This is a genomic window from Stenotrophomonas sp. GD04054 (assembly GCF_029836955.1).
Classification (GTDB): domain Bacteria; phylum Pseudomonadota; class Gammaproteobacteria; order Xanthomonadales; family Xanthomonadaceae; genus Stenotrophomonas; species Stenotrophomonas maltophilia_A.
The window spans coordinates 1-48,284 of the sequence record NZ_JAOECR010000040.1 but is presented as its reverse complement, the minus strand read 5'-3'; the positions used below and the strand labels follow the sequence as shown (position 1 = coordinate 48,284).

The window sequence follows — 48,284 nt, the reverse complement described above, 5'->3', positions numbered from 1 at the left end:
CCATCCATCACCCTTGCGTCCATCGCGGGTCAACCGCCGACGATACGACCATCCACCACGCGTGCTACCTGCTGGCCGAACATGGCCACATCCTGCGGGTCGTGGCTGATCAACAGCAACGGAATGCCAGTATTGTCCAGCACCGTCTCAAGCTCCTGGCGCAGGTGCTGGCGCAGGTCATGATCCAGCGCGGAGAACGGCTCATCCAGCAGCAGCGCCTGCGGCTGCGTCACCAATGCACGTGCCAAGGCGGTGCGCTGACGCTGGCCGCCGGATACCTGCGACGGCAGCAGATCACCGACCGCGTCGATGCGGAATGCGTGCAACCACTGCTCCACCGCATCGAAGCGCTGGCCAGCCCTCGGATTCAACCACCCCTTCTGCAGACCGAACGCCACGTTCTGGCGCACGCTCAGGTGTGGGAACAGCGCGTAATCCTGGAACACATAGCCCAGCCGACGACGCTGCGGTGGCAGGTCCACGCCCGCCGCCGCGTCAAACAAGGTCTGCCCCTGCAGGCGCACGTGGCCCTGGCCCGGCCTCAGCAACCCGGCCACTGCCTTCAGGGTCAGGCTCTTGCCCGCACCGGAGGGCCCGAACAGCACCACCTGCCGCTGCGTGCACTGCAACGCTACGTCCAGCACGAAATCCTGGCCGGCCGCCTGCAGTTGGCGCTGCACCTGCAGATCAAGCCACATCGCGCAGCTCCCGGCGACGCCCGCCCACCAGCCGTGCGGCCAGCAGCAGGATCACGATGCACACCACCGAGGTCAGGATCACCAGCGCGTTGGCCTTGCCGTCCTGACCGGCCTGCACCGCTTCGTAGATGGCGATCGACAGCGTCTGCGTGCGGCCCGGAATGCTGCCGGCCACCATCAGCGTGGCACCGAACTCGCCCATCGCGCGTGCAAATGCCAGCAGCAGGCCAGCGAGGATGCCGCGCCAGGCCAGCGGCAACGTGATGCGGAAGAACACTGCCGCTTCGGATACCCCGAGCGTGCGTGCGGCCTGCTCCAGCTGTCCGTCCACTTCCTCGAACGCCGCGCGCGCCGGTTTGAACACCAGCGGCAGCGAAGCCACCGCCGCAGCGATCACCGCCGCCTGCCAGGTGAACACCAGGTTGATGCCGAACCACGACTGCAGCCACGCACCGATCAGTCCGTTGCGGCCGATCAGCACCAGCAGGTAATACCCCAGCACAGTCGGCGGCAACACCATCGGCAGGGTCAGCAGCGAATCCAGCAGCTCACGGCCGGGAAATCGCCGCCGCGCCAGCAGCGCGCCCAGTGCCACGCCCAGCACCAGATTGATCGCGGTGGCCCAGCCGGCCACCTTCAGCGACAACCCGAGTGCGCTCCAGTCGAGATCCATGCCTCAGGGCTTGCCAAACCCGTGCCTGGCCAGGATCGCCTGGCCCTGCGCCGAACGCACGAAGGCGGCAAACCGCTTGGCCTCCGCCGGCTGCGCACTGGCCTTGGTCACCGCCAGCGGATAGGCGATGCGCCCCGCCACCGGCACCGCGAAGGCGCGGCGCACCCGGTCGGGCATCGCCTGCGCATCGGTGGCATAGACGAAGCCGGCATCCACTTCACCGCGCGCCACGTAATCCAGTGATTGGCGCACGTTCTGCGTGGTGATGATCCTGCCCTGCACCGACGGCCACAGGCCGGCTGCCTGCAGCGCGCCCTTGGCATAGCGGCCGACCGGCACGCTGTCCGGGTTGCCCAGTGCGATGCGCTGCACGCCGGCACCGGCCAGGTCCTTCAAGCTACGCGGCGCGGCCTTGGCCTGCGGCGGCACTACTACCCACAGCGCGTTCACCGCGAACACCTCGCGGGTGCCGGCCGCCAGCAGGTCCTGCTGCTGTGCCTGGTCCATCGTGGTTTCATCGGCCGACGCGAAGACGTCCACCGGTGCGCCACGGCTGATCTGCTGCAGCAGCACGCCAGAGGCGGCGAAGTTGAAATCGACCTTGGTTCCCGGGTGCGCCTTCTCATAGGCGGTGCCCAGCTCGCGGAAGCTCTCGGTCAGGCTCGATGCCGCCGACACCGTCAGGTCGGCCGCCCAGGCTGGCAGCGTGGCCAGCAGTCCCAGCAACAACAGTCCAGCGCGTTTCATCGTCGGCTCCCGGCCAGGTTCAGTTCGAATCGGATTCGTCGGCCACCGCCAGCGCCGCCAGGCGCTCGGGCTGCAGCAGCAGGATCTCGCGCTGCTTCACCGCGATGATCCCATCATCGCTCAGGCGACGCAGCACGCGGCTGGCGGTTTCCGGCGCCATCCGCAGGTAATTGGCGATCTCGGTGCGTGCCATCGTCAGGTTGAAGCGCGTGGCGGAAAAGCCGCGCCGCGCGTAACGCTCGGACATGTCCAGCAGGAACGCCGCCATGCGCTCTTCGGTACGGTGATTGGCGGCCAGCGTGGCGACCTTGCCGATCTCCGCGCTGAGCAGGCTGAACAGCTTGGCCTGCAGCCCCGGCATGCGCGTGGCCAGCAGGCTCAGCTTGGGGAACGAGATGCGGCACAGGTGCACGGTGTCCAGCGCAACCGCATTGCAGGGGAAGCGCGAACCGTGGATCGCATTTAGGCCGATCACTTCGCCGGGCAGGCTGAAGCCCAGCACCTGCTCGTTGCCCTGGCTGTCATCAACGAAGGTCTTGACCATGCCGGCGCGTACCGCGGCAATCGAATCGAACGATTCGCCGGCACGGAAAATGTAGTCACCCGCATGGAACGGACCGACGTGGTCGACCAGCACATGCAGGTCGCCCAGCGCGGTCTTGTCATAGCCCTGCGACATGCAGGCATCGGAAAACGCACAGGTGCTGCAGAAGTGCAGCGCGTCGCCATCATCGGCGGCAGCGGGGTTCGGCGTGGCCCGGCCGAGACGGCCCTGGGAAGGCGGATTCGAAGACATCGAGGCAGGACTCAAGCGATTGCGGCCGCCGGCCGGAAGCATGCGGCCATCATACGCCACAGCAACCGCCCTTCTTCGGCCAGCCGCAGCACGCGTGCATCCCACTGCGCCCAGCCGCGCGCCAGCAGCGGCGACAGCGCCGGCAGCTGTTCGGCGAAGCATTCCTCGAACGGTTCATCATTGCGCCACTCGAAGGCCGCGGCATCGAGCGCATGGTCGCAGGCGATGCTCTGTGCCACCTCGGCCGCCAACCGCTCGTCCTCGGACAGGATCAACCCGGCAGACACGCCCATGTGACCGGACTGCAATCGCGCCCGCCATTCGCCCAGCTCGTCCTCCAGCCGGTAGAACACTTCGCCGATCTGGCTGCAGGCGGACAGGCCAAGCCCGATGAAATCACTACGGTCACGCCGTGGCACACCCGCCAGGTCACAGTGGCGCTGGCCATCGCCGGGCCCGTGTGGATTGGGCAGGTCACCACGCTGGTAGTGGTCGCCGCCGATGGGCTCGTAGCCGGCCGCGCGCAGCAGGCGCCAGGCCTGCAGCCAGTGGGTGGCTGCAGGGTGCCGAGGCAGCGCACAGGGTGCCGGCAGCAGAATGCGCTCGGGCGCCTCGGCCAGCACCTCATGCAGGCGTTCGATGAAACCGGTGTCCTCACTGGCGGGCACGCGCAGCTGGTAGTAGCGCGCGGTGAAGCCGACCTGCCGCGCCTGTGCCAGCAGGGTCGGCCCCGGCGCATCGGTACGGTCGATCACGTTCAGGCGGGTACAGCCGACCGCACGCAGCTGCGCCGGTGACAGCACACTGCCGGCGTCCAGCCGCACTTCCACTTGCGGGCGCGCTACCGTGCGCAGGTGCTGCGGCACGGCGTCCAGCAGCTGGCCCAGCTGGGGTGGCGGCAAGGTCTCGGCCAAGCCCAGCTGCAGCACCATCGCCACCACTTCGCGGTCCTCGGCCAGGGCATCGGCCTGCAGCTGCAGGGCCAGCAGCAAGGTGTCCAGATAGGCCTGCGGCGGCACATCGCGCCCGCCACGACCGGCCTGGAAGCCGAGCGTCAAGCCACGCGGGATCAGGTGCTCGTTGCTGGCGCGCACGGCGGCGCGCCAGCCGCTTTCGCCAAAGCCGGTGCTGAACTGGTCAGCCGCCGGAAACAGCACATGCCGGGGCTGCCGCAGCAATGCCGCCTGCAGCGCAGTGTCCTCACTCTCATCAACGTGGAAGCTCATGGCACACATCTTCGGGCGTTCCTCTTCGTGTGGCCCTGATTGAAATCAAGCGTGGCGCATCGGTGGGTTCATGCCGGCCAGCGGCCGGCACTACCAGGCGCCGCGTGGCTCACCGCATTGGTAGTGCCGGCCGCTGGCCGGCAACCCCGTTCACCTGCCGCGCACCCGCTCGGCGGCGGCCGCATCGATGGCTTCGGGCAGGTCGGTCTCGCGGTCGATCTGCGGGAAGTGACGGCGTTCCATGCGACGGATCGCAAAGTGCATCCAGACCAATGCCGCCGCCACCAGCACGAACAGCAGCATGAAGCAGCTGCTCCAGATGCCCAGCGCATCGTTCAGTGCGCCAAACACGATCGGCAGGATGAAGCCACCCAACCCACCGATCATGCCGACCACACCGCCCACCGCACCCACGTGCTGCGGGTAGTACACCGGAATGTGCTTGTAGACCGCGGCCTTGCCCAGCGACATGAAGAAGCCCAGCACGAACACCAGCACGGTGAACATCACCACGCCGATGGCCAGATGGAAGTGGATCGGGCCGTGGATCCCCTTCACCACGTACTCGGTATCCGGATAGGCCAGCAGGAAGGTGCAGATGGCCGACACACCGAAGGTCCAGTACATCACCCGGCGCGCTCCCATCCGGTCCGACATCCAGCCACCGACCACGCGGAACAGGCTGGCCGGGATCGAATAGCACGCCGCCAGCATGCCGGCGTGGCCCACGTCCATGCCGTAAGCGCCCACCAGGTAGTGCGGCAGCCACAGCGCCAGCGCCACGAAGCCACCGAACACGAAGAAGTAGTACAGCGAGAACCGCCACACCTGCAGGTTCTTCAGCGGCGCCATCTGCTCGGCGAACGGCACCGGCTTCACGCCCTCGCGGCGGCGCTGTTCCAACGACGGGTCTTCCTTGCTGAAGAGGAAGAACAGCACCGCCGTGACCGCCAGCGCGACCGCCCATACCTTGGCGACCATGGTCCAGCCGGCGGCCACCATCACCAGCGGCGCCAGCAGCTTGGTCACCGCCGAGCCGATGTTGCCGGCACCGAAGATGCCCAGCGCGGTGCCCTGCTTGCTGGCCGGGAACCACTTGGAGACGTACGCCACGCCCACCGAGAAGTTGCCACCGGCGATGCCCACGCACAGCGCGGCGATCAGGAACTGGGTGTAGGTCTGCGCGTAGGTCAGCATCCAGGTAGCCACAGCGCCACACAGCATCACCAGCACCATCACCTTGCGGCCACCGAACTGGTCGGACCAGATGCCGAGGAAGACCCGGCTGACCGAACCGGTCAGCACCGGCGTGGCGATCAAAAGGCCGAACTGGGTGTCATTCAATCCGAGCTGTTGACTGATCTGGATGCCGATGATCGAAAAGATCATCCACACCGCGAAGCACACGGTGAAGGCAAACGTGCTCAGCCACAGCGCACGTTGCTGCTGCCCGGCACTGGCGGGGGCAAGGGCCTGGTTCATGGGGTCTCCTCGTTCAATGGGGGTCAGCCGATATCCGCTTCGGCTTCGATCTCGTCCAGCCCGCGCACGGGGTAGCGTTCCTGCAGCTGCAGCAGGTAGGCCTGCACCTCGCGCTGGCGTACCTGCAGCTCCAGGTAATCACGCAGCTGCGGCAGCACCGCCGCGAACGGCTGTGGCTGCCCTTCCTCGCGGGCATCGACGCAGACCACGTGGTAGCCCCAGCGCGATTCCACCGGGAAACCGGCCAGGCCCTCGCGCAGGCGGAACACCTGGCGGTCGAACTCCGGCGTGGTCTGCCCACGCTGCAACCAGCCCAGGTCGCCGCCCTCGCTGCTGGACGGGCAGCGCGAATGGCGCAGGGCGAAATCGGCGAACAGGTGCGGCGACTCCTTCAGCAGTCCGACCAGCCGCTCGCCTTCGGTGCGTGCGGCGAAGCGCCCGGCCACGTCGTCGGCCGGCGCAGCCAGCAGGATATGGCGCAGGCGCACGCGATCGGGCGAGCGGAAGCGCTCCGGGTTCTGCTCGAAGTAGCGGCGGCAGTCCTCATCGGTCGGCACACGGTCTTCGATCGCGTCTTCCAGCAGTTGCTGGATCAGCACTTCCTCGTCGCTGACCCGGTTGCCCTCCGGTGCCTGCAGGCCCAGCCGCTGCGCTTCCAGCCGCAGCAGCTCGCGCACCACCAGGGCACGTGCCGCCTCGGCACGTGACTGTTCCGGGCGCATCGCACGATGGTGCTGCATCTCGCGGGCGATGTCGGCCTCGCTGATCGCGGTCTCGTCCACGAACAGCCGGCATGGTGCCGGCTGCCCGAGCGAGCGCGGCCCCCGCTCTGCCGCGTCGTGGTGATGCGAATGCGCCTCGGCAGGCACCGGTGCGGCGGAGTCGATCACGGTGATCGGCAGGAATTTCGGCAGGCTGCCCATGGTCTACTCCCGCGGACCGTAGCGCAGCGTGGCCTGGCGGCGGCGCACCACCTGGTAGGGCCGCCACAGATAGCTGATCGGAATGCTCCACACGTGCACCAGGCGGGTGAACGGCGCGATCAGGAACAGGGTCAGGCCCAGGAAGATGTGCATCTTGTAGACCCAGCTGACGCCCTCGATGTAGTAGGCGGCACCGGCACGGAAGGTCACGATGTGCTGCGCCCATTCGGCCAGCTGCACCATCACCCCACCGTCCAGGTGGCCGGACGAGATGCGGATGCTGTACAGGCCCAGGCACAGCTGCGCGAACAGCAGCACCAGCACCAGTGTGTCACCGAAGCTGCCGGTGGCCCGTACCCGCGCGTTGAACAGGCGGCGTACCAGCAGGATGCTGATGCCGATGAAGCACAGCGCGCCGAACACACCACCGACCACCATCGCCAGCATCTGCTTCTGCGACGAGGTGATGAAGTGCTCGTACACCGCGTGCGGGGTCAGCAGGCCGACCAGGTGGCCGCCGAGGATGGCCAGGATGCCGATGTGGAAGCAGTTGCTGCCGATCCGCATGCCCTTGTCCGACAGCATCTGGCTGGAGCCGGTGCGCCAGGTGTACATGGCCTTGTCGTAGCGGGCCCAGCTGCCGATCAGCAGCACCGCCACGGCGATGTACGGGTAGTACTGGAAGGCGAATTGATGCAGGGAGTAACTCATGGCTGGACCTCTCGATGCGAAGGACGGGCCGGCGAACGCACGGGCGGCTTGCAGTCTTCGGCAGGGGCTTCGGCGCCGAAGCGCACCGCCTCCTCCTCCCACAAGCGGTCCATGGCCTCGGCGGTATCGTCGCGGACTTCTTCGCTGGCACGCTGGCGCAGCGCCTGCAGATCGGCCTTGCCGTCGCCGGCTTCGACCAGGATCTCGAACAGCACCCGGTGCGGCAGCTCACGCTCGGCGGCACGCGCCGCCAGCATCCCGGCGATATGGCCGATGTGGTGCAGCCACTCGCGGGCCTCGCTGCCGGGGCGATGGGCCAGGAACTCCAGCAGCAGCGGCAGGTAGTCTGGCAGCTCGCGTGCATCCAGTTCGAAGCCGTTGCGGCGGTAGGTTTCGACCAGATCGACCATGGCCTGGCCACGGTCGCGCGACTCGCCATGGATGTGTTCGAACAGCAGCAGGCTCATCGAGCGGCCGCGGTCGAAACTGGCCAGCCATGCGGCCTGTGCGTCCAGCGCATCGGTGTCCAGCAGCTGCTGCACGAAGCTGCGCAGCTGCTGGCGGCGGGCGGCGCTCAGCGCCGGGGCGTCGCAGGCGGCGAGCAGTTCCTCGCCGTGCTGCCACAGTTCCTCACGTGGGTAATCCAGCAACACCCCGACCAGCTTGAGCACGCTCATCACACCACCTCCTTGCGGCGGTGGTTCGGACCCTTGTCCACCACGAAGGTGGTGCTCTTGCGCTGGCCGAACAGATCGGCCGGGCTGTCACCGTTGCAGCCGTTGCCGAAGGTGAAACCGCAGCCGCCGCGCTCGCCGAAGGCATCGTTGGCATACTCGCGGTGGCCGGTCGGAATCACGAAACGGTCCTCGTAGTTGGCGATGGCCAGGTAGCGATACATCTCTTCCACCTGGGCGATGCTCAGTCCGGTCTGTTCCAGCACGGCGGTGTCTTCCACGCCGTCCACGTTCTTGGCCCGGCGCCAGGCACGCATCGCCATCAGCCGCTCCAGCGCGCGTACCACCGGCGCCTCGTCACCGGCCGTCAGCAGGTTGGCCAGGTAGCGCATCGGGATGCGCAGCGAGGCCACGTCCGGCAGCTCGCCGCTCATGCCCACCCGGCCACGCTCGGCGGCGGACTGGATCGGCGACAGCGGTGGCACGTACCAGACCATCGGCAGCGTGCGGTACTCCGGGTGCAGCGGCAGCGCCAGCTTCCAGTCGATCGCCAGCTTGTACACCGGCGACTGCCTGGCCGCATCCAGCCAGCTGTCCGGGATGCCCTCCTTGCGCGCGGCGGCGATCACCGCCGGGTCGTTCGGGTCCAGGAAGATGTCCAGGTGGGCCTGGTACAGGTCCTTCTCGGCGGCCACCGAAGCGGCCTCGGCGATGCGGTCGGCGTCGTACAGCATCACGCCCAGGTAGCGGATGCGGCCCACGCAGGTCTCCGAGCACACGGTCGGCTCGCCCATCTCGATGCGCGGGTAGCAGAAGATGCACTTCTCCGACTTGCCGCTCTTCCAGTTGTAGTAGATCTTCTTGTACGGGCAGGCCGACACGCACATGCGCCAACCGCGGCACTTGTCCTGGTCGATCAGCACGATGCCGTCTTCCTCGCGCTTGTAGATCGCGCCCGACGGGCAGGCCGACACGCACGCCGGGTTCAGGCAGTGCTCGCACAGGCGCGGCAGGTACATCATGAAGGTCTTCTCGAAGGCGCCGTAGATCTCCTTCTGCACCTGGTCGAAGTTGTAGTCGCGCGAGCGCTTGCTGAACTCCGAACCCAGGATCTCCTCCCAGTTCGGGCCCCACTCGATCTTCTGCATGCGCTCGCCACTGATCAGCGAGCGCGGCCGCGCGGTGGGCTGGTGCTGGCTGTCCTTGGCGGTGTGCAGGTTCTGGTAGTCGAAATCGAACGGCTCGTAGTAGTCGTCGATCTGCGGCAGGTCCGGGTTGGCGAAGATCTTGGCCAGCATCCGCCAGCGGCCACCGGCACGCGGCACCAGCTTGCCGGCGCGGGTACGCACCCAGCCGCCGTTCCACTTGTCCTGGTTCTCCCATTCCTTGGGGTAGCCGATGCCCGGCTTGGTTTCCACGTTGTTGAACCAGGCGTACTCGACGCCCTCGCGCGAGGTCCAGACGTTCTTGCAGGTGATCGAGCAGGTATGGCAGCCGATGCACTTGTCCAGGTTCAGCACCATCGCGATCTGTGCACGGACCTTCATCACACCACCTCCTTGCTGGCCGATGCCGAAGCACCAGCGGGCTGCTCATCGGTCGCTCCTGCGCGTCCTGCGCCCGCGACACTCGAACTTCCTTGTTCATCGTCCAACCAATCGATCTTGTCCATCTTGCGCACGATCACGAACTCGTCGCGGTTGGTGCCGCAGGTGCCGTAGTAGTTGAAGCCGTACGCCAGCTGCGCGTAGCCGCCGATCATGTGGGTGGGCTTGAGCACGATGCGGGTCACCGAGTTGTGGATGCCGCCGCGGGTCCCGGAAATCTCCGAGCCCGGCACGTTGATGATGCGTTCCTGGGCGTGGTACATCATCGCCATGCCCGGCATCACGCGCTGGCTGACCACCGCACGCGCGGCAATCGCACCGTTGACGTTGAACAGCTCGATCCAGTCGTTGTCGACGATGCCGGCGCTGCGCGCGTCGTCCTCGCTGATCCACACGATCGGGCCACCGCGCGACAGCGTCTGCATGATCAGGTTGTCGCTGTAGGTGCTGTGGATGCCCCACTTCTGGTGCGGGGTGATCCAGTTCAGCACGATCTCCTTGTTGCCGTTCGGGCGCTGGTTCAGCAGCGGCTCCACCGTGCGCGTATTGACCGGCGGCCGGTAGCCCATGAAGGCCTCGCCGAAGTCGATCATCCACTCATGGTCCTGGTAGAACTGCTGGCGACCGGTCACCGTGCGCCACGGAATCAGCTCGTGCACGTTGGTATAGCCGGCGTTGTAGCTGACGTTGTCGTCTTCCAGGCCCGACCAGATCGGCGAGGAGATGATCTTGCGCGGCTGCGCCTGGATGTCACGGAAGCGGATCGCCTCGTGCTCCTTGCCCACCGCCAGATGAGTGTGCTCGCGACCAGTGAAGGTGCCCAGCGATTCCCAGGCCTTCACCGCCACATGGCCGTTGGTCTCCGGTGCCAGGTGCAGGATCACCTCGGCCGCGTCGATCGCGGTCGAGATCGCCGGACGGCCCTGGCTCACGCCCGCGTCGTGCACGGTGTGGTTGAGTTTGCCGAGGAATTCGACCTCGTGCTTCGTGTCCCAGCTCATGCCCTTGCCGCCGTTGCCCAGCTTGTCCAGCAGCGGGCCCAGCGAGGTGAACTTGCGGTACAGGTTCGGGTAGTCGCGCTCCACCACCGTCATCGACGGCATGGTCTGGCCCGGGATGGCCTCGCACTCGCCCTTCTTCCAGTCGGCCACGCCGAACGGCATGCCCAGCTCGTTGGGGGTGTCATGCAGGGTCGGCACCAGCACCAGGTCCTTCTCCACGCCCAGCACGCCCGGCGCCATCTCGCTCACGGTGCGGGCAACCTCCTTGAAGATCTCCCAGTCGCTGCGCGATTCCCAGGCCGGATCCACCGCCTTCGACAGCGGGTGGATGAACGGGTGCATGTCCGAGGTGTTGAGGTCGTCCTTCTCGTACCAGGTCGCGGTCGGCAGCACGATGTCCGAGTACAGCGCGGTGGTGCACATGCGGAAGTCGAGTGTGACCAGCAGGTCCAGCTTGCCCTCCGGTGCCTCGTCACGCCACGTCACTTCCTCCGGCTTGATCGCGCCCATCTCGCCCAGGTCCTTGCCCTGCAGGCCATGACGCGTGCCGAGCAGGTGCCGCAGCATGTACTCGTGGCCCTTGCCCGACGAACCCAACAGGTTCGAGCGCCAGATGAACATCATGCGCGGGTGATTCTGCTGCGCGTCCGGATCGGCGAAGGCGAAGTCCAGCGAGCCGTCCTTGAACTTGCCCAGCGCGTAGTCGGCCGGGGCAACACCCGCCGCTTCGGCCTCGCGTACCAGCTGCAGCGGGTTGCGGTCCAGCTGCGGCGCACAGGGCAGCCAGCCCATGCGCACCGCGCGCAGGTTCAGGTCGGCCAGGCTGCCGCTGTACTTGCTCGCATCCGCCAGCGGCGAAAGCAGCTCATCCACCTGCAGCTTCTCGTAGCGCCATTGCCCGGTGTTGAAGTAGAAGAACGAGGTGCCGTTCATGTGACGCGGTGGCCGGCTCCAGTCCAGGCCGAAGGCCAGCGGCTGCCAGCCGGTCTGCGGGCGCAGCTTTTCCTGGCCCACGTAATGCGCCCAGCCGCCACCGGTCTGGCCCACGCAACCGCACATGATCAGCATGTTGATCAGGCCGCGGTAGTTCATATCGTTGTGGAACCAATGGTTCATGCCGGCGCCGACGATGATCATCGAACGGCCATGGGTCTTGTCGGCGGTACGCGCGAACTCGCGGGCGATCTCGATCACCTCACCACGCGACACGCCGGTGATGCGCTCCTGCCAGGCCGGCGTGCCCGGCACCATGTCGTCGAAACTCGATGCCACGTTGCCGCCGCCAAAGCCACGGTCCACGCCGTACTGGGCCAGCAGCAGGTCGTAGACCGTGGCCACCAGGGTTTCGCCACCCTCGGCCAGGGCCAGGCGACGCACCGGGATGTTGCGCTCAAGTACGTCGTCGGCCGGCGCCGCGGTCCAGCCATCGGTCTCGATGCCACCGAAGTACGGGAAGCTCACCGCTTCGATGCCCTCATGGCCATCGGCCAGGCTCAGGCGCAGGCGTGTATCGGCGCCCTTGCTTTCCTTCTCCTCGATGTTCCACTTGCCCTTCTCGCCCCAGCGGAAGCCGATCGAGCCGTTGGGCACCACGATCTGGCCACTGTTCTCGTCGTAGGCCAAGGTCTTCCAGTCCGGGTTGTTGGCTTCACCCAGCCCGCCCAGCTCACTGGCACGCAGGAAGCGGCCCGCCACCAGGCGGCCATCGTCGCGACGCTCCAGGCGCACCAGCATCGGCATGTCCGAGTACTGGCGGCAGTAGTCCTGGAAATACTGCGAGGGCGAATCCACATGAAACTCGCGCAGGATCACATGACCGAAGGCAAAGGCCAGTGCCGCGTCGGTGCCCTGCTTGGGGTGCAGCCAGTGGTCGGTCAGCTTGGCCAGCTCGGAATAGTCCGGGCAGATCGCCACCGTCTTGGTGCCGTTGTAGCGCGCCTCGGTGAAGAAGTGCGCATCGGGCGTACGCGTCTGCGGCACGTTCGAGCCCCAGGCGATGATGTAGCGGCTGTTGTACCAGTCGGCCGATTCGGGCACGTCGGTCTGCTCGCCCCAGATCTGCGGCGAGGCCGGCGGAAGGTCGCAGTACCAGTCATAGAAGGACAGGCAGGCGCCGCCCAGCAGCGACAGGTAACGCGCGCCGGCGGCGTAGGACACCATCGACATCGCCGGAATCGGCGAGAACCCGACCACGCGGTCCGGGCCGTACTGCTTCACCGTATACAGGTTGGAGGCGGCGATGATCTCGTTGGCCTCTTCCCACTGCAGGCGCACGAAGCCGCCCATGCCGCGGCGGGTCTTGTACGAACGCGCCTTCTCCTTGTCCTCCACGATGCTGGCCCAGGCATCGACCGGGGCCTTGCTCTTCCGTGCTTCGCGCCACAGGCGCAGCAGCGTGCCGCGGATCAGCGGATACTTCAGCCGGTTGGCGCTGTACAGGTACCAGGAATAGCTGGCGCCACGCGGGCAGCCACGCGGTTCGTGGTTGGGCAGGTCCGGGCGCGTACGCGGGTAGTCGGTCTGCTGGGTTTCCCAGGTGACCAGGCCGTTCTTGACGTAGATCTTCCAGCTGCACGAACCCGTGCAGTTAACGCCGTGGGTGGAACGCACGATCTTGTCGTACTGCCAGCGGGCGCGGTAGCTGTTTTCCCAGTCACGGCCTTCGCTCTTGGCGAATCCGTGGCCATCGGCAAAGGTCTGGGGGTCACGCTTGAAGAACTGCAAGCGATCGAGGAAATAACTCATCGGGGGTCTCCCTTTGCGGACATCGGCATCGTGGCTGTGTGTGTCATCTGGCTGCGGTGCGTTTTCATGTCGTCAGCAGGGTGTCTCGGCACCGCGCCGGTAGTACCACCACCAGGTCACGGCCAGGCAGGTGACGTAGAAAACAACGAATCCGTACAGCGCCATGTCGGGGCTGCCGGTCAAGGTGATGGACGAGCCGTAGCTCTTGGGAATGAAGAAACCGCCATAGGCACCGATCGCACCGGAGAAACCGACCACCGCGGCCGACTCGATGCTGGCCTGGTGCGCGGCGGTAGCCTTGCCCTCGGCGTTGTCGTTGGCCGACCAGCGCTCATGCAGGGTGCGGAAGATCACCGGGATCATGCGGAACGTAGTGCCGTTGCCGATGCCACTGAGCACGAACAGCGCCATGAAGCTGAGCAGGAAGCCATGGAAGTTGCCGCCCTGGCCGTGGCTGGGCAGGAAGTGCAGCACGCCGAACACGGCCGCGATCATCAGCGCGAACACCCAGAAGGTCAGGCGTGCGCCGCCCCAGCGGTCGGCCATGCTGCCACCCACCGAGCGCATCAATGCGCCCAGCAGCGGGCCGATGAAGGCGTAGGCGAGCGGGTTCACGTCCGGGAACTGGCTCTTCACCAGCATCGGGAAGCCGGCCGAGAAACCGATGTAGGAACCGAAGGTGCCGATGTACAACCAGCACATCAGCCAGTTGTGCTTGCGGCGGAAGATCACCGCCTGCTCGGAGAACGACGAGCGGGCGCTGGTCAGGTCGTTCATGCCGAACCAGGCCGCAATGGCGCACAGCGCGATGGCCGGCACCCAGATGAAGCCGGCGTTCTGCAGGAACAACGGCGCCCCGCCCTCCACCGTGGGCTGCGGTGCACCACCCAGCGCACCGAACACGCCCACGGTGATGACCAGCGGGATCACCGCCTGCGCCACCGACACGCCCACATTGCCCAGGCCGGCGTTCAGGCCCAGCGCCAGGCCCTGCTTCTGCTTGGGGTAGAAGAAGGAGATGTTGGACATCGACGAGGAGAAGTTCGCACCACCGAAGCCGCACAGGATCGCGATGGCCACGAACACCCCGTACGGCGTGGCCGGGTCCTGCACCGCAAAGCCGAGCCAGAGCGTCGGCGCCAGCAGCGAGGCCGTGGACAGCGCGGTCCAGCGGCGGCCGCCGAAGATCGGGATCACGAACGAATAGAAGATGCGCAGCGTGGCGCCGGACAGGCTGGGCAGCGCCACCAGCCAGAACAGCTGGTCGGTGCTGAAGTTGAAACCGATCTTCGGCAGGCTGATCGACACCGCCGAGAACAGCACCCAGACCGAGAAGGCCAGCAGCAGCGAGGGGATCGAGATGACCAGGTTGCGGGTGGCGACCCGCTTGCCGGTGCGCTCCCAGTAGCCGGGATCTTCCGGCGTCCAGTCGCTGATGACGCGACCCGGACGGGCAGTGCTGCGGACAACAGGATCGCTACCGACGGTCATACATGGCTCCAAGGCTGTGGAATGACGTGGGTACTGCGTTTCAAGTTGTGACCCGTCGTCATGCAGCCATTAGGCCGCGCAGCAACAACGACGGGGTTGATCTGGATCAATCAGGGGCCGGTTTCCGCCGTGCCCCTGACAAATGTCAAACCGGTGAAGTGGTGTTGCGGCGGGTCACCCCGCGCTGGCGCACGCTGTCGCGCACGTCCACATCGAACTGCAGCTGAAGCTGGCTGCCGTCTTCCAGGGCAATGTCGAACGGCAGGCCATCCCGGCACGGCAACCGCGCCGCCAAGGCCTCGACTGCCGGGCGCGGCATTACCAGGCGGCAGAAGGTGCCGCCATCGAGCAACACCGGTTGATCACCGCCATGCAGCGACACCGCCATGCCCCAGCCCTCGATGCCGCCAAAGCGGGTCATGTTCTCGACCGATTCACCGGCCAGCAGGCGCGCCAGTTCGGCCTCGTCCAGCCGAAGCCGTACTGATTGATCCTGCAACTGCACTTTCATGACGCAACATCCTCCCATTGTTCGGGGGTATTGCAGTTGACCAGGCAGGCTTCGTCAACGCTTTCCAGCAGCAGCGCGTGCATCTGCAGGCGGCGCTGGAAGGCCTGTACCGAGCGCGGCCCGTCCGCATCATCCAGCATCGCGGCCAGCACGCTACGAGTGGCATTGTCCACATTCAACCGCATGGGAAAGGGATGCCCGTCAAAGATCGTGCATGCGCCCTGCCCCTCGGCAGCCAGCCGTTGCAGCAGCCGTGGCGCCAGCAACGGCGTATCCACCGCTACCACCCAGGCCGGGCTGTCGGGCATCTGCTGCATCACGCTGTGCAGTCCACCCAGGGGGCCGCAGCGCGCTACCTGATCGGGGATGCCGCCGAAGGCCGGATAGTCACCGCTCACCCAGACCCGACCGGCGCCAGCCTGCAGCAGCAGGCCACGCATGTGTTCCAGCAGGGTGCGCCCCTTCCACGGCAGCAGCGCCTTGTCGCGCCCCATCCGGCTGGACAGGCCACCGGCCAGCACGATGCCGTTGATGCTCATCGCAGTAGTGCCACGCCATGCGTGGCTGCGTCGGCCGGATTCATCGGGAAGGCCGCATCCACGCATGGCGTGGATCTACTGAACCCCACGGCCATCCAGACATTCGGTGGTAGAGCCACGCCATGCGTGGCTGCAGCGGACTCAATGGTGGTGGTCGTGCGCATGGTCATGGGCGTGTGCGGGTTCGCTGTCCGCGTGGCACAGGCTGCAACCCTCGCTCCACTCGCTGTCGCCGTCCTCGTAATGCTCCTGCTTCCAGATCGGGCACTGGTGCTTCACCACCTCGATCAACTGCCGGCAGGCCCGGAATGCCTCGTCTCGGTGCGGGCTGCCCGCAGCCACCACCACCGCCACATCGCCAATGCCCAACCGGCCCTTGGCATGGGCCACATACAGCTTCAGCTTCGGACCGAACGTCGCCTCGACCTCGGCGGCCAAGCGCTTGAACTCGTTCAGCACCAGCGGCTCGAACAGGTCATAGGTAATCCCGTTCACCGGCCGGCCGATGTTGACGTCGCGCACCTTGCCGATGAACACATCGATGCCACCGAAACCCGGATCGGACACCGCAGCGATGCCCTCGGCCGGATCGATCGACGCCTGCGCGCGATCCACCACCTTGGCGATGATCTTCTCGCTCATCGCTCAGCCCCCGCTTACCGGCGGCAGGATCGCCACCCGACCATCGTCGGGCAGCGCTTCATGGTCGCGCAGCACACGTTGCTGGTCGGCGAACGCCGAGTAGTCCAGCAGGCCCGCGCGGAAGCCCGGCCAACGCGCAGGCAGCAGCTCGCGCAGCGCTTGGCGCAGGTCGGCCACGGTGCCACCGGCCACCTCCACCGCGATCTCGCGGCTGGCATCCAGATCCGAAAACGCACCGAACAACTGCAGATTCACCTGTTTCATCATGACTCCTGGCTCGCCAGCTGCACCGGGTCATGGTGACCCCAGCCCTGTACCTGCACCGGCGTACCAGCGATGGCCAGGTCTCCCTCGGCCTCCAGCACCACCCAGGCGTTGGCCTGCAGCATGGACATCAAACGGAACGACTCCTGCCCGGACAGCACGCGCGCACTCAGACGCCCCTGACCGTCCACTTCCACCCGCGCACGCGCGTGGAAGCGCAGGCCCGGCGGCTTGCGCACGTCGGCCTGCAGCGGCAGCTGCAACACGGTTTCCGGTGCCAGCCCCAGCAGGCGGCGCAGCACCGGCTCCACGAAGAAGCGCTGGCCCACGGCGGCCGACACCGGGTTGCCGGGCAGACCGAAATACAGCGCGCCATTGGGCAGCACCGCAAACAGCAGCGGCTTGCCCGGGCGGATCGCCACCTTGTGGAACACGATGCGCGCACCACGGCCGCGCAGCGCATCGGGAACGAAATCGTAGCGGCCGGCCGACACCGCGCCGGTACTGATCAGCAGCTGCGCGCCGGCAGCCAGCGCTTCATCCAGCACCGCATTGAACGCGGCCACGTCATCACCCACCGTGCCCTGCCAGACCACCTCGGCACCGGCGGCCTGCAGGCGGCCCACCAGATACGGCCGGTTGCTGTCACGAATCTGGCCGGACTCCAGCGTCTGCGCCGCCTCGGTCACCAGCTCCTTGCCGGTGGCGATCACCGCCGCCTTCGGCCGTGCCACCACCGCCACCTGGCCCACGCCGATGGCATGCAGCAGGGTGCGTGCATTGATATCCAGCACCTGCCCGGCCTGCAGCACACGCTCGCCGTCGCTCACATCCTGGCCGCGCAGGCGTACGTTCTGGCCCGGCTTCACCGTGCTCTTCAGAGCAATGCGGGTCGGGCGGCCGTCCTCGCTGGTAAGGATCTCCACGTTCTCGACGGGCACCACCGTATCCAGCCCAACCGGCATGCGCGCGCCGGTCATGATTTCCCAGGCACCCTCGCCGCCCTCGGCACCGGCATCGCCGGCCGCCTGCCAGCCCTGCACCGCGAATTCGGTACCGGCTTCGAACGTCGCGCCGTTGGCGCGCAGCGCGAAACCGTCCATCGCAGAATTGTCGAACGGCGGCAACGACTGCCCACTGATGATGTCACTGGCCAGAGTGCGGCCGCCGGCCTCATGCAGCGGCAGGCGCTCGGCCGGCAGCCGCGTGGCCGCATCCAGCAGGTGCTGCAGGGCTTCGCTATAGGCAATCATCAGTGGCCACCACCGTCGACCATCGCCAGGGCGTGGCCAAGTACCGGCGCCAGAATATCGAGGCACTGCGCCGCCGCCTTCGGGCTGCCTGGCAATGCGAACACCAGCATGTTGCCCAGCTGCACCACCTCGGCGCGGCTCAGCCAGGCCATCGGCGTGTGCTGTGCGCTCAGTGCCCGCACCATCTGCGCCAGGCCATGCACCGGCCGCGCGTTCAAGGAACGCAGCGCCTCCGGGGTCAGGTCACGCGGGCCCAGCCCCGTACCGCCGGTACACAGGCACAGGCGCACACCCTCGGCCACCAGCGCCTGCAGGCGGCCCGCCAATGGCTCGATGCCATCCGGCAATACCTCGGCGGCCACAACCTCGCCGCCCAGCTTTTTCAGGCCGCTCACCAGGGTCGGGCCAGACACATCTTCATAGGTGCCCTCGCTGGCGCGATCGCTCAGCGTGATCACCGCGCAGGCCGCGCCCTCCAGGCCCTTCGGCGCACGCGGCTTGAAGCGCGCGCGCTCGGCATCGTCCATGCCATCCGGGTGCAGCCACACGCCGCGCTTGCCACCTTCCTTGAACAGCAGGCGGATGCCTTCAATGCGCAGGGCCGGTTCCACCGGCTTGCTCAGGTCGTACAGGGTCAGCAGCGCCGCGTTGACGCCGGCCAGTGCCTCCATCTCCACGCCGGTGCGCGCCTCGCTGGCGCACTCGCACCACACGCGGATCGCCTGCCGTTCCGGCACCGCCGCGCAGAACACCTGCACCAGCTCCAGCGGCAGCGGGTGGCACAGCGGCATCAGCATCGAGGCCATCTTGGCACCCTGCAGGCCGGCAATCTCGGCCATCACCAGCGCATCGCCCTTGGGCAGGCGGCGCTCGACGATCAGCGGATAGGCCACCGGACCGGCATGCAGCTCGCCCACCGCCACCGCACGGCGGCGGGTGATGCGCTTGTCGCGGACATCGGCCATATGGAAGGCCGCATTCAATTCCCCACTCATCGTGTTGCTCATCCTCCGATGGAGGCCAGGTGCGGGGTCAGCCCGGTCTGGCCCTGGTGCAGTCCATGCCCGGCCGCTTTCAGGCCAAGCTGTGTGGTGATGCGTGCCAGCAGCGCGTCGTGGTCATCGTCGCTCTGCAGCAGCGGGCGCAGCGGCACGCCGAACTCGCCGAACAGGCACAGCCGAAGATCACCCTTGGCGGTCACCCGCAGGCGGTTGCAGCCCTTGCAGAAGTCACGCGAATACGGGGCGATGATGCCGATGCTGCCGCGATGGTCGGGGTGGCCGAACTCGCGCGCCGGGCCGGCATCGGCCGCACGCGGACGCTCGTGCCAGCCAGCGGCCAGCAGATGTTCGATCACCACGTCGGCGCGCAGGTGGTGGCACTGGAAATAGGCTTCGTTGTCGCCGGTGCGCATCAGTTCGATGAAGCGCACGCTGAAAGGACGGTCACGCAGGTAGTCCATCCACTGCGGCAGCTCGTCGTCGTTCAGGCCACGCAGCAGTACCGCGTTGAGCTTGATGGCCGGCAGGCCCAGCGCCTGTGCCAGGGCCAGGCCCTGTTCGATCTCCGGCAGGCGGTCGTGCCCGGTGATGGTCCTGAAGCGTTCGCGCTGCAGGCTGTCCATGCTCACGTTCAGCGCAGTCAGGCCGGCGCGGTGCCAGCCCGGCAGGCGCCGCGGCAACAGCGTGCCATTGGTGGTGATGGCCACCTTGCGGATGCCCGGCACTGCCGCCACGGTGGCGATGATCTCGTCCAGGTCCTTGCGCAGGCTGGGCTCGCCACCGGTCAGACGGATCTTGCTCATGCCCAGCGCGGCAAACGCACGCACCAGGCGCGAGATTTCATCCACCTGCAGGAAGCGTGGGCGGCCATCGGCCTGGTAACCGTCGGGCAGGCAGTAGCTGCAACGGAAGTTGCAGGCTTCGGTCAACGACAGGCGCAGGTACGGAAAGCTGCGTCCGAAACCGTCGGTGAGTTGGCTCATGGCTGGTCCACCTTGTTGCTCCACCGTCTTGCCTGTGCCCGGAACGGCCCGGAAACCCTCGTCTGCTGGAACGATTGCCAGAGTACGCGGCAGTCAGTTCCATGGGCATGACTTAAATCAATCGTCTTCGGCCCTGCACGGCAGGCGTTGTGGCAGCATGCGGCTTTCCGTGCAGCGGGCGTGTGACAACCCTCATGATGATGAACGATTTCCAGCAGCTGCTACACGCCGCAGGCCAGCAGGCTGAACCGCAACGTTTGCTGTTCGTATTCGTGCGCGCCGAGCTGCCCGAATCGCCCACCGACGACCAGCGCGACCGGCATGACCGCCGCGAGGGCGGCACCCTGTCGCCGGTGCTGTGCGTGGACAAGCTGCCGGCCGAGGTGCCCAGCTTCCAGGCGCTGGCTACGGAATCGACTACCACCGGCATCGACTGGGACCTGGTGTTCGTGGCGGCGCTGGACGGCCGCGCCGGTTTCGCGCCCAACAGCGATGAGGCCGCGCGCCCGCTGCAGCTGATGGTCAACGCCATCCATGACGGTCAGATCGGCCGCTTCGCCGCCTTCGACCGGGGCGGCGAGCCTGTTCAGTTCTATTGAGCCACCAGCTGCAGGGTCAGGAAGAAGATCACCAGCACGGTGTTCAGGCCCCAGGCCACGGTCAGCCCGCGCGCGGCCACGCCCAGGTTGGGGTTGTGCGCGGTGGGCGCCGCCCGCCAGACCGCCGGGATGATCCAGCCCGTATAGAGCAGCAGCACGGCAAACACTCCCAGCAGCAGCGGGGTGCGCTGGTTGGCCAGCGCCCAGAGGGCCACGGCCCACAGAATGTTGCTGGGAATGATGCCCTGCAGCCAGAACACACTCCAGAGGCGCGAACGGCCTTGGGTGGCGGGGGTTGGGTGCAGCGAAGCGGTCGCGGTCATAAGTCTCCTTCTGGTTAGGAAACGTGCTGAACAAGCCTGCGCTTGGTGGCTGGGAACGTCAACCCGAGTCGCACGTCACGCTTTGGCGCCGGTGGGGCCCCGCCAGGCTCGACTCAGGCTCCCTCCCGCAGAGCCTGTCGCCATCGCCCCTCCCCACCCGCTTCCTTTCCTCGCCCAACCTCGACACCTGTCGCAGATTGCACGGTGCGGGCGGATCACCACGCCAGCCAGCGCTGGCGGTGCTTAACAGCGTGGGAGAATGCCGAAAGCGTCTCCAATCTAGCGATGTTTGCAACTCTTCTGATTGGCATTGCACAGCGCCAGGGGCTCAGATGGCGTGCCACCGGAAAAGGGTGGCCGGGCTTCGAACACCCGAGTTGATGTTGATGTATGCGCTTGCCAGCCGGCGTCACCTTAGCGTGGCGCCGGCTGGCAATCCGTCTGCCGGCTATGGCGGGCGGTGCGTGGGGGCTTCCGGGCCCGCCGGACTGACATCAACCCGGTGTTCGAACCACGTACCGCCCGCCACTTTTATGGGTGGCGGCTACCGATTGCCCTGCACGGAGCATTGCCATGAACGAGTCGGACTTCCCGCATCTGCACGCCTATCGCAGCACAGCCCACGAGGACGGTCCGCCACAGGCTGCGCCCGCAGTGGACAGGAACACCTTCATTGCCAACCTCAACCGCATCGGCTCCGGTGCAGCGGCCGACGGACAGCCCTGGCCGGAGCGGCATCAGCTGCCCGGGCGCTGCCTGGCCCTGGCCGATGCCGATTGCGCGTTGAGTGGATTGCGGGTGGTGCTGGAAATGATGCTGGCGGCCGAACGCACCCGACAGAACGGCGAACCGGAAGAGTACGTGGGAGACCGGGTGATGGAGGGGTTGGTCATGGCCTGCCAGTCGTTGTGCGCGCAGGCGATGGGGCGGTTGCAGATTGATCCGTAATGGCAGCGGACGATCAGGCTGCTCCTTCCATCATCCGACATAAGCTCTTTCATCGCGCGACCGATTGTGGCCTTCCCGCCCGACATGCCAGCGGCGTAGCGCCCTTGTCCGGTGGAATCGCGAGTACATTCCAGCGCTCGGCCAAGGTGCGTTCGACACGGACAGAAAATGACTGGGCCTCGGCGGGCGTCCTTCCTTCAGAGAAGCCGATGGCTATTTCGAAGCGATCCAATCCGAGATTCCCCGCCTCCAGTCCCGAGCCATCTTCCCGCTTGACTCCGACGTAGACGACAGGACGCTTCACGTCGACCTTTGACCTGGCAAGCTGCCGATCCAATTCAGCACTGCCATCAAAGAACTGCATTCTTTCGTCCTTGGCGATAGCGCTGAGGGTCTGCTTGAACAGATCCAGGCCCTCTTGGTCGTGCACGCAGAACTGGATCATCTTGAAGGGCCGTTTTCCGATGGCGCAAGCGCCATCGGATAATCCAAATCCCACTCCAATCAGAAGTACCACTGTCAGGAGCTTTACCATCATCGTGGCCCAACGATGCAAAGCGTTGCGGCCAATGTCGCCGCCGGACCAAAAATCAGGAAACCAAGCGCATCGTTGAGTATCGGATTGGGCCCGGATCCTTCGCCCACGATTGTGATCTGCGACCCGATTCCCAGCGGCCCAGGCGCCACCTTCCACGATACCGTGCCTGGATGGAACTGATGGCCGGGACGCGTTGAATTCACGATTGTCATGCTCTTTGAGTCCACCCATTGCGAAATGTGGTTTCGTCCGCCGTTCCCGACAAGCTCAACGTCAGGGGTGAATCCCTCTCTGGCCGGCGGCGCACCTGGGGCACTTACCACCTTTGCAGCTCTGAATGCTGACTGCGGAGAGCAGAGACTGAATCGATCAATACGATAGACGTGATCATCCTCGCACAGACCAAACGGATCAGCAGCACCAAGCGGACCTGACGACACGTATGCGTAAGTTGCCATCCCCGCGTTCAATCCAAGGGGGTCGCTCTGCGAGTACCGCCCTGCTGCCGGGTCATACTCGCGCTGGTAGTTGTAGAACAGCCCACTCGCATCCGTTGCCTGCTGCCCTGGGAAACGCAGAGCCAGCTCGAACACCACACCATCGGCATCCGGGTCGGCACTTGGTATCTGGTTGCCGAACACCTCGCTCTTGTTGCTCCACTCCCAGATCGCGACATTCCGCACCGGATCAATCACCACGCGCGGCGTGCCCAGATGATCTGGTTGGACGTAGGCCAGCTCCGGCACGCCGGTACCCGGCACATTGATCAGCGCCACCAGGTAATTATCCAGCCAGATGGCCTGTTGCTGCGCCTGGCCCGTGGCCGAGTAGTTGCCCAGCCACTGCCCTGCCTCGTCATACAGGGTGATCTGCGCTGCGCCACCGGCCGGGGTACGCAGCACGCGCTCGCCACGATGGTTGTAGCCGTAGCTCTCCAGTGTGGCGTTACCCTGCTTCACCGCGTTCATGCGATTGGCGTCGTTATAGTTGAACGTCTTGCTGCCGATGCTGGTGGTGTTGCCCGCTGCGTCATAGGTGCGCGCCTCGCCATCCACCGCAGTCAGGCGGTGGCTGGTTGCCGGATAGGTGTAGCTGGCGGTACCTGCCGAGGTGGTCAGCGCGGTGCGATTACCGGTGGCGTCATACGCATAGGTTTCGATCGGTGTGCCGGTCGTACCGTCCTGGGTCTGGGTCAGGCGACCCAGCGCGTCGTAAGCGTACTTGGCCAGCACCGTCGAGCCTGTGCCGTTCTTCAGTTCGGTGATCGAACCCACCGGATCATAGCCATAGCCCAGCGACAGGCCGCCTGCGGCCGGGTCATGCACCGCCTGGGGGCGGTAGTCCAGATCCAGCGGACGCTGCAGCTGGCGACCATTGCCATAGGTCCAACCGGTCGCCGGGCCGAAGGCCGCGTAGGTCACGTGGTTCACCACGATCTGGCGGGCCTGGCCGGGCCGGGTCATGCCGATCTGGCTGATGCGGCCCTGGATATCGCGCACGTAGTCGGCCACGCTGCCGTCGGGGTAGGTCAACGCAGTCAGGCGACCCGACTTGCTGTAGACGTAGCGCAGCGTGCTGGCGACACCATTGATCGTCTGCACTTTACGGGTGACCTGGCCGAAGCGGTCATGGCAGTACTGGGTGCTGCCATTGGCATGCAGCACCTGCCCCAGGCGCCACTTGGCAAAGCGCTCGTCTGCGGCGCAGGCAGCCGGCGCCACGTCATAGCTGTAGCCCACATCCAGATTGGGGTCCGGATAGGCGATGCCGATCAGGCGATTGAGTGCATCGTAGTGATAGGTAGCGGTGACGCCACGCGCATCGGTGGCCGTCTTGCGGTTGCCTGCCGCATCGACGGTGAAGCTGCTGGCGCCACTGTCCGGGCTGACCTGGCCGGTGAGGTCACCGAAGCCGTTATAGGCGTATGTGGTTTGGAGGCCCTTCGGATCAGTGACCTGGGTGACCTGGTCCAGCGCGTTGTACTGGCTGCGGATCTCCGCCGCCACGCCGCCGACGTTCCGCAGGGTCTGCGCCAGACGGTTCAGCGGATCGAACTGCTGGCTGGTCACCCGCTGCAGGGCGTCGGTCACCGTCTGCGGGTTGCCATTGGCATCGTAGGCAAAGCCGGTGGCGTGATTACCTGCATCCTTCAGCGCGGTCAGCTGGCCGAGCGTGTTGAACGTCCTTGCCAGGGTACGACGCAGGGTGCCGCCAGCATCCAGCGTGTCTTCCTTGAGGCGGTTGCCGGCATTGTCCAGCGTGTAGTGGATCGTGTTGCCTGCGTTGTCCTCGATGTCGGTCAAGCGCAGCGCAGCATCGTAGACGTAGGAAACGCTGCTGCCATCCGGCTCGGTGATCTTCTGCACCTGGCCCGTCGGCCAATAGCTCAGCTGGGTGACCCGATCCTCGGCAGTGGTCGCGCCGCGTACGGTGATCGAGGTCGGCCAGCCGCGAGCATGGTACGTGTAATCGGTGACCACGCCGTTGGCGTCCTTGACCGACAACGGCCGCCCGAACGCGTCGTAGGCCAAGGTCTCGACCGTCTGGCCCAGCGCATTGGTCACGCTGCGCAGGTCGCCCTTGCGATAGCTGCAGGCGCCATTGGCCGCGCATCCCGCATCATCCGCCGGGTAGTAGGCGTAGGTAACGGCATCGACCACATCCGTGCGCGGACCATCCACGCTCTTCAGCAGCCCTTCCACAGGGCAGCTCCCTGCCGCAGCCACGTCCGCAGCTTCGCAATACGTGTAGCTGGTGATGCGCGCCTGACCGGAAGCGATGTCGGTCACCGTGTTGGTTGTCGGCTGGCGCCGGGTATTGAAGGACGTTCGGGTTTCACGATTGCCGATGCGGGTGGTCAGTACCGCATTGGTTTCGACGTCGCGCGCGGTGGTCACCGCCCGCTGTTCGGGCAGGCCGACCGCTTCGGTCACGGTATGGATGCTGACGGCACGACCGCTCACCGGGTCGGTGCCCTGCGCATAGGTGTGCTTGGTCTGGATGCCGCGGTGATCGGTGTAGGTATCCAGACGGCGGCGGAAGTCGACACTCTGGTCGTAGTAGGTCCGGCTGACGGTTCCCTGCGAATCGGTCAGGCCGGTCACCTTGCGCGACGGCGCGGTGTCGCCGCCGGGTGTCAGGGTGTAGTCGGTCTGCCGCCCAAGCGCGTCAGTCACGACCGCACCGCCGTTGGGGCTGTAGGCGAGCGTCACACCATCGGCACCGCCGGCGTGCTGACTGGAAATGACGCGACCGTCGGAATCATAGGTAAAAGTGCTGTAGCGACGCCCGTCTTCCGCGGTGATACCCGTCAGGTGCTGGGGGAAGTCCTGGTTCTCGTAGTGATACGTGCGCGCGCCGCCCCCCGCATAGGTTACCGTGGCGACCTGGTTCTGAGGCGTGTAGGTATAGGTGGCCAGCGGAATGCCTTCGACCAGTACCGAACTGATCAGCGCCTCGTAGTCGTTGGACTGGTAAACGAACTCCAGCGTGCGGCCACTGCTATGGATGACGGCCGCAAGGCGATCGCTGTCATCGTAGAAATAGGTCAGCGACGTGCCATCCGGGAAGCGCTTGGCGGTCAGACGGCCGTCCGCGCCGAAGGTCGAGATGGAATCCGCCGAGTACAGGGTCCAGTTGCCGTTCTGGACCAGACGATCGCCACTGTCGTCATCCGCCTCATAGGCTTGGCCGATCTTCTTGAATGCACGCTGGAAACCGGTGCTTTCAATGATGCCCACACTGTCAACGCCATCCAGTGCCAGGTGGGCGCCCAGCGAATGGGTCCAGCCATAGCCGAAACCACCGGAGGACGTGGAGATTCCAGAGTGGTAGAAACGCGTCAGCGCGATCCAGCCAAGATCGAAGTCCGGCGCGATCTCATACTTCTCGCCCGTTTTAACATCACATGGGTTGCCGACATTGCCGTCGCACGTACCGCCGTTGGAGGCCGGGTCCTTCTCGGGAATCGGACTCATGTTCGCAGCTGTATCGTTGCGGGACATGGGGCAGCTACCGTTGCCGCCGCCCTTGTCGCACTTTTGCGACTTCGAGGTGATGGTCGCAACGAATTCTTCGCTGACGCAGGCGTTGTGCTTGTTGGACCACTGCGTGAGCGGAACCGGGCAATTCAAGCGCCGGGTACGCGCGACCGCAACCGTCCCGGTATACGGGGTGCAGGGCGATTCAGCCGTATTGTTGCCAGCCATTGAAGTCAGATCGTAGTAGCGTGACTCGATGACACCTTCCTGATCGGGCGAAGCCGCAAACCAATCGCCAGACGGAGTGACCGCCGCCCCGGGGCACACGGGATTGCTGGCTTGTTGGTCCGCAAGAAAATCGGCCACCATCGCCTCTTCCGTCGGGAATATGTCACGCCCGATGTAGGACCAGTCCGGGTCGGAGGGCTGCGTCTTCCCCATCCAGTAGGTGATCGACGTGTTTCCGTTCAAGTCCACGACTTTCGACTTGATCTTGTCGACAGACTGCCAGCCGAACTGGAACTCCGGCGGGAACGGGCTGGGCGCCGGCAGATTCTTGATGGCGGCCACCGCCGCCTGCTGGGTCTTGTATTGGGCCGCATCGCCGCCGGGCTGCGAAATACGCCAGGTGATCTTGCTTTCCTGCGCCTGTGCCACAGCAGGGGCGACGAAGCCGACGGCAACAATCGCCAGCACGGCACGCGAGAGGGTCTTCAGTCGTTCCAACATCCCTGTTCTCCTTCCTGGACGAACACAGCGCCGGCGGGAACGAGAACGCGGGGGTAGAGCCCCATCACGTCATGCTTCGGATCGTCCCTGGTCCGGAATGCGGCAGTGCCACATGCCGCCTTTATCGTTGAAGGCGATGACATATTCAAGTCAAGGCCTGCGACATCCGTCACATTTCCACCCGCGCGGATTCCAGATCCAGCCGATTACCGCGACAGCTTTCGGAGCAGCCTGCGGGCAGGAAACACCTGCAACCGTCTGCATCCCTCACGCATCAGAAGATCCTGGACACCCATGGAACAGGATCATGAGGCGCATTCCCCCGCATCGCCGTACCGCACTTGGCACTCGCCGTTGGCGCAGCACTGCCATCGCCATCCTCACTCTTCTGACGCTTCCCGTGGCCACCCTCGCCTCACCCGTGGCGGATAGCACCTGTACCCTCCCCGCCCGCCCGGGCGAGCGCATCATCGACGTTCCCTTTGACGTCATCGACGGGCGCATCCATGTGCAGGTGCAGGTCAACGGCAGCGGCCCGTACCGCTTCGCCATCGATACCGGCGCCAGCGGCATGGCCCGCGCGGACAGCCGTCTGGTGCGGAAACTGGCGCTACCCGCGGACGCCAGCACCCGCCACTCCGACGGCGTGCAGACAGCCTGGGCCGATACGGTGCGCATCAACGCCCTCGCGCTCGGCGGGCTGCGCCACAGCGACGTGACCGCGCTCACCCGCGACTACAACGCACGGCAATCCAAAGACGCAGTGTTCGACGGCATCCTTGCACGCGGATTCTTCGCTGATGGCGTGCTGATCATCGATTACCCGCAACGGCGCCTGCAGTTCCGCCGCGACATCGATCTCCTGCCCGCGCAACCAGACACGCTGGCCTATGCACGCGCCTTCCGCATCCCGGTGAAGATTGGAGCAGTCAGCACGGAGGCGCAGCTGGACACCGGCGCCAACGTCGCGATGGTGCTGCCCACTGCACTCTTCCGGCAGGCCGCCGGTATCGCAGTGACCACCGGGGATCGACTGACCCTCAGTCACGGCGAGGTCGATGGCGGACGCGCACGGCTGGATGCCACCGTATTGATTGGCGGCCTGGCACTGCAGGGGCTGCACGTACGGGTGTCCGAGCGCTATCCCGAAGCGGTGGTGGGCGCCCATGCGCTGCAGGAAGCGGTGGTGCTGATCGATCAGCGCAGCCAACAGGTGGCGATCTGCCCAAGCAGGCACCACCGCAACTGAGTCACTGTCGGCGTGCTGCCCGCCATGCCGGCCACGCTTCCGCGATCACGCCCACTGCCGACCTCAGGAACAACAGGGCGATCACCGCACCGACGACAATGTCCGGCCAGCCGCGCCCGGTCATCGCCACGCCACCTGCGGCCACCAGCACGCCCAGGTTCGCGGCCACGTCATTGCGCGAGCACTCGAACGTGCTCTTCATGTTTATGTTCAAGCTGCGGAAACGCCACAGCAGCGCCAGGCAGGTGAGGTTCGCCACCAGGGCAATGCCACCGAACATCAACATCAGCGTGCTGGACGGTGGCACGCCGTTGACCAGCTTGCCGGCCACTTCGAACACGATGAACACGAAGAAGGCCAGGATCAGCAGGCCCTTGGCCAGCGCCGCGCCCGCTTCCCAACGCGCGCCCCGGTTTACCGCCCACAGGCTCAGGCCATAGACGATGGCATCACCCAGCATGTCGACCGCATCGGCCTGCAGGGCGCTGGATCGCGCGGCAAGGCCCGCGCCGAACTCGATGAAGAACATCGCCAGGTTGATTGCCAGCACCGCCACCAGCACCCGCCGCTGGGCGCTGTGCAGCGCTATCGATGCCAGCTCCTGGCGCTTGTGGCCGCAGCACTGGTCCATGGGGGCGCTCCGCCGGGCGTGCCCGGGCTTGAAATGAAAGGGAGCTGCCTTTATCAACCTTGTAGCCCCTACAAGGTCAAGCCCATGACAGCCCCACTCACCATCGGCCAGTTGGCCCGCCAGACAGGCACCAAGGCAGAGACCATCCGCTATTACGAAAAGATCGGCCTGCTACAGCCGCCGCTGCGTTCGCAGGGCAACTACCGCTGCTACGACGCACAGGACCAACGGCGGCTGGCATTCGTGCGCCGTGCGCGCGAGCTGGGGTTCGCCATCGAGCAGATCCGCGAGCTGATCGCCTTCGGCGAACAACGCGAGCACCAATGCAGTTCGGTGGATGACGTGGTGAAGGCGCACATTGCCGACATCGCGCGCAGGATTGCCGACCTGCAAGTGCTGCAGGGCGAACTGCAGCGGATGATCGGCAACTGCCCCGGCGGGCGCGTGGCCGAATGCCGGGTACTGGAAGCCCTGCGGCCCACACCGGCAGCTTGACCTTGTAGCCGCTTCAAGGTTTACAACGCCGGGTCACTTCGCCACCGTGCGGCCTGGCCGCCCTGACGACACCATGCCGCAGTACCTGCGTTCCACGCCCCTGTTCCTGGCACTCACTACTGCACTCCTTGCCAGCACCGCCCCCGTTTTCGCGCATGAGCCTCCTGCGGCGCATGAAGGCCATGGCGACGAAGCAGTGGAACTGGACGCGGTGACGGTGCAGTCCACACGCTCGGGGCGCCGGGTATCGGACGAGCCCATCCGCGTGGGCGTGGTATCGCAGGAAGAGATCGAAGAAAAACAGCTGATGTCGCCCGGCAACGTATCGATGCTGGTCGCCGAGACCGCCGGCGTGCGCGTGCAGAACACCTCGCCAGGCATGGGCGGATCGAACATCCGCATACAGGGACTTCGCGGACGCTACACGCAGCTGCTTGCAGACGGTCTGCCGTTGTATGGAGGGCAATCGTCTTCCATCGGCCTGCTGCAGATCCCGCCTACGGATCTGGGAAGTGTGGAGATCATCAAAGGCAGTGCTTCGGCGCTGTATGGGCCGGCTGCGCTGGGCGGCGTGGTCAACCTGATCTCGCGCCGCCCCCGCGACATCCGCGAGGCCGAAGTACTGCTCAATGCCACCAGCCGTGGCGGTCAGGACCTTACCGGCTATGTGGCCGGCCCGTTGGACGGACACTGGGGCCTGTCGATGGTGGGCGGCTATCACCGCCAGGATCGGCAGGACTTGGATGGCGACGGGTGGGCGGACATGCCTGGCTACGAACGCATGACTCTGCGCCCGCGCGTGTTCTGGGAATCGGAGGACGGCGCGCGTGCGTTGCTGACTGCGGGTGCTACCCGGGAAAACCGCCAGGGCGGCACCCTGCCCGGCCGGGTTGTGGCTGATGGGCAGCCCTTCACATTGACCCAGCACACCGAACGCTATGACGCTGGCGCCGTGGTCGAACTGCCCATGCGTGAAAGCGATCGCCTGCAGCTGCGCGCTTCGGCAATGACCACACGCCATCGGCACCGCTACGGCGCATCGCCGGAAAACGACACCCATCAGACCGGCTTCGCCGAGTTGAGCTATGGCTCAGGTTTCGGCAACACGAATTGGCTGGCTGGCGTGGCCGCGCAGCAGGACCGCTTCCGCTCGCGCCAGTTCCAGTCCTTCGACTACCGCTATACGGTACCCGCTGTATTCGTACAGGCAGAGCAGACGCTGCTCGATGATCTGATCCTGTCAGGCAGCGCACGCTGGGATGAGCACAGTGCCTATGGCAACCACTTCAGCCCGCGCCTGTCACTGCTGTTCCGCCCTCGCGACTGGACCGTGCGTGCATCGCTGGGCAAGGGATTCCATGCACCCACGCCCTTCGTGGAAGAGATCGAGGCTGCAGGATTGTCACGACTCGAACCACTACAAGGCCTGCGCGCCGAGACGGCGACCACCGGTGCCATCGATGTCGGCTATGCGCAGGGCGCCTGGGAAGCGAATCTGAGTCTGTTCGCATCGAACATCGATCATGCGGTCCGATTGGTCGATTCCACGACGATGCCCGGCGAGCACGTGCAACTGGTGAATGTGCAGGGCATGACCCGCACACGTGGCAGCGAACTGTTGCTGCGCTACCGCTGGCAGGACGTCACGGTGACCGGCAGCTACCTCTACACCGACGCGCGGGAGCCCGGCGTGGAGGGAGTTGGCCGCAGCACGGTCGCACTGACTCCACGCCATACTGCCGGACTGGTCGCGATGTGGGAGCAGCATGGCCGGGGCCGGGTCGGCCTTGAAGCGTACTACACCGGAATCCAGGCACTGGATGACAACCCGTGGCGCCAGCGCAGCCGGCCGTATGTAGAGCTGGGCGCTCTGGATGAAATCGTATTGGGCAAGGTCAGCCTGTTCCTCAACCTGGAAAACCTGCTCAACGTGCGACAGAGCGGCTACAACCCGATGTTGCGCCCACGCCGCGCCGACGACGGGCAGTGGACGGTGGATGCCTGGGCGCCGTTGGAGGGTTTCGTGGTCAACGGCGGCATGCGCGTGAAGTTCTAGTCAGACGCCGGTCGCTCCCGCCGCCCGCGCCAGCTCGACCGCCAGCGCATCGCCCTTCCGCTCGCTGTAACGGTCCACGAGGTAGTCGGCGCGGCCGCGGGTGAGCAGCGTGAACTTCACCAGTTCTTCGACCACATCCACCACACGATCGTAGTAGGGCGAAGGCTTCATCCGCCCGTCTTCGTCGAACTCCTGCCAGGCCTTGGCCACCGACGACTGGTTGGGAATGGTCAGCATGCGCATCCAGCGGCCCAGTACCCGCAGCGTATTGACCGTGTTGAACGACTGCGAACCGCCGCAGACCTGCATCACCGCCAGCGTCCGGCCCTGGGTCGGCCGCACGCTGCCGTCTTCCAGTGGCAGCCAGTCGATCTGGTTCTTGAACACGCCGGTCACCGTGCCGTGCCGCTCCGGGCTGACCCACACCTGCCCTTCCGACCAGTGCGACCACTCGCGCAGCCGCTGCACTTCCGGATGCCCCTTGTCCACGCTGTCCAGCAGCGGCAAGGCATGTGGATCGAACACGCGCGTTTCGCAGCCCAGATGCTGCAGCAGGCGTTCGGCCTCCAGTGCCAGCTTGCGGCTGAACGATTGCGGACGCAGTGAGCCATACAGCAGCAGGATGCGCGGCGGTCCCTGGCGTTCGGCCGCCAACCGCTGGTGATCTGGCTGGGGAAGCGAAGCCTCCCTCAGATGGGGCAGCGAAGGACTTGTGATCGGCTTATTCATTCGACTATTCTAGAAATATGGAAACGTCAAATGCAATCGCTGCGCTCACCGCGCTCGGCCACGCCACCCGCCTGGCAGCCTTCCGCCTGCTGGTCGAAGCCGGCCCGGCCGGTCGCATGGCCGGCGACATCGCCACAGCCCTCCAGGTTCCTCCCGCCACCCTCAGCTTCCACCTGAAGGAGCTGGTACAGGCTGGCCTGGTCGAGAGCGAGAGCCAGGGCCGCCACGTCTGCTACCGCGCGAACTTCAGCGCAATGACCGGCCTGATCGAGTACCTCACGCACAACTGCTGCGCCGGTTCGCCCAGCGAACAGTGCGCGCCGTTGGGCAATCCCTGCAGCTGCTGACTCGGAAACGCCATCATGTCCCGCTCCATCCTGTTTCTCTGCACCGGCAACAGCGCCCGCAGTGTGCTGGCCGAAGCCACCCTGCGCGCATGGGGCGGCGGCCGCTTCACGGCCTACAGTGCCGGCAGCCACCCGACCGGCCAGGTCAATCCGTTCGCGCTTGCACAGCTTCGCGCCGAAGGCATGCCGGTCGCGGGACTGCGTAGCAAATCCTGGGATGAGTTCGCTGATGCCGCCCCCATGGATCTGGTGATCACCGTCTGCGGTGCGGCGGCAGCGGAAGCCTGCCCGGTGGTGCTCGGTGATTTCATCCGCAGCCATTGGGGCCTGCCGGACCCGGCCGAGGTAGAGGGCAGCGATGCCGACAAGGCTGCCGCCTTCGCCCATGCGCATGCCATCGTGAAGGCACGCGTGCAGGCCCTGCTGGCGCTGCCCGGGCACGTGTGGCAAGACCGAGGAATGCTGCAGCAGGCGCTGGACCAGATCGGCCATCTGCTGCCGGCAGCGCGCACGCCATGAGCACAGCGGCACCCATGGGCCTGTTCGAGCGCCACCTGACGCTCTGGGTCGCGCTGTGCATCATCGTCGGCACGCTGCTCGGGCACTTCCTGCCAGGTGCTTTCGCCTCCCTGGCGGCGGCTGAAGTGGCCAAGGTCAACCTTCCGGTGGCGGTGCTGATCTGGCTGATGATCATTCCGATGCTGCTGAGGGTGGATTTCGGTGCGATGCGCCAGCTGGGGCAGCACTGGAAAGGCATCGGGGTGACGCTGTTCATCAACTGGGCGGTGAAGCCGTTCTCGATGGCGCTGCTGGGCTGGCTCTTCCTGCGCCACGTCTTTGCGGACTGGCTGCCCGCCGACCAGATCGAGAGCTATATCGCCGGCCTGATCCTGCTGGCCGCCGCGCCTTGCACGGCCATGGTGTTCGTGTGGAGCAATCTGTGTCGCGGCGATGCCAACTTCACACTGAGCCAGGTGGCACTGAACGACGCGATCATGGTGGTGGCCTATGCGCCGGTGGTGGCGCTGCTGCTGGGGCTGTCGGCCATCACCGTACCGTGGGATACGTTGCTGCTGTCGGTCGGCCTGTACATCGTGGTTCCGGTACTGGTGGCCGCATTGCTGCGGCGCTGGATCCTGTCGCGCCATGGCGAATCCGGGCTGCAGACGGCGCTGCGCAGGCTGGGGCCACTGTCACTGTCGGCGCTGCTGCTGACGCTGGTGCTGCTGTTCGGGTTCCAGGGCCGGCAGATCGTGCAGCAGCCGCTGGTGATTGCGTTGATCGCGGTCCCGATCCTGATCCAGGTCTATTTCACCTCCGGCCTGGCCTACCTGCTCAACCGGCGCTTGGGTGTGGCGCACTGTGTGGCCGGGCCGTCGGCACTGATCGGCGCCAGCAACTTCTTCGAACTGGCGGTTGCGACGGCCGTGGGCCTGTTCGGTGTCCACTCCGGCGCGGCGCTGGCTACGGTGGTGGGGGTGCTGATTGAAGTGCCCGTGATGCTTTCGGTGGTGAAGATCGTGAACCGGTCACGCGACTGGTATGAGGCACGCGAGCGCGTTTGAGGCGGCCATGCCTGAGGCGGCGGCGTCGCGCCCGAGCCGCCAGTTGCAGCGCAGTGGAAAACGCCCTGCTGCGAAGGTGACAGTTCAGAAGTCCGTTCACATTCCTTGATCCATACTCCGCAGCACCACGCCGCATGCAGCGGCAAGGCCCCGAGGTTGCGATGAACACTTCACGCTTGTTCGCCATTGCGTTGACCACGGCTGCCGCGCTGGCCGCGGCACCCGCCTTCGCTGATCCGCCGCACCATGCGCGCGGCAACGGGCCACCGCCGCACGCCGGTGGCCCGCACAACCGTGATGCACCGCCGCCAGGCTGGCAGAAGAAGGCCTGGCGTCGCGGCGAGCGCCTGCCATTGGCGGAAGTGGACCGCCGCTACTGGGTGGACGACTACGCGCGCTATCACCTGCGCGAGCCGGGCCGCGACCGGCGCTGGGTGCGCCAGTCCGATAACGAGTACCTGTTGGTGGAGATCGCCACCGGCTTGATCATCGACGCGCTGCATCGCTGAATGAGGGGATGCGCCGGGGCACTGATGTGACGAAACGTCCCGGCAGCATCCCCTTGTCCCCGGAAGCTGCAGATGCAGACATCAAGAGCACCACTCGCCCTCCTCGCGCTTCTGCTGTCAGCCTCGCCAGGCCATGCCGGCAACAACAGTCCAGCCCACAGTCCAGCCGATGAAAAAGCCATCGAACAGGTTGTCGAATCCTTCCGCACCTCGCTGATCAACAAGGACAAGCCGACCTGCATGGGCCTGTTCTTCTCGGACAAACCGGAAGACATCGGCTGGCAGTATGTTTCCGAGGATGTGCGCCTGCAGGACATCCGCAAGGCCAAGCCCGATGCGATCAAGGCACGGCAGATTCCCGCCAACAACTTCATCGCGCTGATCGACGGGGCTGTTGCCTCGCCGAAACCGAAGGAGGAGACATTCTCCAACACGAAGATCGAAACGGATGGCGATGTGGCCTCGGTGTCGTTTGACTACAGCTTCCACGACGATGGAGTGAAGACCAACTGGGGCAAGGAAATGTGGCAGCTGATCCGCACCGAACAGGGCTGGAAGATCTTCTCGGTGATCTATTCGATGCGCGATTCACGCAGCCCGGCCGAATGAGTGATCTGTCAGACTGGTGCCCACCGTTCGTCCATGCCAGCCAGACCCGATGACCCGGATTGCCGACCTCAACGCCGACCAGCTCGCCCACCACGCGCTCAACATCTTCATCGCCCAGGGCCGTCACGTGGAAGGCGCCCGCGTGATCTACCGTGCGCTGCAACTGGACCCGCATCATCCCGCTGCACTGCGCTGCCTGAGCGATTTCCTGGCCCACCAGGGCACCGAGCCGTTCGCAGCGGCCACGCTGGAGCACGCCCTGTCCGGCGCCGTTCCACTGAATGACGATGCGCGCCGGATGCTGGATGACCTGCGCTTCCTCGACATCTGGTCCTGGGGATTCTCCCGGCACGTCTCCGGCGAAACCAACCTCAGCGGCGAAGCATTCAAGAACCGCGAGGATTTCGTGTTCGATGGCCCGGCCTATGCGGCCTTCCTCAACACGGTCACCGAGCCGGCCGGTTCTCTGCAGGGCGCCTTCCAGGCGGCCGTCCGCATCTGCGGGCTGATGTCCGGCCTGCTGCGCCACCCGGAGAAGGACAATCCGGCGTTCGATGATGTGCTGCGATCCTCCGCCTTCGTCGAGACCGAGGCGTACCCGGCATGGCTGGCCTCGCCGACGGACGATCTGGATGCCCTCGACCAGACCATCCAGGCGCAGCGCCAGGCCGGCTGAAGGAAAATCCAACGGGCGTCCGACGCTTTCCCGACGCCCGCCTGCACATCCTGTCGTGAGATCACTTCATGGCAGGACCGGCATGCAGCCACCCTCCCCCAAGGACAGCGGCAAGTACCCGCATGGCAAGACCGGCCTTCGCCGCATCTTCTACACGCTGATCCATTCGCGCGACGGCTTCATCGCCACCTTCCGTGGCGAAGCGGCCTTCCGGCAGCTGTTGCTGCTGCATGCGCTGCTGATCGCCACCGCGTTCCTGCTGGACATCAGCCGAGTCGAACGCGCCGTGGTGCTGGCGGTCTGCTTCATCAGCCTGCTGGTGGAGCTGCTGAACTCGGCCATCGAAGCGGTGGTCGACCGCATCTCGCTTGACCACCACCCACTGTCCAAGAACGCCAAGGACATGGGCAGCGCGGCCCAGACCACCGCACTGCTGATGGTCGGCACGGTGTGGGGCATGATCCTGCTGGGTTAGCTCGCGCCCGACCCACCATGCATGGCCCGGCGCCACAACGCCGCAGCCGCTAGCGCCAATGCGAGATGGCGAGCTTGGTCAACATGGTTGCGGCGATGGCCCAACCGAAGCTGAGCATGGTACCGATGATCACATATTCGGTGTGTGCCCGCGCCTGCCGGTCGGCGAAGCGCAGCACCGATTTGGCGGCCAGCATCAACCCCACGCCCTCCGGCTGGCCCAGCAGCAGGAACATGAAGATCAGGCCCCTTTCCAGCCGCCCGATATAGCGCCCTGCGGTCTGCATGCCCTTGTGATCGTCGCTCTGCACGGCTGCGGTCGTAGGCGCCGATTCGGCGCTTCCCATATTGAGTCCTGCCGTGAACGGCGCAAGCAGCTTCTCCACCAGGACGCCGCCGACGTTGACCACCAGGATCAAGCCGCTCGCGATCGACATGCCCTGATACATCAACAGTTGGACCTGGGTCGGGATCATCCCGTACCAGCCATCGCGGGCAACGTGAGGGAACATCAACGCGATCAACACGATGAAGGCGATATGCACCAACTGGTCAATGACGAATGCGTGCACGCCATCGGGGAGCCAATGCAACTTGATCCAGTCCATCACCGCATGGCTGAAACCGATGATGAGATAGACCCATGGGTTGATTGAACCGGTCAGCGCGGCGATGACGAGCAGCACCACTGCTACGTGCAGCAGCAGGCCATGCAGTTCCTGCTTGCGCGCGATCATCTTCGTGGTCTGCAGCACGAAATCGGCGACAAGGTGAGCGGTCAACAGTACGAGCAGCGTTTCAAGCATGTCCTTTCTGCCTGTGAGTCCTTCCTGTGGCTCGCTTCGCGATAGCCAAGTCGCCGCGAAAAGCAACGAAATTTAGTTGCTTAAGCCAAAGCAACGCTATTTAGTTGCTTTTCCAGAACCGTGAACGCTCCCGTACGGCTGCATCAGTGCACGTTCAGCCGCGGTGATCAGCGCCAGCAAGGCAAAGACGCCAGCATCGTGATAGACCCGGTTCACCGATTGCCGGTGCCGGTTCAACGCATTGGCAGCTTCCAACTGCGAGGGGGCATCGGGGATCAGAAACAACGACGCCACCTCAGCCTGACTGCGTGTCCAGCGCGCGACAATAACATCGCAGGCAGACACCACTGCCGGTAACCAGTACAGATCCTCCCGTTGTACTGGCAGGGCTACGTCCATGTCCTGCGTGCGCCCCATGGATTCAAGCAACCGACCGGACAGCACGAATGCCTCACCCAGCGAACGCGACACCGCCTTCCGGTCCAATGCCTCTACCGTACCCAGTCCAATCGCGATCCGCGTGCGCGCCCGCGACTCCGATGCGGCAAGCTTGGCCTTGATCCAGGTCGCCAACCTCAGGAAACCGTGCGGCTGGGTGACCGCCAGCTGCCAGGCATCGCCCCGGTAGAACTCGGGGCCGACAATGCCCGGCAAAGGCCACTCCATGGCCTGGGCCACGGCAACGGAAATCACTTCACGGACGTCATCAATGGTGGCCGCGTCCATCTCCGTGGACTTGACCAGGTCGCCGGTAAGCACGGCAATCAGATCAGACGATGTATCGGGCATGTTCATACCTTGGGCTGCACAGGCTGTACCTCACAGGACATCTGCGGCTGGCCAGCGCCGGCCACATCTGTGCCGGGCCCGCTCAACGCCATTCTACCGTCGTAGCGGTTGATCACCGCCTGCAGCCTGCCCGCGCCAGCGACCGGCGGAAAATCCAGCCGATACACGTTTGCCTCCACCTCCAGCCTGCCCGCGCGCGCGCTCGGACGGTTGACCCAGACCACCGACGCCTGGCCGGAGTCCAGGATCAACACCATCGGCGCCTGGGGCGTGGCGCTTGTGCTGCTGCAGGACAGCTGGATCACCCGCGGCGGCGTCAGATCGAGCGCCGACAGCTTGCATCCACCGAGTGCGGTCGTCGCCACCAGGACCGATACGAGTGATGGCCGGAGCAGAATCTTGATCGTGGTCATCGCCCGATCGTAACCCGACAATCGATCCTATGACCCGGCGCATCGTGCAGGAACCTGCCGGGTCCGCTTGCACACCCACGTGCCTTACTTCGTCAGGGCGAAATCCAGGCCTGCGCACACCGCCGCCACCTGCGCATCATTGCATTCCTGCGGGTTGGTACGCGGGCTGTCCGGGTAGACCTCGGTGGTGGTGGCAAAGCGCGCGTCGCTGAAGCCGGCGCAGGCGCCGATCGAACGCGACTCACCCCAGACCACGCCTGGCGACTGCAGCGGCAGGCCGACCAGGTTGCCTTCGGCGTCTGCCGGGGCGATGTGGGTGATGGGCGCCACTGCGGCGATCAGGGCCTTCTGGAACTCGGCCTGCGGATCTTCACTGTTGCCGATCACGTAGAAGCCATCCGGAATGGTGTCGCGCTCGAACGGCTTGCCGTCGCGGGCGCAGCGCGCCGGATCGAACTCCTGCAGGTCGCTGTCGGTGGTCTCGTGCAGGTCCAGGTGCACCAGCAGGTTCGGCTTGCGCTCGGCCACCCAGCGCATCAGCGCGGCGGCTTCCTCGATCTGGCCACCGTCACGGAAGCTGCGGTTCGGGTCGATCGCATCCGGGTTCCAGCGCTGGATGCGCTCGTAGCCCCACGGGCTGACGCACGGCGCCACGATCAGGTTCAGCCGGCCCAGGTAACGCTCGGCCTGCTGTTCCAGGAACTGCAGCGCGCCGTGCACGCCGCTGGTCTCGTAGCCATGCACGCCACCGGTGATCAGCGCGGTCGGCAGCGCCGGGTTCCAGTCGTGGTTGACCACGGCGAACAGCGGGTAATGGTCAGGTGCATAGTCCAGCTGACCGTACTGGATCACATCGAAGCTGTCGTCCAGGCGTTCAAGGGCGGCCACCACGTCGTCGTGGTAGCTGCGCTGGCGCTGCTGGCGGGCCCGCCACTGTGCGCGTTCCGCGTCGCCCCAGGGCTGTCCGGGGGTGCCGATCGGGTAGAACTGCGCAACAGTCATTGGGTACTCCAAGGGTCGAACGGGATGGGTGCAGCCGGTCATTCTAAGCCTTGTCGCGCCTGCGGGTCCCCTCCCCCGGCCCCGCCTTCATCCAGGCCGGGTCATCTGGTTGTAAAATCAACGGTTTTTGGCCCCTCACCCCTTGATGGCGAACGCAGCGCAGCCGGTCCTGGGTGGACCGGAATTCCTCCGCCTGCTCGCCCGTCTCAGCGACGGCGCGATGCCGGCCAGCAGTCCCGCCCTGACCGATCGCCTCGGCCAGTGGGTGGACTGGAGCCGTGCCGTGGCCCTGTCCGGGGCGCTCGGCGGACGCCTGCCCGAGCCGGGTCAGGCCACCGAAGCCGCCGAGGATGTGCTGGGCGACTGTGCCCAGGCCCATGCCAGCCTGCTGGCCTCGATCAGTGAGGATGCCGAGGCCGAGCGCCTGCTGGACCTGGCCGAAGCCGCCGCCGCACCCAACTTCGCCTCGCTGCGCCAGCGCTACCGGGTGCTGCAGCAGGCCATCCAGACCGCCACCGGGCGCCTGCGCGGCCGCCTGCGCGACCAGCTGGTGCAGGTTTCACCCGAGCTGGCACGGCTGGCCGAAGTTGATGCAGTGATGGAACAGACCCTCACCCCGCGCGAGCACAGCCTGCTGGCCACTGCGCCGGCGGTGCTCGGCGCCCGTTTTGAACGCGTGCACGGCCAGCCCGGCTGGCGCGCGGCCTTCCGCCATGACATGCGCATCCTGCTGCTTGCCGAGCTGCAGCTGCGCTTCCACCCGATCGAAGGGCTGCAAGACGCCCTGCGCTCCCACTGACCGGAACACCATGTCCAGAACTGCTTTCCATGTCGTTGTTTTCCTTGTCGGCCTGCTGGCCGTGTGCTGGATCGGCATTGGCTACGTTTCGGTGCATCCGCTGGGTGCAGCGGTGGCGGCAATCATCGCGGCCTGCTACATCGCCGGTGGCGTGGAGCTGTACCGCTATCGGCAGGCCAGCAACGGCCTGCGCAGCGCGCTGAGTGACCTGTCCAGCGCGAAGGAAAGCCTTGCCCCCTGGCTGGAGCGCGTGCCGATGGGCCTGCGCAACGCCGTGCGCCTGCGCGTGGAAGGCGAGCGCACCGCCCTGCCCGCGCCGGTGCTGACCCCCTATCTGGTTGGACTGCTGGTGCTGCTGGGCATGCTCGGCACCCTGCTGGGCATGATGGACACGCTGCGCGGCACTGGCCTGGCCCTGCAGAGCGCGACCGACATGGCCGCCATCCGCGGCTCGCTGGCCTCGCCGGTGCAGGGCTTGGCGGTGGCGTTCGGCACCTCGATCGCCGGTGTTGCCAGTTCGGCCATGCTCGGCCTGCTGGCGGCGCTGCTGCGCCGTGACCGCCTGCAGGCCGTGCAGCAGCTGGACCGTGCCATTGCCGGCGACCTGCACCCGTACTCGCAGGCCTGGCAGCGCGCCGAGTCGCTGCGACTGCTGCAGGCACAGTCCGCCGCGCTGCCGGCGCTGGTCGACCGCCTGCAGGCGATGACCAGCGCCTTCGAACAGCACAGTGCGGCCGCCAATGAGCGCCTGCTGGCCGGCCAGGCCGAGTTCCTGACCCAGAGCCAGGCGCTGCAGGAACGCCTGGCCGTCTCGCTGCAGCAATCGCTGCGCGAGGGTGCCGAGGCCAGCGCCGCCGCCATCGGTGGCGCGCTGCAGCCGATGGCCGAGACCACCCTGGCCGGACTGGCCCACCATGGTGAGGCGCTGCATGCCCGTGTCGAGCAGGCGGTGCAGCAACAGTTGTCTGGCCTGAGCGAAGGCTTCGAGCGCAGCCGCGCCGCCACCGAAGCCAGCTGGGCCAAGGCGTTGAGTGAACAGAGCCAGACACAGCAGGCACTGGTGAGTGATCTGCGTCAGCACCTGCAGGCCTTCAGCGATGGCCAGGGCACGCAGGCCGAAGCACTGGTGACACGCATCGGCGAGCGCCTGCAGGCCGATGCCAGCGGCAATGCCGAGACCTGGCGCGCCGCCGCCGAACAGCAGCAGGCGTTGAATACCGCGCTGGTCGAACGCCAGCAGCAGGCATTGCTGGCCACCAGCGAGCATCTGGACGCGCGTGCGCAGGCGCTGCTGCAGGCACTGGAACAGCATCACAGCGCCAGTCAGTCGCTGCTGCAGGATCATGAAGAGCAGCGCTCGCAGCAGTGGCAGGCCGCGCAGGCCGCCGCCGCGACCGCGCACGCCGAACTGCAGGCCAGCCTGGACAGCCGCGAGCAGCAACGCCAGGCGCGCTGGGACGCGGTCAGCGCCGAGTTGCAGCAGGCCCACGCCGCCCTGCAGGCACAGCTGCAGGCCGGCGACGAACAGCGCCTGCAGCGCTGGAGCGATGCTCTGCAGCACGTTTCCACCGAGCTGGCCGAGCGCCTGCAGGCCAATGGCGAACGCCTGGCCGCGCAGCAGCAGCGCGTCTGCGACACGCTGGCGGAGACCGCACAGCAGATCGGCGAGAACGGTCGCGCACAGGCCAGCGCCACGTTGGCCGAAGTGTCCACCCTGCTGCAGACCGCCGCCGCAGCGCCCAAGGCCGCTGCCGACGTCATCAACGAGCTGCGCAGCACGCTGTCCGAGAGCCTGGTGCGTGACAACGCGATGCTGGAGGAGCGCGGACGCCTGCTGGCCACCGTGCAGACCCTGCTGGATGCGATCAACCATGCTTCGCACGAGCAGCGCACCGCGGTGGACGCGCTGGTCGGCGGTTCGGCCGAGCTGCTGGAACGCGTCGGCAACCGCTTCACTGATCATATCGCCGCCGAGACCGGCAAGCTGGATGGCATTGCCGCAGCGCTCAGCGGCAGCGCCGGTGACGTCGGCCAGCTGGCTGGCGCCTTCGGCGATGCGGTTGCGCAGTTCGGCAGCGCCTCCACCGAGCTGTCCGGCCGCCTCGAACAGATCGGCGGCGCACTGGATGCCTCGCTGGCCCGCAGCGACGAGCAGCTGGCCTACTACGTGGCGCAGGCGCGCGAGGTGGTCGACCTCAGCCTGCTGTCGCAGAAGCAGGTGATGGAAGAACTGCAGCAGCTGGCCGCGCGCCGCGGCAAGGCCGGCAGCGCATGAGCGACGAGCTGGAGGTCGACGGCGGTTCGCACGCCCCGATCTGGGCCGCCTTTGGCGACCTGATGTCGGTGCTGCTGGGCGCGTTCGTGCTGATCCTGGTTGGCGTGGTCGCCGTGCAGCTGGAGCTGTCGCAGCGGCTGGACCAGGAAGTGAAGCAGCGCCAGGCCGAAGCCAAGCGCCTGCAGACGCTGGAACAGGCGCTGGCCGGCCCGCTCGCCGCCGGTCGCGTGACGCTGGTGGATGGCCGCATCGGCATCAGTGGCAGCGTGCTGTTCGCACTGAACTCGGACCAGCTGCAGCCGGAAGGCCAGGAGCTGCTGCGCAGCCTGGCCGCGCCGCTGGCCGCCTACCTGGGCACGCGCGAAGAGATCCTGATGGTCAGCGGCTTCACCGATGACGCGCCGGTACGCGAAGGCAACCGGCGTTTCGCCGACAACTGGGAGCTGTCCGCGCAGCGGTCGCTGACCGTGACCCGCACCCTGATCGCCGACGGCGTACCGGCCGACGCCGTATTCGCCGCCGCGTTCGGCAGCGAGCAGCCGGTCAGCTCCAATGCCAGCGAAGATGGCCGCGCGCGCAACCGTCGCGTGGAAATCGCGCCGATTCCCAAGCCCAGGGCCCCGGATGCCAAGTAAGCCGCCCGCACTGGAGGGCCTGCGCGCACTGGTGCGCGATCTCGATGCGGGATCGCGTTCGCTGCCGCATTACCCGCAGGTACCGATGCTGCAGCAGGTGCAACGCGAGTGGTCGGAGCTGCGCAGCGAACTGCAGGTGCGCCGCTCACTGCGCACCGAAGCCCCCGCCGATGGCGGCCCGCTGAACTCGGCGGTGCTGGTGCAACGCATGCTGGATACGATGCAGGCGACCAGCCCTGGCTACCTGCGGCATTTCATCGACTACGTGGACACCCTGTCCTGGCTGCAGGCGCTGCAGGATGGCGCCGCCAGCGGCGACACCGCGAAGCCGAAGCGCACGCGCAAGCCGCGCAACGCGGGTTGATCGCGCGTTGGCGCCGCCCCCGTTCGGCACCCCTGGATACGACAATCCTGTTCCGCGCTCCTGGTAGACGCCAACCTTGGTTGGCGCTTTTCGATTCCCAGCCGCGCTGCTGCCCAATCGACGCCGATTGCCAATCGCGTCATTGATTGACTGGCTTGACCTGTCTGGAACGCCTTGAATTGACGTCGGGTGATGAATCCCGCCAATGTCTGCCTGATACCCTCGCCCGTGAGCTCCAACCTCAGCAGATGCAGCCTTCAATAGAAGCCAGACTTCTCAAGCTCCGCGCGGCTCTCAGCAAAGCCGAGATGTACCTTGGCCCTTCACTTGGACGTTCCAGCATCGAAGCCCTCCAGAGCTTGGCGCTTTCTACGCTTGGCATCGCCCTGCCGGAGTCCTATCTGGACTTCCTTTCAAGCCACGACGGTCTGGCAGCAGAGGGAGCATTCCTTTACTCGAGCATTCCACGCCCCTATTCCGATGGCGGCTCAGCCCTTGCGTTGGTGGAAATGAATCTCCTTGCACGCGACCAGGGATTCATGGACGGCTATATAGAGCTCGGAGAGAGTGATATGGACTGCTATGTCTTCGACTCTGGAACCGGCCTGTACCAAGTCCGCGACAAAGTGGCGTTCGATAACGTCTATGAAGAGTTTGCCTCCTTCGACAGACTTCTGCCCCACATACTCGATTTGATAGAACAACGCTGTTGACGGCAACCTGGGCCGGAACTCTTACAACTGAGTGGCGCAGCATCCATTCAACGCTGCGCATGCCAACCAAGGTTGGCATCTACCAATGCAGTAAACCGGCCGTTTGGAGTGCAACGAGACGCCGCGCCGCGGGCCAGTTGCCAGCACAAATGACAGTGTCACCAGACAGTCATCTGTCTAGCGCACCATTTTCACGTTGACCCACGACGCCTGCAGCGCCACCGGTCGCATCGCTTGTCTCCCCTTTTGAACTCCATGAGCTCCGCGCCCGTGCGGTGGCTCGTGCCTGCCTGAGTGTCCGTAACATGACGAAGACTTTGTTGGCCGCTGCGCTGTCGATCGCGCTCGCTCCCGCGGCCTGGGCGCAGGATGCTGCCCCGACCTCCACTGGCACGTCCGCCACCGATCTCGATGCGGTTTCGGTGATCGGCAGCGGTGAAGCGCGCCAGGTGCAGCGCATCACCCGCGAGAACCTCGACATCCTGCCGCCGGGCACCAGCCTGCAGAAGACGCTGAACCTGCTTCCGGGTGTCAACGCGCAGTCGGCCGATGCGCTGGGCACCAACGAGCAGTCGATGACCCTCAGCCTGCGCGGCTTCAACTCCACCCGCCTCGGCTACACGCTCGACGGCGTGCCGCTGGGCGATGGCGCGTACAACAACTACAACGGTCTGACCATCAACCGTGCGCTGATCAGCGAGAACATGGCCGGCGCGGAACTGGCGGTGGGCATCGGCAGCCTCGGTACGCCGTCCACCAGCAACCTCGGCGGCACCATCTCGTATACCTCTGACCGCCCGGCCCAGGAGTTGGGTGGCCGCGTGGTGCAGACCTTCGGCAGCGATGCCAACCGCCGCACCTTCGTGCGCGTGGACAGCGGCGAGTACAACGGTTTCTCCGGCTATGTTTCCGGCATGAACGCGGTCTCGGACCTCTGGAACGACCAGACCGCCTACAACAAATCCACCACCAAGCAGTTCAACGCCAAGGGCGTGTGGAACTTTGGCCGCGGCCAGATCACCGGTTTCGTCGATACCTCGCGCACCACCCAGGCGGACTACTTCTACCTGTCCAAGGACGAGATGTCGCGCGGCCTGGGCTGGGACTGGGGCGGCTACGCGCCGGACTGGAACAAGGCCGTGGCCAAGGCCTACTGCAACACCGCCAGCTTCAATGCGAAGAAGTGCGACAGCAGCGGCCCGGACAAGGATGCCGATGGTGCCTTCACCGCCGGGCAGATCCTGCGCGACGATAACCTGTACTACCTGGCCGGCGACTTCTTCCTGGCCGATGGCTTCAGCCTGCGCGCCCTGGCCTACCACCACGATGACCGCGGCGAAGGCCACAACTGGAACAGCGGCGCTTGGTCGAACAAAGGCACCGCGCAGGAGATTCCGATCATCTTCCGCAACACCATCTACACCATCGACCGCGATGGCGGCACGCTGTCGTTCGACTGGGAGCTGGGCGCGCACCGCATCGAAGGCGGCGTCTGGTACGAGCGCAACACCAGCAGCGCCGAGCGCTACCAGACCGCCGTGGACGGCCCGCGTGACCTGAGCGGCATGAACACCCTGCCCTCCGAGGTCGGCGTGTTCGCCCAGCGCACGCGCTGGAAGACCCATCAGTTCTTCCTGAAAGATACCTGGCGCCTGCTCGATGACCGCCTGACCCTGGAGTTCGGCGCCAAGAGCCCGCACGCCACCTCCGATGCACAGGCACTGCCGGGCGACGCGAAGACGCCGATCTCGCCGACCTCCAATAACCAGTTCGCCACCGGTTCGTTGAAGGCCAGCAAGAATTTCCTGCCCAGCGTTGGTGCCAACTTCCGCCTGGCCGAGCACCACGAGCTCTTCGCCAGCTACGCCGAGAACATCGCCATGTTCCAGGGTGGCTTCAAGCTGGGCCCGCAGGCGGTCAGCCAGGCCACCTGGAACGCACAGCGCAACCTGAAGCCGGAGGAATCGCGCTCGCTCGAAGCCGGTTACCGTTTCGTCACCGATACCCTGCAGGCCTCGATCGCGGCCTACAGCGTGCGCTTCGACAACCGCCTGCTGCAGTACAACCCCTGTGATTCGCGCCAGCCGGTGGGTCCGACCTGCGGCAACCGCTTCTACAACGTAGGCGGCGTCGACAGCCGCGGCGCCGAGCTGACCGTGCTGTGGACCCCGAACGAGCACTTCAGCTGGTACACCTCGGCCTCGCTGAACCGTTCGACCTACGCCTCCAACTACGTGCAGGCCGGTGTCGAGCAGCAGATCAAGGGCAAGATCCAGACCGACACGCCCAAGCAGCTGCTGGCCACCGAGATCACCTGGCGCGACAACGGCTGGTTCGCCAGCCTGCGTGGCAAGTACACCGGCGAGCGCTTCTACACCTACACCAACGACCAGGGCTTCGGTGGCTTCACCGTATTCGATCTGGCCGGTGGCTATGACTTCGGGCAGGTCGGCTTCGCCAAGGGCATGCGCCTGTCGTTCAACGTGACCAACCTGACCAACAAGCGCTACGCCAGCAACCTGGATTCGAGCGTGTTCGCACCCAGCGACCCGGCCGGCAAGCTGTACGTGTTCCATGCCTCGGCACCGCGCCAGGTGTTCGGTACGATCGACCTTCGCTTCTGATCGACCACCCGGAGTCCACCGATGCTCGCGACCGCCCTGCTGCTGGCCACCCTCTCCGCCAGCGGATACTCCGCTCCGCATGAGGCAACGGGTGCACCACCGCGCACCCTGCAGCTGGGCGGTCGTACCTATGTCGACAAGGGCCTGGTCGCCGCCGGGCGATTGCCCGCGGGCACGGTGGACTTCCTCGGCGACACGCTGGGCTCGTTCTCGTCGCTGGCGGTGCAGCCCGGCACCTGGAAGCGCACCACCAAGGGCTACGAAGGCGTGCTCTGGACACTGCCCGACCGCGGCCGTAACGACCCCGAGGCCGGCCTGTTCTACGACTACGCTGGACGCGTGGAGCGCATGCAGCTGCGCATCGACATTGCCCCGGGCAAGCCTGCGCTTGGCACGCTGAGCATGGTGCCCGACAAGGGCGTGGTACTTAAGGATTTCAAGGGGCAGCCGTTCACCGGTGCCGACCCGGGTGAGCACACGATCACCCAGCGCGATGTGGTGCTGCCCTCACCGGCCAGCGGCGCAGGCGCGGGCAAGGTCTCGCTGGATGCGGAATCGCTGCAGTTCACCGCCGATGGTCACTTCTACATCGGCGATGAGTACACCGCCAACGTCTACTACTTCGATGCACAGGGCCAGCTGCAGGGTGTGATCGTGGCGCCGCCGGCGATCCGTCCGCAGCGCGATGGCAAGCCAGCCTTCGGTTCGCTGGCGGCGCCGCAGACTGGGCGCCGCAACAACCAGGGCGTGGAAGGCATGGGCCTGTCCCCCGACGGTACCCGCCTGTTCGTGGCCCTTCAGAGCGCGACGCTGCAGGACAGCGCAAAAGGCAACGCCGCCGGGCGCATCAACACCCGCGTGCTGGTCTACGACGTGACGGCCTCGCCGACGCCGCAGCAACCGATCGGCCATTACGTGATGGCCCTGCCCGCCTATGCACACGACGGCAAGGGCAAGCTGGACCGTACCGCCGCGCAGAGCGAGCTGCGTGCACTGGATGCCCACCGCTTCCTGCTGCTGGCCCGCGATGGCAACGGTCTGGGCAAGGACGGCGATGACCCGATCGTCTACAAGTCGGTGCTGCTGGTGGATGTGGCCGATGCCAGCAACCTGGCAGGAAGCAACTATGAGTCCGGTACGGCCTCGGTGCTGGCCGACCCGGCGGGCACCGTGTTGAAGGACGGCATCGTGCCCGCACGCAGCGACGAACTGCTGAACCTGCTCGACCGCCGGCAGCTGGCGCGTGCCGGCCTTGACCTGGACACCAAGCGCGGCCCGCATGCCGGGCTGCTCTCGGAAAAGTGGGAAGCCATGGACGTGCTGCCAGCGCTGGACCCGCAGCACCCGAACGACGTGTTGTTGCTGATCGGCAACGACAACGACTTCATCGCCCGCCACTGCCGCATGCAGGGCCAATCCTGCGACAGCCCGTACGACAAC

At 65.9% G+C, this 48,284-nt stretch carries 47 protein-coding genes; 19 read left to right on the top strand and 28 right to left on the bottom strand.

Going from position 1 to position 48,284, the window contains the following annotated elements:
- Positions 1-29 precede the first annotated feature (29 nt).
- From N7573_RS16730 to moaA, 19 genes are all read right to left on the bottom strand, one after another.
- A complete protein-coding gene (locus tag N7573_RS16730) occupies positions 30-698 on the bottom strand; it encodes an ATP-binding cassette domain-containing protein (RefSeq protein WP_279943226.1) in 669 nt (222 codons plus the stop codon).
- The gene (modB, locus tag N7573_RS16725; RefSeq protein WP_279913943.1) at positions 688-1,371 is read right to left on the bottom strand and encodes a molybdate ABC transporter permease subunit; all 684 of its coding nucleotides are present in this window, start codon (positions 1,369-1,371) and stop codon (positions 688-690) included. The genes N7573_RS16730 and modB overlap by 11 nt, the downstream gene beginning before the upstream one ends.
- A gap of 3 nt (positions 1,372-1,374) precedes the next feature.
- Positions 1,375-2,118, bottom strand: coding sequence for a molybdate ABC transporter substrate-binding protein (gene modA / locus N7573_RS16720; RefSeq protein ID WP_279913942.1), 744 nt, complete (start codon positions 2,116-2,118; stop codon positions 1,375-1,377).
- A 19-nt stretch (positions 2,119-2,137) separates the two neighbouring features.
- Positions 2,138-2,914 (bottom strand): helix-turn-helix domain-containing protein, encoded by a 777-nt coding sequence (locus N7573_RS16715; RefSeq protein WP_279913941.1) that lies wholly within the window; start codon positions 2,912-2,914, stop codon positions 2,138-2,140.
- Positions 2,915-2,925: 11 nt separating this feature from the next.
- Positions 2,926-4,140 carry a coproporphyrinogen III oxidase gene (locus N7573_RS16710; RefSeq protein ID WP_279943225.1) on the bottom strand — a complete coding sequence of 405 codons (1,215 nt, stop codon included), beginning with the start codon at positions 4,138-4,140 and terminating at the stop codon, positions 2,926-2,928.
- A 150-nt stretch (positions 4,141-4,290) separates the two neighbouring features.
- Positions 4,291-5,622 carry a NarK/NasA family nitrate transporter gene (locus N7573_RS16705; protein WP_279943224.1) on the bottom strand — a complete coding sequence of 444 codons (1,332 nt, stop codon included), beginning with the start codon at positions 5,620-5,622 and terminating at the stop codon, positions 4,291-4,293.
- A 23-nt stretch (positions 5,623-5,645) separates the two neighbouring features.
- A complete protein-coding gene (locus tag N7573_RS16700) occupies positions 5,646-6,545 on the bottom strand; it encodes a peptidylprolyl isomerase (RefSeq protein ID WP_279912322.1) in 900 nt (299 codons plus the stop codon).
- Between the two features lie 3 nt (positions 6,546-6,548).
- Entirely contained in the window at positions 6,549-7,256 is a 708-nt protein-coding gene (gene narI / locus N7573_RS16695) for a respiratory nitrate reductase subunit gamma (protein WP_279912321.1), read from the bottom strand.
- On the bottom strand, positions 7,253-7,933 hold the full coding sequence (narJ, locus tag N7573_RS16690; protein ID WP_164117016.1) for a nitrate reductase molybdenum cofactor assembly chaperone: 681 nt from the start codon (positions 7,931-7,933) through the stop codon (positions 7,253-7,255). The genes narI and narJ overlap by 4 nt, the downstream gene beginning before the upstream one ends.
- Positions 7,933-9,477, bottom strand: coding sequence for a nitrate reductase subunit beta (gene narH, locus N7573_RS16685; RefSeq protein ID WP_110712538.1), 1,545 nt, complete (start codon positions 9,475-9,477; stop codon positions 7,933-7,935). Before narH ends, narJ begins: the two co-directional genes overlap by 1 nt.
- Positions 9,477-13,283 (bottom strand): nitrate reductase subunit alpha, encoded by a 3,807-nt coding sequence (locus N7573_RS16680; RefSeq protein ID WP_279912320.1) that lies wholly within the window; start codon positions 13,281-13,283, stop codon positions 9,477-9,479. Before N7573_RS16680 ends, narH begins: the two co-directional genes overlap by 1 nt.
- A gap of 72 nt (positions 13,284-13,355) precedes the next feature.
- A complete protein-coding gene (locus N7573_RS16675) occupies positions 13,356-14,774 on the bottom strand; it encodes a NarK family nitrate/nitrite MFS transporter (RefSeq protein ID WP_088026206.1) in 1,419 nt (472 codons plus the stop codon).
- A 145-nt stretch (positions 14,775-14,919) separates the two neighbouring features.
- Positions 14,920-15,285: a hypothetical protein gene (locus N7573_RS16670; protein ID WP_279912319.1), complete on the bottom strand. Its 366-nt coding sequence runs from the start codon at positions 15,283-15,285 to the stop codon at positions 14,920-14,922.
- Positions 15,282-15,824 (bottom strand): molybdenum cofactor guanylyltransferase, encoded by a 543-nt coding sequence (locus N7573_RS16665; protein WP_049462751.1) that lies wholly within the window; start codon positions 15,822-15,824, stop codon positions 15,282-15,284. Before N7573_RS16665 ends, N7573_RS16670 begins: the two co-directional genes overlap by 4 nt.
- A 141-nt stretch (positions 15,825-15,965) precedes the next feature.
- Positions 15,966-16,466, bottom strand: a complete 501-nt coding sequence (locus N7573_RS16660) for a molybdenum cofactor biosynthesis protein MoaE (protein WP_049401277.1) — start codon at positions 16,464-16,466, stop codon at positions 15,966-15,968.
- A 3-nt stretch (positions 16,467-16,469) separates the two neighbouring features.
- Positions 16,470-16,730 carry a MoaD/ThiS family protein gene (locus N7573_RS16655; RefSeq protein WP_006371550.1) on the bottom strand — a complete coding sequence of 87 codons (261 nt, stop codon included), beginning with the start codon at positions 16,728-16,730 and terminating at the stop codon, positions 16,470-16,472.
- Entirely contained in the window at positions 16,730-17,983 is a 1,254-nt protein-coding gene (gene glp, locus N7573_RS16650) for a gephyrin-like molybdotransferase Glp (RefSeq protein WP_279912318.1), read from the bottom strand. The genes N7573_RS16655 and glp overlap by 1 nt, the downstream gene beginning before the upstream one ends.
- Positions 17,983-18,978 carry a bifunctional molybdenum cofactor biosynthesis protein MoaC/MoaB gene (gene moaCB, locus N7573_RS16645; protein WP_279912317.1) on the bottom strand — a complete coding sequence of 332 codons (996 nt, stop codon included), beginning with the start codon at positions 18,976-18,978 and terminating at the stop codon, positions 17,983-17,985. The genes glp and moaCB overlap by 1 nt, the downstream gene beginning before the upstream one ends.
- 8 nt (positions 18,979-18,986) lie before the next feature.
- The gene (gene moaA, locus N7573_RS16640) at positions 18,987-19,967 is read right to left on the bottom strand and encodes a GTP 3',8-cyclase MoaA (protein ID WP_279912315.1); all 981 of its coding nucleotides are present in this window, start codon (positions 19,965-19,967) and stop codon (positions 18,987-18,989) included.
- A gap of 194 nt (positions 19,968-20,161) precedes the next feature.
- Here moaA and N7573_RS16635 point away from each other — a divergent pair, with 194 nt between their 5' ends.
- Entirely contained in the window at positions 20,162-20,566 is a 405-nt protein-coding gene (locus tag N7573_RS16635) for a ribonucleotide reductase subunit alpha (protein WP_125426583.1), read from the top strand.
- On the opposite strand, the gene N7573_RS16630 is transcribed toward N7573_RS16635, so the two are convergent.
- On the bottom strand, positions 20,560-20,889 hold the full coding sequence (locus tag N7573_RS16630; protein WP_279912314.1) for a hypothetical protein: 330 nt from the start codon (positions 20,887-20,889) through the stop codon (positions 20,560-20,562). The genes N7573_RS16635 and N7573_RS16630 overlap by 7 nt on opposite strands.
- A 573-nt stretch (positions 20,890-21,462) precedes the next feature.
- Between N7573_RS16630 and N7573_RS16625 the strand changes: the two genes are divergently transcribed.
- Positions 21,463-21,837 (top strand): hypothetical protein, encoded by a 375-nt coding sequence (locus N7573_RS16625; protein ID WP_277778471.1) that lies wholly within the window; start codon positions 21,463-21,465, stop codon positions 21,835-21,837.
- Between the two features lie 49 nt (positions 21,838-21,886).
- Here the strand turns inward: N7573_RS16625 and N7573_RS16620 are convergent, their stop codons facing one another.
- Positions 21,887-22,375 carry a hypothetical protein gene (locus N7573_RS16620; RefSeq protein ID WP_229301028.1) on the bottom strand — a complete coding sequence of 163 codons (489 nt, stop codon included), beginning with the start codon at positions 22,373-22,375 and terminating at the stop codon, positions 21,887-21,889.
- Positions 22,372-27,084, bottom strand: a complete 4,713-nt coding sequence (locus N7573_RS16615) for an RHS repeat-associated core domain-containing protein (protein WP_279912313.1) — start codon at positions 27,082-27,084, stop codon at positions 22,372-22,374. Before N7573_RS16615 ends, N7573_RS16620 begins: the two co-directional genes overlap by 4 nt.
- A gap of 307 nt (positions 27,085-27,391) precedes the next feature.
- On the opposite strand from N7573_RS16615, the gene N7573_RS16610 reads away from it, so the two are divergent.
- Positions 27,392-28,333 carry an aspartyl protease family protein gene (locus N7573_RS16610; protein WP_277778473.1) on the top strand — a complete coding sequence of 314 codons (942 nt, stop codon included), beginning with the start codon at positions 27,392-27,394 and terminating at the stop codon, positions 28,331-28,333.
- Position 28,334: 1 nt separating this feature from the next.
- On the opposite strand, the gene N7573_RS16605 is transcribed toward N7573_RS16610, so the two are convergent.
- Positions 28,335-28,964 carry a cation transporter gene (locus tag N7573_RS16605; RefSeq protein WP_049423021.1) on the bottom strand — a complete coding sequence of 210 codons (630 nt, stop codon included), beginning with the start codon at positions 28,962-28,964 and terminating at the stop codon, positions 28,335-28,337.
- Positions 28,965-29,048: 84 nt separating this feature from the next.
- On the opposite strand from N7573_RS16605, the gene N7573_RS16600 reads away from it, so the two are divergent.
- Both N7573_RS16600 and N7573_RS16595 read left to right on the top strand, forming a co-directional pair.
- Positions 29,049-29,459 carry a helix-turn-helix domain-containing protein gene (locus N7573_RS16600; protein ID WP_277778474.1) on the top strand — a complete coding sequence of 137 codons (411 nt, stop codon included), beginning with the start codon at positions 29,049-29,051 and terminating at the stop codon, positions 29,457-29,459.
- A 73-nt stretch (positions 29,460-29,532) separates the two neighbouring features.
- A complete protein-coding gene (locus tag N7573_RS16595) occupies positions 29,533-31,515 on the top strand; it encodes a TonB-dependent receptor (RefSeq protein ID WP_279912312.1) in 1,983 nt (660 codons plus the stop codon).
- Here the strand turns inward: N7573_RS16595 and arsH are convergent, their stop codons facing one another.
- On the bottom strand, positions 31,516-32,244 hold the full coding sequence (arsH, locus tag N7573_RS16590) for an arsenical resistance protein ArsH (RefSeq protein WP_049462762.1): 729 nt from the start codon (positions 32,242-32,244) through the stop codon (positions 31,516-31,518).
- 17 nt (positions 32,245-32,261) lie between these two features.
- On the opposite strand from arsH, the gene N7573_RS16585 reads away from it, so the two are divergent.
- From N7573_RS16585 to N7573_RS16555, 7 genes are all read left to right on the top strand, one after another.
- Positions 32,262-32,591: a winged helix-turn-helix domain-containing protein gene (locus tag N7573_RS16585; protein WP_049462763.1), complete on the top strand. Its 330-nt coding sequence runs from the start codon at positions 32,262-32,264 to the stop codon at positions 32,589-32,591.
- Between the two features lie 15 nt (positions 32,592-32,606).
- Entirely contained in the window at positions 32,607-33,110 is a 504-nt protein-coding gene (locus N7573_RS16580) for an arsenate reductase ArsC (protein WP_279912311.1), read from the top strand.
- 14 nt (positions 33,111-33,124) lie between these two features.
- On the top strand, positions 33,125-34,156 hold the full coding sequence (gene arsB / locus N7573_RS16575) for an ACR3 family arsenite efflux transporter (RefSeq protein ID WP_279912324.1): 1,032 nt from the start codon (positions 33,125-33,127) through the stop codon (positions 34,154-34,156).
- Positions 34,157-34,317: 161 nt separating this feature from the next.
- A complete protein-coding gene (locus N7573_RS16570) occupies positions 34,318-34,665 on the top strand; it encodes an RcnB family protein (protein WP_279912310.1) in 348 nt (115 codons plus the stop codon).
- A 72-nt stretch (positions 34,666-34,737) separates the two neighbouring features.
- Positions 34,738-35,274: a nuclear transport factor 2 family protein gene (locus N7573_RS16565; protein ID WP_279912309.1), complete on the top strand. Its 537-nt coding sequence runs from the start codon at positions 34,738-34,740 to the stop codon at positions 35,272-35,274.
- A 49-nt stretch (positions 35,275-35,323) separates the two neighbouring features.
- The gene (locus N7573_RS16560) at positions 35,324-35,950 is read left to right on the top strand and encodes a hypothetical protein (protein WP_279912308.1); all 627 of its coding nucleotides are present in this window, start codon (positions 35,324-35,326) and stop codon (positions 35,948-35,950) included.
- Between the two features lie 82 nt (positions 35,951-36,032).
- Positions 36,033-36,425 (top strand): diacylglycerol kinase, encoded by a 393-nt coding sequence (locus N7573_RS16555; RefSeq protein WP_279912307.1) that lies wholly within the window; start codon positions 36,033-36,035, stop codon positions 36,423-36,425.
- 49 nt (positions 36,426-36,474) lie between these two features.
- Here the strand turns inward: N7573_RS16555 and N7573_RS16550 are convergent, their stop codons facing one another.
- The 4 genes from N7573_RS16550 to N7573_RS16535 all read right to left on the bottom strand — a co-directional run bounded on the left by N7573_RS16550 (position 36,475) and on the right by N7573_RS16535 (position 39,434).
- Entirely contained in the window at positions 36,475-37,230 is a 756-nt protein-coding gene (locus N7573_RS16550) for a DUF3307 domain-containing protein (RefSeq protein ID WP_279912306.1), read from the bottom strand.
- Between the two features lie 96 nt (positions 37,231-37,326).
- On the bottom strand, positions 37,327-38,025 hold the full coding sequence (locus tag N7573_RS16545; protein ID WP_152907374.1) for a hypothetical protein: 699 nt from the start codon (positions 38,023-38,025) through the stop codon (positions 37,327-37,329).
- A complete protein-coding gene (locus N7573_RS16540) occupies positions 38,022-38,432 on the bottom strand; it encodes a hypothetical protein (protein WP_277778478.1) in 411 nt (136 codons plus the stop codon). The genes N7573_RS16545 and N7573_RS16540 overlap by 4 nt, the downstream gene beginning before the upstream one ends.
- An 84-nt stretch (positions 38,433-38,516) precedes the next feature.
- Entirely contained in the window at positions 38,517-39,434 is a 918-nt protein-coding gene (locus N7573_RS16535; protein ID WP_277778479.1) for a M14 family metallocarboxypeptidase, read from the bottom strand.
- Positions 39,435-39,579: 145 nt separating this feature from the next.
- Between N7573_RS16535 and N7573_RS16530 the strand changes: the two genes are divergently transcribed.
- The 7 genes from N7573_RS16530 to N7573_RS16500 all read left to right on the top strand — a co-directional run.
- Positions 39,580-40,233 (top strand): DUF3348 family protein, encoded by a 654-nt coding sequence (locus N7573_RS16530; protein WP_279912305.1) that lies wholly within the window; start codon positions 39,580-39,582, stop codon positions 40,231-40,233.
- Between the two features lie 10 nt (positions 40,234-40,243).
- Positions 40,244-42,508 carry a DUF802 domain-containing protein gene (locus N7573_RS16525; RefSeq protein WP_279912304.1) on the top strand — a complete coding sequence of 755 codons (2,265 nt, stop codon included), beginning with the start codon at positions 40,244-40,246 and terminating at the stop codon, positions 42,506-42,508.
- Positions 42,505-43,143 (top strand): OmpA family protein, encoded by a 639-nt coding sequence (locus N7573_RS16520; RefSeq protein WP_097047766.1) that lies wholly within the window; start codon positions 42,505-42,507, stop codon positions 43,141-43,143. Before N7573_RS16525 ends, N7573_RS16520 begins: the two co-directional genes overlap by 4 nt.
- Positions 43,073-43,507, top strand: coding sequence for a DUF2894 domain-containing protein (locus tag N7573_RS16515; protein WP_279912303.1), 435 nt, complete (start codon positions 43,073-43,075; stop codon positions 43,505-43,507). Before N7573_RS16520 ends, N7573_RS16515 begins: the two co-directional genes overlap by 71 nt.
- Before the next feature lie 155 nt (positions 43,508-43,662).
- Complete coding sequence (locus N7573_RS16510) at positions 43,663-44,220, top strand: YrhA family protein (protein ID WP_279912302.1); 558 nt, start codon at positions 43,663-43,665, stop codon at positions 44,218-44,220.
- A gap of 305 nt (positions 44,221-44,525) precedes the next feature.
- The gene (locus N7573_RS16505; protein ID WP_279912301.1) at positions 44,526-46,844 is read left to right on the top strand and encodes a TonB-dependent receptor; all 2,319 of its coding nucleotides are present in this window, start codon (positions 44,526-44,528) and stop codon (positions 46,842-46,844) included.
- A 21-nt stretch (positions 46,845-46,865) separates the two neighbouring features.
- On the top strand, positions 46,866-48,284 hold a 1,419-nt coding region (locus N7573_RS16500; RefSeq protein ID WP_279943223.1), incomplete at its 3' end, for an esterase-like activity of phytase family protein.

What these genes read in the sequence shown, in the direction of transcription:
- modA (WP_279913942.1), bottom strand. Translation starts at nt 2,118, where the DNA reads ATGAAACGCGCTGGACTGTTGTTGCTGGGACTGCTGGCCACGCTGCCA.
- N7573_RS16660 (WP_049401277.1), bottom strand. Translation starts at nt 16,466, where the DNA reads ATGAGCGAGAAGATCATCGCCAAGGTGGTGGATCGCGCGCAGGCGTCG.
- N7573_RS16520 (WP_097047766.1), top strand. Translation starts at nt 42,505, where the DNA reads ATGAGCGACGAGCTGGAGGTCGACGGCGGTTCGCACGCCCCGATCTGG.
- N7573_RS16715 (WP_279913941.1), bottom strand. Translation starts at nt 2,914, where the DNA reads ATGTCTTCGAATCCGCCTTCCCAGGGCCGTCTCGGCCGGGCCACGCCG.
- N7573_RS16545 (WP_152907374.1), bottom strand. Translation starts at nt 38,025, where the DNA reads ATGAACATGCCCGATACATCGTCTGATCTGATTGCCGTGCTTACCGGC.
- N7573_RS16680 (WP_279912320.1), bottom strand. Translation starts at nt 13,283, where the DNA reads ATGAGTTATTTCCTCGATCGCTTGCAGTTCTTCAAGCGTGACCCCCAG.
- N7573_RS16580 (WP_279912311.1), top strand. Translation starts at nt 32,607, where the DNA reads ATGTCCCGCTCCATCCTGTTTCTCTGCACCGGCAACAGCGCCCGCAGT.
- N7573_RS16505 (WP_279912301.1), top strand. Translation starts at nt 44,526, where the DNA reads ATGACGAAGACTTTGTTGGCCGCTGCGCTGTCGATCGCGCTCGCTCCC.
- N7573_RS16605 (WP_049423021.1), bottom strand. Translation starts at nt 28,964, where the DNA reads ATGGACCAGTGCTGCGGCCACAAGCGCCAGGAGCTGGCATCGATAGCG.
- N7573_RS16600 (WP_277778474.1), top strand. Translation starts at nt 29,049, where the DNA reads ATGACAGCCCCACTCACCATCGGCCAGTTGGCCCGCCAGACAGGCACC.
- N7573_RS16710 (WP_279943225.1), bottom strand. Translation starts at nt 4,140, where the DNA reads ATGAGCTTCCACGTTGATGAGAGTGAGGACACTGCGCTGCAGGCGGCA.
- N7573_RS16705 (WP_279943224.1), bottom strand. Translation starts at nt 5,622, where the DNA reads ATGAACCAGGCCCTTGCCCCCGCCAGTGCCGGGCAGCAGCAACGTGCG.
- N7573_RS16535 (WP_277778479.1), bottom strand. Translation starts at nt 39,434, where the DNA reads ATGACTGTTGCGCAGTTCTACCCGATCGGCACCCCCGGACAGCCCTGG.
- N7573_RS16540 (WP_277778478.1), bottom strand. Translation starts at nt 38,432, where the DNA reads ATGACCACGATCAAGATTCTGCTCCGGCCATCACTCGTATCGGTCCTG.
- N7573_RS16560 (WP_279912308.1), top strand. Translation starts at nt 35,324, where the DNA reads ATGACCCGGATTGCCGACCTCAACGCCGACCAGCTCGCCCACCACGCG.
- arsB (WP_279912324.1), top strand. Translation starts at nt 33,125, where the DNA reads ATGGGCCTGTTCGAGCGCCACCTGACGCTCTGGGTCGCGCTGTGCATC.
- N7573_RS16585 (WP_049462763.1), top strand. Translation starts at nt 32,262, where the DNA reads ATGGAAACGTCAAATGCAATCGCTGCGCTCACCGCGCTCGGCCACGCC.
- N7573_RS16670 (WP_279912319.1), bottom strand. Translation starts at nt 15,285, where the DNA reads ATGAAAGTGCAGTTGCAGGATCAATCAGTACGGCTTCGGCTGGACGAG.
- N7573_RS16700 (WP_279912322.1), bottom strand. Translation starts at nt 6,545, where the DNA reads ATGGGCAGCCTGCCGAAATTCCTGCCGATCACCGTGATCGACTCCGCC.
- narH (WP_110712538.1), bottom strand. Translation starts at nt 9,477, where the DNA reads ATGAAGGTCCGTGCACAGATCGCGATGGTGCTGAACCTGGACAAGTGC.
- N7573_RS16730 (WP_279943226.1), bottom strand. Translation starts at nt 698, where the DNA reads ATGTGGCTTGATCTGCAGGTGCAGCGCCAACTGCAGGCGGCCGGCCAG.
- N7573_RS16665 (WP_049462751.1), bottom strand. Translation starts at nt 15,824, where the DNA reads ATGAGCATCAACGGCATCGTGCTGGCCGGTGGCCTGTCCAGCCGGATG.
- N7573_RS16565 (WP_279912309.1), top strand. Translation starts at nt 34,738, where the DNA reads ATGCAGACATCAAGAGCACCACTCGCCCTCCTCGCGCTTCTGCTGTCA.
- N7573_RS16570 (WP_279912310.1), top strand. Translation starts at nt 34,318, where the DNA reads ATGAACACTTCACGCTTGTTCGCCATTGCGTTGACCACGGCTGCCGCG.
- N7573_RS16625 (WP_277778471.1), top strand. Translation starts at nt 21,463, where the DNA reads ATGAACGAGTCGGACTTCCCGCATCTGCACGCCTATCGCAGCACAGCC.
- N7573_RS16550 (WP_279912306.1), bottom strand. Translation starts at nt 37,230, where the DNA reads ATGCTTGAAACGCTGCTCGTACTGTTGACCGCTCACCTTGTCGCCGAT.
- arsH (WP_049462762.1), bottom strand. Translation starts at nt 32,244, where the DNA reads ATGAATAAGCCGATCACAAGTCCTTCGCTGCCCCATCTGAGGGAGGCT.
- N7573_RS16630 (WP_279912314.1), bottom strand. Translation starts at nt 20,889, where the DNA reads ATGACCGCGACCGCTTCGCTGCACCCAACCCCCGCCACCCAAGGCCGT.
- N7573_RS16635 (WP_125426583.1), top strand. Translation starts at nt 20,162, where the DNA reads ATGATGATGAACGATTTCCAGCAGCTGCTACACGCCGCAGGCCAGCAG.
- N7573_RS16675 (WP_088026206.1), bottom strand. Translation starts at nt 14,774, where the DNA reads ATGACCGTCGGTAGCGATCCTGTTGTCCGCAGCACTGCCCGTCCGGGT.
- narI (WP_279912321.1), bottom strand. Translation starts at nt 7,256, where the DNA reads ATGAGTTACTCCCTGCATCAATTCGCCTTCCAGTACTACCCGTACATC.
- glp (WP_279912318.1), bottom strand. Translation starts at nt 17,983, where the DNA reads ATGATTGCCTATAGCGAAGCCCTGCAGCACCTGCTGGATGCGGCCACG.
- N7573_RS16655 (WP_006371550.1), bottom strand. Translation starts at nt 16,730, where the DNA reads ATGAAACAGGTGAATCTGCAGTTGTTCGGTGCGTTTTCGGATCTGGAT.
- N7573_RS16615 (WP_279912313.1), bottom strand. Translation starts at nt 27,084, where the DNA reads ATGTTGGAACGACTGAAGACCCTCTCGCGTGCCGTGCTGGCGATTGTT.
- N7573_RS16595 (WP_279912312.1), top strand. Translation starts at nt 29,533, where the DNA reads ATGCCGCAGTACCTGCGTTCCACGCCCCTGTTCCTGGCACTCACTACT.
- N7573_RS16555 (WP_279912307.1), top strand. Translation starts at nt 36,033, where the DNA reads ATGCAGCCACCCTCCCCCAAGGACAGCGGCAAGTACCCGCATGGCAAG.
- N7573_RS16610 (WP_277778473.1), top strand. Translation starts at nt 27,392, where the DNA reads ATGAGGCGCATTCCCCCGCATCGCCGTACCGCACTTGGCACTCGCCGT.
- moaCB (WP_279912317.1), bottom strand. Translation starts at nt 18,978, where the DNA reads ATGAGTGGGGAATTGAATGCGGCCTTCCATATGGCCGATGTCCGCGAC.
- moaA (WP_279912315.1), bottom strand. Translation starts at nt 19,967, where the DNA reads ATGAGCCAACTCACCGACGGTTTCGGACGCAGCTTTCCGTACCTGCGC.
- N7573_RS16515 (WP_279912303.1), top strand. Translation starts at nt 43,073, where the DNA reads ATGGCCGCGCGCGCAACCGTCGCGTGGAAATCGCGCCGATTCCCAAGC.
- narJ (WP_164117016.1), bottom strand. Translation starts at nt 7,933, where the DNA reads ATGAGCGTGCTCAAGCTGGTCGGGGTGTTGCTGGATTACCCACGTGAG.
- modB (WP_279913943.1), bottom strand. Translation starts at nt 1,371, where the DNA reads ATGGATCTCGACTGGAGCGCACTCGGGTTGTCGCTGAAGGTGGCCGGC.
- N7573_RS16530 (WP_279912305.1), top strand. Translation starts at nt 39,580, where the DNA reads ATGGCGAACGCAGCGCAGCCGGTCCTGGGTGGACCGGAATTCCTCCGC.
- N7573_RS16525 (WP_279912304.1), top strand. Translation starts at nt 40,244, where the DNA reads ATGTCCAGAACTGCTTTCCATGTCGTTGTTTTCCTTGTCGGCCTGCTG.
- N7573_RS16620 (WP_229301028.1), bottom strand. Translation starts at nt 22,375, where the DNA reads ATGATGGTAAAGCTCCTGACAGTGGTACTTCTGATTGGAGTGGGATTT.